At 63.2% G+C, this 57,671-nt stretch carries 48 protein-coding genes and 1 riboswitch (2 of these 49 cut by a window edge); of the genes, 14 read left to right on the plus strand and 34 right to left on the minus strand.

Annotation, left to right across the window (positions count from 1 at the left end; genetic code table 11):
• The 3 genes in view from JTF07_RS03190 to JTF07_RS03200 are tightly spaced (at most 28 nt apart) and all read left to right on the plus strand, a layout consistent with a single transcriptional unit that may run on beyond the window.
• Window positions 1-727, plus strand: the end of a protein-coding gene (locus JTF07_RS03190; protein WP_204232864.1) for an amidase. Its footprint begins 761 nt before the window's first position; the window shows 727 of its 1,488 coding nt (coding positions 762-1,488); the start codon falls outside the window, past its left edge; the stop codon is at window positions 725-727.
• A 28-nt stretch (window positions 728-755) separates the two neighbouring features.
• Complete coding sequence (locus tag JTF07_RS03195; protein WP_204232865.1) at window positions 756-2,297, plus strand: amidohydrolase family protein; 1,542 nt, start codon at window positions 756-758, stop codon at window positions 2,295-2,297.
• Window positions 2,294-3,847 carry an ABC transporter substrate-binding protein gene (locus JTF07_RS03200; protein WP_204232866.1) on the plus strand — a complete coding sequence of 518 codons (1,554 nt, stop codon included), beginning with the start codon at window positions 2,294-2,296 and terminating at the stop codon, window positions 3,845-3,847. Before JTF07_RS03195 ends, JTF07_RS03200 begins: the two co-directional genes overlap by 4 nt.
• A 123-nt stretch (window positions 3,848-3,970) precedes the next feature.
• Here JTF07_RS03200 and JTF07_RS03205 read toward each other — a convergent pair whose 3' ends face one another.
• The gene (locus JTF07_RS03205) at window positions 3,971-4,513 is read right to left on the minus strand and encodes a dihydrofolate reductase family protein (protein WP_204233564.1); all 543 of its coding nucleotides are present in this window, start codon (window positions 4,511-4,513) and stop codon (window positions 3,971-3,973) included.
• Between the two features lie 105 nt (window positions 4,514-4,618).
• Between JTF07_RS03205 and JTF07_RS03210 the strand changes: the two genes are divergently transcribed.
• Window positions 4,619-5,263: a TetR/AcrR family transcriptional regulator gene (locus tag JTF07_RS03210; RefSeq protein WP_204232867.1), complete on the plus strand. Its 645-nt coding sequence runs from the start codon at window positions 4,619-4,621 to the stop codon at window positions 5,261-5,263.
• An 8-nt stretch (window positions 5,264-5,271) separates the two neighbouring features.
• Here JTF07_RS03210 and JTF07_RS03215 read toward each other — a convergent pair whose 3' ends face one another.
• The 8 genes from JTF07_RS03215 to JTF07_RS03250 form a co-directional block, all read right to left on the minus strand.
• A complete protein-coding gene (locus tag JTF07_RS03215; RefSeq protein ID WP_353843857.1) occupies window positions 5,272-5,928 on the minus strand; it encodes a CbiQ family ECF transporter T component in 657 nt (218 codons plus the stop codon).
• On the minus strand, window positions 5,925-6,695 hold the full coding sequence (locus tag JTF07_RS03220) for an energy-coupling factor ABC transporter ATP-binding protein (RefSeq protein ID WP_204232868.1): 771 nt from the start codon (window positions 6,693-6,695) through the stop codon (window positions 5,925-5,927). Before JTF07_RS03220 ends, JTF07_RS03215 begins: the two co-directional genes overlap by 4 nt.
• The gene (locus tag JTF07_RS03225; RefSeq protein WP_204232869.1) at window positions 6,692-7,435 is read right to left on the minus strand and encodes a biotin transporter BioY; all 744 of its coding nucleotides are present in this window, start codon (window positions 7,433-7,435) and stop codon (window positions 6,692-6,694) included. The genes JTF07_RS03220 and JTF07_RS03225 overlap by 4 nt, the downstream gene beginning before the upstream one ends.
• A 93-nt stretch (window positions 7,436-7,528) precedes the next feature.
• A complete protein-coding gene (guaA, locus tag JTF07_RS03230) occupies window positions 7,529-9,109 on the minus strand; it encodes a glutamine-hydrolyzing GMP synthase (RefSeq protein ID WP_204232870.1) in 1,581 nt (526 codons plus the stop codon).
• Window positions 9,110-9,153: 44 nt separating this feature from the next.
• Complete coding sequence (locus JTF07_RS03235; RefSeq protein ID WP_198396843.1) at window positions 9,154-9,591, minus strand: DUF3817 domain-containing protein; 438 nt, start codon at window positions 9,589-9,591, stop codon at window positions 9,154-9,156.
• A gap of 2 nt (window positions 9,592-9,593) precedes the next feature.
• Window positions 9,594-10,682 (minus strand): SURF1 family protein, encoded by a 1,089-nt coding sequence (locus JTF07_RS03240; protein ID WP_252199234.1) that lies wholly within the window; start codon window positions 10,680-10,682, stop codon window positions 9,594-9,596.
• The gene (locus JTF07_RS03245; RefSeq protein WP_204232871.1) at window positions 10,642-11,775 is read right to left on the minus strand and encodes a GuaB3 family IMP dehydrogenase-related protein; all 1,134 of its coding nucleotides are present in this window, start codon (window positions 11,773-11,775) and stop codon (window positions 10,642-10,644) included. Before JTF07_RS03245 ends, JTF07_RS03240 begins: the two co-directional genes overlap by 41 nt.
• Window positions 11,776-11,858: 83 nt before the next feature.
• A complete protein-coding gene (locus JTF07_RS03250; RefSeq protein WP_204232872.1) occupies window positions 11,859-12,761 on the minus strand; it encodes a LysR family transcriptional regulator in 903 nt (300 codons plus the stop codon).
• 226 nt (window positions 12,762-12,987) lie between these two features.
• On the opposite strand from JTF07_RS03250, the gene JTF07_RS03255 reads away from it, so the two are divergent.
• On the plus strand, window positions 12,988-13,740 hold the full coding sequence (locus tag JTF07_RS03255) for a LysE family translocator (RefSeq protein ID WP_204232873.1): 753 nt from the start codon (window positions 12,988-12,990) through the stop codon (window positions 13,738-13,740).
• Window positions 13,741-13,857: 117 nt separating this feature from the next.
• Here the strand turns inward: JTF07_RS03255 and JTF07_RS03260 are convergent, their stop codons facing one another.
• The 3 genes from JTF07_RS03260 to panB form a co-directional block, all read right to left on the minus strand.
• Window positions 13,858-15,414, minus strand: a complete 1,557-nt coding sequence (locus tag JTF07_RS03260; protein WP_252199235.1) for a mechanosensitive ion channel — start codon at window positions 15,412-15,414, stop codon at window positions 13,858-13,860.
• Between the two features lie 302 nt (window positions 15,415-15,716).
• Window positions 15,717-16,583, minus strand: coding sequence for a pantoate--beta-alanine ligase (gene panC, locus JTF07_RS03265; protein ID WP_204233567.1), 867 nt, complete (start codon window positions 16,581-16,583; stop codon window positions 15,717-15,719).
• Window positions 16,583-17,443 (minus strand): 3-methyl-2-oxobutanoate hydroxymethyltransferase, encoded by an 861-nt coding sequence (panB, locus tag JTF07_RS03270; RefSeq protein ID WP_252199237.1) that lies wholly within the window; start codon window positions 17,441-17,443, stop codon window positions 16,583-16,585. Before panB ends, panC begins: the two co-directional genes overlap by 1 nt.
• Before the next feature lie 396 nt (window positions 17,444-17,839).
• Between panB and nadA the strand changes: the two genes are divergently transcribed.
• From nadA to JTF07_RS03290, 4 genes are read left to right on the plus strand one after another with little or no spacing between them, the layout of a single operon-like run.
• Window positions 17,840-19,123, plus strand: a complete 1,284-nt coding sequence (gene nadA, locus JTF07_RS03275; protein ID WP_204232875.1) for a quinolinate synthase NadA — start codon at window positions 17,840-17,842, stop codon at window positions 19,121-19,123.
• A 7-nt stretch (window positions 19,124-19,130) separates the two neighbouring features.
• A complete protein-coding gene (gene nadB / locus JTF07_RS03280; RefSeq protein WP_204232876.1) occupies window positions 19,131-20,792 on the plus strand; it encodes an L-aspartate oxidase in 1,662 nt (553 codons plus the stop codon).
• A complete protein-coding gene (gene nadC / locus JTF07_RS03285; RefSeq protein ID WP_204232877.1) occupies window positions 20,786-21,670 on the plus strand; it encodes a carboxylating nicotinate-nucleotide diphosphorylase in 885 nt (294 codons plus the stop codon). Before nadB ends, nadC begins: the two co-directional genes overlap by 7 nt.
• Window position 21,671: 1 nt before the next feature.
• Window positions 21,672-22,943, plus strand: a complete 1,272-nt coding sequence (locus tag JTF07_RS03290; protein ID WP_204232878.1) for a cysteine desulfurase family protein — start codon at window positions 21,672-21,674, stop codon at window positions 22,941-22,943.
• A 31-nt stretch (window positions 22,944-22,974) separates the two neighbouring features.
• Here the strand turns inward: JTF07_RS03290 and JTF07_RS03295 are convergent, their stop codons facing one another.
• Complete coding sequence (locus JTF07_RS03295; RefSeq protein ID WP_252199239.1) at window positions 22,975-24,933, minus strand: DUF222 domain-containing protein; 1,959 nt, start codon at window positions 24,931-24,933, stop codon at window positions 22,975-22,977.
• A gap of 675 nt (window positions 24,934-25,608) precedes the next feature.
• Between JTF07_RS03295 and JTF07_RS03300 the strand changes: the two genes are divergently transcribed.
• Window positions 25,609-26,163, plus strand: a complete 555-nt coding sequence (locus tag JTF07_RS03300; protein ID WP_353843858.1) for a DUF1648 domain-containing protein — start codon at window positions 25,609-25,611, stop codon at window positions 26,161-26,163.
• Between the two features lie 104 nt (window positions 26,164-26,267).
• On the opposite strand, the gene JTF07_RS03305 is transcribed toward JTF07_RS03300, so the two are convergent.
• From JTF07_RS03305 to JTF07_RS03370, 14 genes are all read right to left on the minus strand, one after another.
• Window positions 26,268-26,999: a TenA family protein gene (locus JTF07_RS03305; RefSeq protein WP_204232880.1), complete on the minus strand. Its 732-nt coding sequence runs from the start codon at window positions 26,997-26,999 to the stop codon at window positions 26,268-26,270.
• A gap of 94 nt (window positions 27,000-27,093) precedes the next feature.
• Window positions 27,094-27,960, minus strand: coding sequence for a bifunctional hydroxymethylpyrimidine kinase/phosphomethylpyrimidine kinase (gene thiD / locus JTF07_RS03310; protein ID WP_204232881.1), 867 nt, complete (start codon window positions 27,958-27,960; stop codon window positions 27,094-27,096).
• Window positions 27,957-28,706 (minus strand): thiamine phosphate synthase, encoded by a 750-nt coding sequence (thiE, locus tag JTF07_RS03315; protein ID WP_204232882.1) that lies wholly within the window; start codon window positions 28,704-28,706, stop codon window positions 27,957-27,959. Before thiE ends, thiD begins: the two co-directional genes overlap by 4 nt.
• On the minus strand, window positions 28,703-29,584 hold the full coding sequence (gene thiM, locus JTF07_RS03320) for a hydroxyethylthiazole kinase (protein WP_204232883.1): 882 nt from the start codon (window positions 29,582-29,584) through the stop codon (window positions 28,703-28,705). The genes thiE and thiM overlap by 4 nt, the downstream gene beginning before the upstream one ends.
• A riboswitch (TPP riboswitch) is annotated at window positions 29,572-29,675 on the minus strand. It overlaps the preceding gene by 13 nt.
• A gap of 229 nt (window positions 29,676-29,904) precedes the next feature.
• Entirely contained in the window at window positions 29,905-31,116 is a 1,212-nt protein-coding gene (locus tag JTF07_RS03325) for a sugar ABC transporter permease (RefSeq protein ID WP_204232884.1), read from the minus strand.
• A complete protein-coding gene (locus tag JTF07_RS03330) occupies window positions 31,113-31,937 on the minus strand; it encodes an ATP-binding cassette domain-containing protein (RefSeq protein WP_204232885.1) in 825 nt (274 codons plus the stop codon). The genes JTF07_RS03325 and JTF07_RS03330 overlap by 4 nt, the downstream gene beginning before the upstream one ends.
• A gap of 20 nt (window positions 31,938-31,957) precedes the next feature.
• Window positions 31,958-33,052 (minus strand): substrate-binding domain-containing protein, encoded by a 1,095-nt coding sequence (locus JTF07_RS03335; RefSeq protein WP_204232886.1) that lies wholly within the window; start codon window positions 33,050-33,052, stop codon window positions 31,958-31,960.
• 186 nt (window positions 33,053-33,238) lie between these two features.
• Window positions 33,239-34,261, minus strand: a complete 1,023-nt coding sequence (locus tag JTF07_RS03340) for a LacI family DNA-binding transcriptional regulator (protein WP_204232887.1) — start codon at window positions 34,259-34,261, stop codon at window positions 33,239-33,241.
• Window positions 34,262-34,524: 263 nt separating this feature from the next.
• Entirely contained in the window at window positions 34,525-37,041 is a 2,517-nt protein-coding gene (locus JTF07_RS03345; RefSeq protein ID WP_204232888.1) for a GNAT family N-acetyltransferase, read from the minus strand.
• A complete protein-coding gene (locus tag JTF07_RS03350) occupies window positions 37,038-38,591 on the minus strand; it encodes a lysine N(6)-hydroxylase/L-ornithine N(5)-oxygenase family protein (RefSeq protein WP_204232889.1) in 1,554 nt (517 codons plus the stop codon). Before JTF07_RS03350 ends, JTF07_RS03345 begins: the two co-directional genes overlap by 4 nt.
• Window positions 38,588-40,270 carry a pyridoxal phosphate-dependent decarboxylase family protein gene (locus tag JTF07_RS03355; protein WP_204232890.1) on the minus strand — a complete coding sequence of 561 codons (1,683 nt, stop codon included), beginning with the start codon at window positions 40,268-40,270 and terminating at the stop codon, window positions 38,588-38,590. Before JTF07_RS03355 ends, JTF07_RS03350 begins: the two co-directional genes overlap by 4 nt.
• 368 nt (window positions 40,271-40,638) lie before the next feature.
• Window positions 40,639-42,165: an IMP dehydrogenase gene (gene guaB, locus JTF07_RS03360; protein WP_204232891.1), complete on the minus strand. Its 1,527-nt coding sequence runs from the start codon at window positions 42,163-42,165 to the stop codon at window positions 40,639-40,641.
• Window positions 42,166-42,313: 148 nt separating this feature from the next.
• Window positions 42,314-42,976, minus strand: a complete 663-nt coding sequence (locus JTF07_RS03365; RefSeq protein ID WP_143924267.1) for a GntR family transcriptional regulator — start codon at window positions 42,974-42,976, stop codon at window positions 42,314-42,316.
• Window positions 42,977-43,074: 98 nt separating this feature from the next.
• Entirely contained in the window at window positions 43,075-44,073 is a 999-nt protein-coding gene (locus JTF07_RS03370) for a pseudouridine synthase (RefSeq protein ID WP_204232892.1), read from the minus strand.
• A gap of 105 nt (window positions 44,074-44,178) precedes the next feature.
• On the opposite strand from JTF07_RS03370, the gene JTF07_RS03375 reads away from it, so the two are divergent.
• The 4 genes from JTF07_RS03375 to JTF07_RS20775 all read left to right on the plus strand — a co-directional run bounded on the left by JTF07_RS03375 (window position 44,179) and on the right by JTF07_RS20775 (window position 48,879).
• A complete protein-coding gene (locus JTF07_RS03375) occupies window positions 44,179-44,625 on the plus strand; it encodes a hypothetical protein (protein WP_204232893.1) in 447 nt (148 codons plus the stop codon).
• A gap of 52 nt (window positions 44,626-44,677) precedes the next feature.
• Window positions 44,678-45,073 (plus strand): SRPBCC family protein, encoded by a 396-nt coding sequence (locus JTF07_RS03380; protein WP_204232894.1) that lies wholly within the window; start codon window positions 44,678-44,680, stop codon window positions 45,071-45,073.
• 67 nt (window positions 45,074-45,140) lie between these two features.
• Complete coding sequence (locus tag JTF07_RS03385) at window positions 45,141-46,199, plus strand: lysophospholipid acyltransferase family protein (RefSeq protein ID WP_204232895.1); 1,059 nt, start codon at window positions 45,141-45,143, stop codon at window positions 46,197-46,199.
• Window positions 46,200-46,251: 52 nt separating this feature from the next.
• Window positions 46,252-48,879 (plus strand): PEP/pyruvate-binding domain-containing protein, encoded by a 2,628-nt coding sequence (locus JTF07_RS20775; RefSeq protein ID WP_204232896.1) that lies wholly within the window; start codon window positions 46,252-46,254, stop codon window positions 48,877-48,879.
• 58 nt (window positions 48,880-48,937) lie between these two features.
• On the opposite strand, the gene JTF07_RS03395 is transcribed toward JTF07_RS20775, so the two are convergent.
• The 7 genes from JTF07_RS03395 to metG all read right to left on the minus strand — a co-directional run.
• Window positions 48,938-50,359: an FtsX-like permease family protein gene (locus JTF07_RS03395; RefSeq protein WP_204232897.1), complete on the minus strand. Its 1,422-nt coding sequence runs from the start codon at window positions 50,357-50,359 to the stop codon at window positions 48,938-48,940.
• Window positions 50,356-51,198 carry an ABC transporter ATP-binding protein gene (locus tag JTF07_RS03400; protein ID WP_252199241.1) on the minus strand — a complete coding sequence of 281 codons (843 nt, stop codon included), beginning with the start codon at window positions 51,196-51,198 and terminating at the stop codon, window positions 50,356-50,358. Before JTF07_RS03400 ends, JTF07_RS03395 begins: the two co-directional genes overlap by 4 nt.
• Window positions 51,199-51,562: 364 nt before the next feature.
• Window positions 51,563-53,152 carry a chaperonin GroEL gene (groL, locus tag JTF07_RS03405; protein WP_204232898.1) on the minus strand — a complete coding sequence of 530 codons (1,590 nt, stop codon included), beginning with the start codon at window positions 53,150-53,152 and terminating at the stop codon, window positions 51,563-51,565.
• 36 nt (window positions 53,153-53,188) lie between these two features.
• Window positions 53,189-53,482, minus strand: coding sequence for a co-chaperone GroES (gene groES / locus JTF07_RS03410; RefSeq protein WP_009883265.1), 294 nt, complete (start codon window positions 53,480-53,482; stop codon window positions 53,189-53,191).
• 399 nt (window positions 53,483-53,881) lie between these two features.
• On the minus strand, window positions 53,882-55,123 hold the full coding sequence (locus JTF07_RS03415; protein WP_204232899.1) for a ubiquitin-like domain-containing protein: 1,242 nt from the start codon (window positions 55,121-55,123) through the stop codon (window positions 53,882-53,884).
• Window positions 55,124-55,363: 240 nt separating this feature from the next.
• Window positions 55,364-56,284, minus strand: coding sequence for a TatD family hydrolase (locus JTF07_RS03420; protein WP_204232900.1), 921 nt, complete (start codon window positions 56,282-56,284; stop codon window positions 55,364-55,366).
• On the minus strand, window positions 56,284-57,671 hold the 3' portion of the coding sequence (metG, locus tag JTF07_RS03425; protein ID WP_204232901.1) for a methionine--tRNA ligase. The gene runs 208 nt beyond the window's last position; 1,388 of the gene's 1,596 nt are visible here — the last part of the coding sequence; the start codon falls outside the window, past its right edge; it ends in the stop codon at window positions 56,284-56,286. The genes JTF07_RS03420 and metG overlap by 1 nt, the downstream gene beginning before the upstream one ends.

A 57,671-nucleotide genomic window follows, 5' to 3' on the forward strand; every position in this document is an offset into this window, starting at 1 on the left:
TGCCTTGGAGGAAGTGGCAACGTCACCCTTAGGCTCCTCGCTTGGGGAACCAATGATCACCGCCGCGTATTCGCTGGACTTCTCAGGAATGTTTCCCGTCGCCGATTCGGTCAGGTCCGTCGTGGAGGCAGCGGTGGCCGAACTCTCCGGCGCGGATTTCGAAATCAAGCGTGCACATCCGCTTCTGCCTGAAGCCAAAGAAGCCTTCCGCACCTTGCGCGGTCTGCAGATGTTAGCAAGCCTGGGACCCATCGCGGATGACCACAGCGGTCGAATGAAAGATGACGCCCTGTGGAACATAGAAGCTGGACGTCGTGTCACCGGCCAAGAAGCGTCCGCCGCACTGACAGCGCAGTCTCAATCGTGGTCGGCAATGGCTGACTTCCTGCAGACAGTGGACGTTCTCATCACCCCGACGGTTCAAGTTCCTCCCTTTGACGCTCGAATGCGCTATCCCCGGCAGATCGACGGGACTCAGATGTCGGACTACCTCGACTGGATGACGCTTCCCAGCATCATCACAACGACAAACCATCCGGCGATCTCGGTTCCAGTGGGTTTCACCAACATGGGACTGCCTGTGGGGATTCAGCTCGTCGGACGATTCCGCGATGAAGCCAGGCTGCTCGAGATCGCCAAGCGGGTCGAAGACCGCATCGGTTCATGGAATTCTGTCCCGGACATCAATCGAACACGGCCTCTTGACCAGTTTCCAGACATCCGCTGAGCGAGGGGCTCGGGAAGGAACTCATCTCATGACATCACAGTGCCAGACACTCATCACGGGCGGCCGAGTGGTCGACCCACGTCATCACATCGACGAGGTGCTCACAATCGGCATCACCGATGGGCGCATCGTCCACGTCGACAGCGAGCCGATCACGGCTGCCCACACCATCGACGCTACGGGATTCGTTGTCGCTCCGGGATTCGTCGATATGCACAGTCACGCCCAGAACGAGATCGGACATCTCCTCCAGGCTTACGACGGCGTCACCACGAGTCTCGAACTCGAATGCGGTGCTGCGCCACTGAATCACACGCTCAACGCAGCCGCAGATGAAGGGAGAGCTCTGAACTACGGGTACTCCGCATCTTGGCTGCTTGCGCGCATGATCGTCATGGAAGGAATGGACTCCGATCAGGTAGCTCGCCTTCCCGCACTCCCGCTGGAGATGTTCAGCGCACTGCAAGGCAGTGGCAACTGGTCGAAGCCAGCGTCTGAGGAGGAGCGGCGCGACATCATTGAACTGGTGTCCCAACAACTCGATGATGGCGCCATCGGGATCGGGGTCCTGCTCGGCTACGCACCCGCCATCGATTCCGCAGAGCTCCATGCCTTAGCTCGACTCGCAGCGGAACGCAACACGACGCTGTTCGTCCATGCACGCTACGGTGCCGAGATCGAGGGCCATACTGCTCATGAATCCGTGGCCGAACTCGTCGAACTCAGTGAGTCGACGGGAGTTCGCATTCATATCTGCCATTTTGCCAGTTCGAATGCCGGTGATGGCGAGGAATCAGCTCGAGTGCTCTCTGATGCGATCGAGCGAGGACTGCCGATGACCACCGAATCATACCCATTCGAATTCGCGTCCACGGTGATCGGCGCCGATTTCCTCTCCCCAGAGACCCTCCAAAGCAATGGAACTCCGGCATCAACCATCACATACCTCCCGGGGTCGGAACAGATGTCGTCCTACGACAGGCTCGCCGAGCTGCGGGCGCAGGATCCGGGTGGACTGTGCCTCATCCGGTACTACGGTCCCGACCTGTCTGTCGGAGTCGACGAGCTGCTGTCCACGCTCTCCTTCCCAGGAGCAGCCATTGCCTCAGATGCGATGCCTCTGACCCGGCTCACAGGAGGCGATGAGGGCAACCCCTTCCCAACTGTGCTGCCTGTGCCTACCGGGTATGCCGTCCACCCGAGAAGCGGCTCCTGCTTCATCCGTGCCATTGCATGGCTGCATCGCGACACCGGGCTCATGGACCTCAGTGACGTCATCAGCCGCTCAAGTGACATTCCGGCCAGGATACTGGCGCGGAGTGCACCCGCGTTCGAAGCCAAGGGGCACCTCGGTGTGGGTGCCGATGCAGATATCGTCATTGTCGACATCGATGCGGCCGAACCTCGTACCGATCCCACCCCTGTGATGACTGCTGACGGGGTCGTTCATCTTCTCGTCAATGGCGAAATGCTCATTGAGAACCGTCAGATCTCCAGGGCCGCGGTGACAAAAGGGGGTCGGGCGCTTCTGGCGTCCGCTTCAGGGACAGAACAGGAAGGCACACAATGAGACGACTGGTGCTGGGAGCGGTCCTGGCTGTGCTTCTTTCTCTGAGCGCCTGCACCGGCGGGGGGCTCGGCGACGCGCAGCGTGGCGAGGGCAGCAGCTTCATCGTAGCGTGGAACGCTCAACCTCCGACGCTTGATCCTCTGATGACCACGTCCACAGCGACGCGCGACATCTCTCGCAACTTCTTCGAACCGCTCATCACCATTGATGCCGACAACCAGGTCAAACCTGTGCTGGCTGAATCGTTCTCGCTCTCCGACGACGGAACCCTTGTCAGCTTCGCTCTCCGCAAGAACGTGAAGTTCCACGACGGATCGACAATGGAGGCCGACGATGTCGTCGCCTCACTCAAGGCGTGGATTGCGAAGGCCTCAGTCGGTCAGCTCTTCTTCTCAGACGCGAAGGTTTCATCATCATCGTCAGACAAGGTGGAGATCAAACTGCCCGACCCACTTTTTGTCGCGCTTCAGCTCCTTGCAGACCAGGGGCAACTCCCAGCGATCCAGCCTAAGGAAATTCTCGAGGCCGCCGGGGACGATCCTGTCGAAGAATTCATCGGTACCGGACCTTACACAATGGAGAAGTGGAACACCGATCAGTACGTTCAGATGTCCCGATTCGACGACTACGTTTCGCCGAAGGGCAAAACGAACGGTACCGGAGGTGCGAGGAAGGCTGCCTTCGATTCGATGTTCTTCTACTTCGTCAATGATCCATCCACTCGAATGTCGGGCCTCCAGACCGGCGAGTACGATGCCGCGAACGCCTTGCCTCCGGACAATCTGGACATGCTCGACAGCGACGAGAACATCAATCTCACTACAGGCGACAACGGATTCAATGCGGCGATCTTTAACAAGAAGACTGGAGTGATGTCCGATCCGAAAATGCGTAGAGCAGTCCTGGCCGCGACGAACATTGACGATATCCAGAAGGCTGCGTTCTCGTCGGAAAAGCTCTATGACACGAACGGCGCGCTGATGCCCAAAACTTCCGACTGGTACTCGACGAAAGGCCTCAACGCTTACAACCATCCGAATCCGAAGCAGGTCGCAGAACTCCTTGACAAGGCCGACTATAACGGTGAGGAGGTTCGCATCCTCACTTCCAGGGAATACGAAGAACACTACAACAATGCCGTCGTTATGGATCAGCAACTCAACGATGTTGGAATCAAGTCTCGGCTCATCGTCACCGACTGGGCCACCGTGCTCCAGAATCGAACCGATGACACGAGCTATGAGATTTTCATCACTGGGTTCTCACCGACTTCTACCCCGCTAACCCAGGTGTTCTTCGACCCTGTGTGGCCCGGGTGGACGGAGAGCCCGGAAATCGAAGCTGCTTTCGACACGATCATTCACGCTCCAAGCGGCGAACAGGCCGTCTCCGCAAAGGATGATCTGCAGAAGGCGTTCTACGATTACCTGCCCGTACTCAAATTCGGGGCGCGGTCGACGACGACCGGCATCAGGTCAGGCTTCGTCGGCCACGAGTTCACCGCTGCGTCCGGCGACATCTTCTACAACGTTCGTCCCGAAGCGCAGTAGATATCACGGCGCAATCAGCAGTGGGATTCGGTTGGGAATCCATCCGCTTCCTGCATGCGTGGCTACATGGCACCAGGAGGTTGGCCGGGCCTCTGGCTCATGTCTCAGACAGTCAAGCCTTGATCAGCCCAGGACGCGATAGCGCTGATGGGTCTCGCTCGCAAAGGCTGATGTCTCGATGCGCTCCAGTTCGATTTGTTGGCCCAGACCGGCAAACAAAGAGATGCCTTCACCGATCAGGACCGGCGCGACGTCGAGGTGGATCTCGTCGACAAACCCGAGCCGGAGGCATTGTCGGGAAATGCTGCCTCCAAGCAGACTGACCCACTTTTCGCCCGCGGCTCGCTTTGCCATCTCGATCGCTTGGCCGATGTCGTCGACCACGAAGGTGAACATGGTGCCGTCCCGCTCGATCGGTTCCCGAGCGGTGTGAGTCATCAGATACACAGGCACTTTCAGCATGCCGCCGTACGGAATCTCGTCGTCTTCGATAGTCTGCGTCTTGTTCGCTCCCCCGACGACAGCGCCGATCCGCCCGATGACCTTCTCGACCACGGCATCGTCTTCAGGGGCTGAGGGCCGACCGAACATCCAGTCAATCCCACCGTCTGCCTTCGCAAGAAATCCGTCGACCGTCACTGTTGCATGAACTATTACACGTGTCATCAACTGCCCCTCAGTCTTAATGGTGAGCTATATGACTCACCATTGCGAAAGTTACCCAAAAAAAGACGGTGAGTCAACCGACTTACCTCATGGAATACTTAGAGCATGCGACGCAAGCTCTCCGCCTATCACCGCGAAGTCGCCGAAGCGAACCGGTCCGCCATCCTCGACGCTGCCGTAGATTTGTTCCTCGACCTCGGATACGACCGCACGTCACTGGCACGAGTCGCCGAAATGGCGGGCGTCTCAAAGGCAACCCTATTCAAGCAATTCCCGACCAAGGCTGAACTCTTCGAAGCGACAGTCCTTACGGCAGGCAATGCGCCAGCCACAACAACACTCAACCTCCCCGCCGACGACTTTCAGGCCGGCCTATCGGTGCTGGGTCGCGCGTACGCCACGCTGCTCACCCAGCCTCACATGGTCGCACTCATGCGGACTGTGATCGCCGAGTCACCAAGGTTTCCGGAACTGCGCGAGCGGACCTTTGACTTCGGCACTCTGCCTGTTCTTACGCAGCTCGACCATTATCTGCGAGCTGCGCACACCGCGGGAACCGCAGCTATAGAGGACCCAGAAATCGCATCCGCGCAACTGTTGGGCATGATCGCTTCGGCGATCTTCTGGCCGCGCCTCGTCCACGATACGTGGTCGATCACCGAAGACGAACAGCTACGAGCCGTCGATGAGGCCGCGCGCACAATCGCCGCGCGCTATGCCGTGTCAGGGGCGAAACCTCGAGCCCGCTAGGCCTGGGCTCAGTCCACGATTCCGCGAGCATCGAGTGCCCGGCCCGTGTCCTGGGCGTACTTCACCGAGCGGAGGATCGCGGGGATCACTCTGGCCTTGATGCTCGAGTCGAGGCCGCGGGCTCGGGCAGCACGGTCCGCTTCCCCCAACAGTCCGGAGATATGGGAGATGGCGCGGACCATGAGGCTTGCAGTCAGAGCGATCGTGTCAGGACTGGCGCCGAGGAATCGCAGCGGTGAGACGATCACAGTGAAGGTGTCGAGCAGCTGCGCCACGGTTGTGGTCAATGTCAGCAGCAGCGCGGCCTGCACACAGGCGAAGACGGTGCCGCCGACCGTGAGGCCGGCGCGCAGCGATCCGAAGAAGTACTGCATGGCCACAACGATGATGATCAGCACTGCCGCATAGATCCAGGTCTTGAGGAAGTGATGCGGTCTCAGCCTGGCAGTGAAGCCGAGGATCACGAGGACTGCAAACATCGACCAGTTGATGACCGGGTCGCGGAAGATCAGTGCGACGACTCCGATCAGGGCGATGACAGCAAGCTTCACCCCTGGAGCTGTTCTGTGCAGCCAACCGGGAGTGTGCGCCACCTTCCCGAACAGCTGAGGTCGTGGCCGAATACCGGCACGGGACCGGCTGCCCGCCCGGAACCGGCTGCTCACGAGGAGTCACTCATGATCAGCTCACGGTACATTCGGGTCGCTTCGGCAGGGTTCGAGTCATGGACGATGCGGCCGGAATCCACGACCAGGGCACGGTCGGCCAGCCCGGCGAAATCGAGATCGTGGGTCGAGAAGATCACGCGCACGCCTCGGCGGACGACAAGGTCTGCCAGGAGTGTCCGCAGCTTCTCCTTGTTGCGCAGGTCCAGCAGCGTGGTCGGCTCGTCGAGGACCAGGATCTGCGGGTCCACAGCCAGAACGGCTGCCAGAGCCACGAGCTGCCGCTGTCCGCCGGAGAGCTCGTAGACACTGCGTTCAGCCAGGTCAGCGATGCCCAGTTCCTCGAGCACGGCCAGGGCAGCAGCGCGGCGCTCCGCCTTCGGGAAGCGCTTGCGCAGGGAGAGTTCGATGTCTTCGAGGGGAGTCGGCATGACCAGCTGCGCGGCAGGGTCAGTGAAGACGAAGCCCACCCGCGAGCGGACCTGCTTGGCCTCCTCGACCGGGTCGAGTCCGTCGATGAGAACTCGACCGGAATTGGCTGTGACCAGCCCGTTGAACAGCTGCAGCAGCGTGGACTTCCCGGACCCATTGGCACCGATGATCGCGACCATCGGTTCGTCCAGAGTGAGGTTGACGTCGGTCAGTATCGGGCGGTAGACATCGCCGGTCGGGCTGTCGTCGAGAACTCCGACCGAGACTTCGGAGAATGAGATCTGCTCCGTCGCCGGTCCTGCGGAACCGGGATCTTGTCTGCGTCCGAAGATCACTGTGCCGCGGTGCCTTCGGCTGCACCCTCAACGCCGGTTCCTTTGGATCCGACACCCGCGGAGCCGACACCCGCGGAGCCGGCACCCGCAGTCCGCGCGTTCGGCACCAACGTCGGGCCGCCTCGGCGCCGGAGGACATCGGGGAATGCCCGGTGGATAAGGATCGCGACGGACACGGCGAGGACGTTTTTGATGCTGTCGCCGGGCCAATACGCAAGGTCGGCGACGGCGGCCACGCCCAGGGGCAGGTCGGCGTTGATCGACATCCCGAGGATTCCGAGTGGATGATTGAGCAGCAGGCTCGAGCCGAGCGCCCCGAGGAACAACGCGACCCACAGTTTCTTTCCGCGGAAGCGACGAATGGCCCAGCGGGCGACGAATCCTGTGGCCAGGGCGTAGAGCGTGAACGAGGTGATGTACCCGGCGCTGGGACCGGCGAGCACGCCGATGCCGCCGCTCATGCCGGAGAAGATCGGCAGACCGAGCAGGCCGAGGACGACGTAGAGCAAGACGGCCGCTCCACCGCGCCACGGCCCCAGCACCAGGCCGCAGAGTGCGATGGCGAAGGTCTGCAGGGTGATCGGCACACCGGCCGGACCCACCGGCACCGGGGGCATGATTGCGAACGCCGCCAGCAGAGCGGCGAAGACCGCGATCAGCGCGATATCGCCGGCCCTGCCAGCTGAATTGCTCCGCGATCCCCTCGCCGAGGCGGTGCTGGCGGTGTGCGCTTGTGACATGAGTTCTCCGATGGTGAGGTGGCACCCGAGACTTATTCGGGCACCATCCACCTTAACTGAACACTGTTCAGTAGTTGTAGTCGGGGAACAGAATCATTCCCATTCGATGGTGCCCGGAGGCTTGGAGGTGACGTCGAGGACGACCCTGTTGATGTCGTCGACCTCGTTCGTAATGCGATTGGAGATGACGGAGAGGACGTCGTAGGGAACACGCGTCCAGTCCGCGGTCATCGCGTCTTCGCTGGAGACCGGGCGCAGCACGACCGGGTGGCCATAGGTCCGTCCGTCGCCCTGGACTCCCACAGATCGGACGTCGGCGAGGAGGACGACAGGGCACTGCCAGATCTCTCCGTCGAGGCCGGCCTTGGTCAGTTCTTCGCGGGCGATGACATCGGCACGGCGCAGGATCGAGAGACGGTCCTCCGTGACCTCGCCGATGATGCGGATTCCCAGTCCGGGGCCGGGGAACGGCTGGCGGGAGACGATGGCATCCGGGACTCCGAGCTCACGACCGATGGCGCGGACCTCGTCCTTGAACAGGGCGCGCAGGGGTTCGATGAGTTCGAAGGTGATGTCATCGGGCAGCCCGCCCACATTGTGGTGGCTCTTGATGTTCGCAGTCCCGGATCCGCCACCGGATTCGACGACGTCAGGGTAGAGCGTGCCCTGGACCAGGAAGCCGATCTCTTCACCCTCGTCCTTGGCCTCGAGGACGAGGTCGGCTGCGGCCTGCTCGAAGGTGCGGATGAACTCGCGGCCGATGATCTTGCGCTTGGTTTCCGGATCGGTGACGCCGGCGAGTTCGGAGAGGAACTGCTCACGCGCGTCGATGGTGACCAGACGGACGCCGATCGAGTTCACGTAGTCGTTCTCAACCTGTTCTCGTTCGTTCTCACGCAGGAGACCGTGGTCGACGAAGACGCAGGTGAGCTGATCACCGATGGCCTCGTGAACCAGAGCCGCGGCCACGGAGGAGTCGACTCCGCCTGAGAGGGCGCAGATGACCTTCTTCGAACCGGCGCGTTGCCGGATCAGTTCGATCTGCTCGTCGATGACCGAAGCATTGGTCCAGTCGGCGGTGAGTCCGGCGACATCGAACAGGAAGTTCTCGAGGATCTGCTGTCCGTACTCGGAGTGGAGGACCTCGGGGTGCCACTGCACACCGGCGAACTTGCGTGCCGCGCACTCGAAGGCGGCGACCGGGGTGTCCGGGGTCGAAGCGAGCACATCGAAATCAGCAGGCGCCTCGGCGACGGAATCTCCGTGAGACATCCAGACCTTGTAGCTGTTCGGTGTCTGGGCCAGCAGCGAACCGGTGCTGGAGACCGTCACCGGGGTCGAACCGTATTCGCGCTTATCCGTCTTAGCGACTCGTCCGCCGAGGGTGGTCGACATGAGCTGGAAGCCGTAGCAGATGCCCATGGTGGGCACGCCGAGCTCGAAGACAGCGGTGTCGAATCCGGGGGCGCCTTCGTCGTTGACGCTCGACGGTCCCCCCGAGAGCACGATGGCGATCGGATTCTTGGCCGCGAACTCCGCGGCCGGTGCGTCATGGGCGATGATCTCGGAATACAGTCCGGCCTCGCGGATCCGTCGGGCGATGAGCTGCGCGTACTGCGCACCGAAATCGACCACGAGGACAGGAGGCACCTGTGTGCTCTGGGTTTGCGTCATGACCCAATTCTAAACACCGGGCACCCAGTGCCCAACTACTGGCCTCAGCTCTTGGGAGCGACCACCACGGCCGCTGCCAGCTCGGCTTCGACCTGACGGTTGATTCTGCGTTCGAGGATGAACGACATCACCGGGACCACACCGGCCAGGGCCAAGACGATGTAACGGCCCAGCGTCCAACGCATCTGCTGGTTGAGCCAGAAGCAGCCGATGAGGTAGACGACGTAGCACCAGCCGTGGCAGATCGCGATCGCGGCGGCCAGGTTGAAGCCGCCGAAGTTCAGTGCCGTCGAGGGATCAGCGGCGATGAGGTACTTGTAGATCATCTCGACGGTGAGGATGAGGAGCATCGTTCCCGTGATGATGGCCATCACCCGATAGAATTTCAGGGCGTTGCGCGCCGAGGTGAAGCGCTTGACACTCCACACGTCGCCGTCATCGAAGTCGGGGCGGGAATCCAGGGACTCGGGTTCTTCGCTCACGCTCAGTTTCCTCCGGTCGGGGTGGTGTTGGTCGAATTGGCGTTGGTGTGGTTCGAGTCGTCGTCGGTCGCGCCGTCGCTGCCGCCTGCTGCAGGTCTGCCACCTGCTGCGGGCCTGCCGCGGCCGCGGCGAGGCTTCTTCGCACCATGCTTGTGGGCGGGAAGCCCGGTCAGTCCCGACATCACCTCGGGATCGATCGAAGCCTGGCCTGCGGACTTGACGACAACATACTCGACTTGGTTTGTCGGATCCTGAGAATCGGGGTCGCTGCCGAGCCGGCGGCGCACGAAGTCATCGCGCAGAAGCTGCCACCACATATACAGGGCCATGACGGCGAAGGTGAGCCATTCGATCGCGTAGCCAGCTGACTGCAGATCGAATCCGCCCTCTTCCCGCGTGGTCGTCGGCGGCACGAAGGACAATCCGTCGGTCGCGATGGAAGCGGCGTCCCCGGTGGCCTCTTCGGGGATGAGGAAGCCCGAATAGGTCAGAAGGTCGGGGAACAGGTTGATCAGCTGTGACGTCGAGACGCTGCGCACCTGCCCCTCGGGCAGCGAGTTGCCGGGCATCGGACCCTCAACGGGGCCAATCTGTGCTGTCATCTCGACTGGGCCCGATGCCGCACGGGACTCCATGGCGGTGTCCTCATCGGTGGTGAAGCCGCGCAGAACCGGAATCGCAATGGTCTTGTCAGAGGCATCGGCGCCGGCCGAATCGCCGAGGCGGGCATCATCGGGTGCGAACATCGTCACAACCCAGAAGCCCTTGTCCCCGTCGAGGACGCGCCCGGGGACGACGACCTGATCGTCCGGGAGCCAGTGTCCGGACAGGCTCACCCGCTGATCGGCCAGGATGCCCGGCATCGGGGCCTGGGCCTCCATGACGTCATTGAACGGCACGATCTCCTCGACATTCGCCGAATCGACGGCATCGTTCTTGTGCTGAGCCCGGTCGACCTGCCATGCGGAGAGTCCGACGAAGCAGGAGACCAGGATGAGCACGAACAGCAGGGACCCCAACCATTTGGGGGTCAGCGCCAGGCGGAACAGATCAGACCACCGATCCAGGCTGATAGGGCGAGACGGTGACATCCACGCGCTGGAATTCCTTCAGATCGACATAGCCCGTGGTCGCGAGAGCGCGGCGCAGTGCGCCGGCGAGGTTGAGTTCGCCGATGGCGGTGCGTCCGGGTCCGAACAGAACCTGTTCGAGGCTGCCCACGGTTCCCAACTCCACGCGGTGCCCGCGGGGAAGTTCAGGGTGATGCGCCTCGGCGCCCCAATGCATTCCGCGGCCCGGGGCCTCGGTCGACCGTGCCAGCGCAGTGCCGAGCATGACGGCGTCCGCCCCCACGCCGAAGGCCTTGACGATCTCACCGCTGGTGCCCAGTCCGCCATCGGCGATGACGTGGACGTAGCGACCGCCGGATTCATCCATGTAGTCGCGCCGGGCTGCGTGGATATCGGCGATCGCGGTGGCCATCGGCGCGTGAAGCCCGAGGGTCTTGCGTGTCGTCGCCGCCGCTCCTCCGCCGAAGCCGACGAGGACACCGGCGGCACCGGTGCGCATGAGATGCAGTGCCGCCGTGTAGGTGGCTGCGCCGCCGACGATGACCGGCACGTCGAGTTCGTAGATGAACTGCTTGAGGTTGAGCGGCTCGGACTGCGAGGACACGTGCTCGGCAGAGACCGTGGTGCCGCGGATGACGAAGATGTCGACACCGGCATCGATGACGGTCTTGTAGAACTGCTGAGTCCGCTGCGGCGTCAGGGCACCGGCGACGGTGACTCCTGCTTCGCGGATCTGTTCGAGTCGAGAGGTGATGAGTTCTGCCTGGATGGGTGCGGAGTAGAGCTCCTGCATCCGCGCGGTCGCCATCTCTGCCGGCAGCTGGGCGATTTCGGCCAGCAGCGGAGCGGGATCCTCATAGCGGGTCCACAGACCTTCGAGGTCGAGAACGCCTAGGCCACCGTGCCGACCAAGAGCGATCACGGTCTCCGGGGACATGGCGGAGTCCATGGGTGCCCCGATGAATGGGAGGTCGAACTTATAGGCGTCGATCTGCCAGTCCAGCGATACGTCCTCGGGATCTCTGGTACGCCGAGCAGGGATGACGGCGATATCGTCGAGTGAATAGCCGCGACGACCGCGCTTGCCTTTGCCGATTTCGATTTCAGAACTCACCCGAACAGCCTATCCCACCGCCCTGACGCCGAAGACTCAGCTCACTATGAGGAACGGTGCGTCTCCCTGGGCAGTACGCTCTCTCAGCGGGCCAGGTAGTCGGCCACTACCGCCTCGGTGGCGGTGACGAAGGATCGCACGTGCGGCAGGTGCGCTTCGCGTTCACGCACATGCATGACGACGCGGCGCACGGGCGTGGGATCGGTGAGGCCGACTGCTCTCAGACCAGGTCGCAGCTGGGCAGACGACAGGCGCGGGAGGACGGTGATGGCCAGGTTCGAAGCGACGAGGGCCAGCGCAGCGAACTCGTCCTCCGAAGCGGCGAACGTCCGGGGTTCGAATCCCGCCGCGGCGCACGCAAGGTCGACAACCTTGCTCGTCGGACCGGCCCACAGGTCGTAGTCGACCCACCGTTGGTCTTCGAGGTCTTTGAACGGGACGGATTCGAGCTTCGCGAACCGGTGCCTGTCCGAGACCACGACCCGGTAGTCGTCGTCGAAGAGAACCGTGCGCGTCATTCCGGGCAGGTGGACCTCGTCATCCTGTGGAACTTCGCTGCGGATCTCGATCGTGCAGTGGCTGCGGCGGACCTTGGCCGGTTCATTGAGTTGGATGTCGAAGCGCATATCCGGATGCTCGAGTGCGACCGGTTCGATGATCCCCGGCAGCAGCCCGGCGTTGAAGGAGGTGAATGCCGCGATGCGCATACGGGGCCGATTCACGGTGCGAAAGCTCTCAACCACGGTGTCGAGCCTGTTCAGACCGGTAAAGACGTCCGCGGATTCCTCGGCCAGTCGCTTGCCCAGATCCGTGATCTCGATGCCGCGCCCAGACTTGCGATAGAGCGGGACGCCGACGGCCTTCTGCAGGGTGGTGATGTGCTGGCTGACCGTGGCCGATGTGTAGTTGAGGCTCCTCGCGGCGTCGACGACGGAGCCTGTGGCGACGACGGCCCGCCAGATGCGCAGTCGATTGAGATCCCACATGAACCCAGACTAGCCGACTATCGTTCGGTCATGCCGAATGGTCGTTAGCAAATGATTGCTTTTCCCAATCTGTTTTCTCGGGGTGACCTGCGGCAGACTTGGGCAAGAGCCCTTCGCGCCCGGGTCACAACGATTCATGCGCAGCATCTCGGGCCGTCATCGTGCAGCGTCGCATCTGCCACTCCGACCAGGCCACCTGCCTGGTCGCTGTCATTGAAGGAGCACCATGACCGGAGCCGAGCTCATCACCATCGCCGGAGCTGCGACCGTCCTTGCCGTCACCCCCGGCCCCGAGACGATCCTCACCGTCCGCCTCTCAGCCCTGCGCCGCAAGGCCGGGCTGATCTATTCGCTCGGCTCCGCGACCGGCATGACGGTCTGGATGATCGCGGCGCTGACCGGAATCTCCGCGCTGCTCACAACCTTCCCCGCCGCTCTGCTGGTCCTCAAAGTCGTGGGCGGGCTCTATCTGTGCCTCCTCGGCGTGCTGGCTGCCCGGCAGGCTCTTCGGATCCGCACCGAACTGCGTGGAACACCCCCACGCGGTCAGGTCAGCGAGATCGTGGCGGCCACCGATGACCTCGGCGAGCTTGAGACCGCCGAGGTCGGCGCCCAAGTCGGTGCCGGCCCCCACACTGACGCGATCACCGAACCCGGTGCGAAGAAGTCGTGGGGACAGCTGCGGTCGGTCATCTCGTATCGTCGGGGCCTGTTCTCTTCATTGAGCAACCCGAAGGCGGGACTGTTCTTCCTCGCCGTCATGCCGACCCTGGTGCCGTCCTCCGCCGCCGGCGTCGACTACCTGCTGCTCATCTCGGTCGTGATCGGGTTGATGCTGGCCTACCAGATTCTTCTCGCCTTCATCGCCGGCATGGCAGCGGCCGCCCTCCAGAGGAGGAGCACCGACTTCTACATCGAAGCGGTCTCCGCCGCTGTCCTCGTAGTCATGGGCATCGCCGTCATCGCCATCCCGGTGTAGCGCCGAGCGACGCCGAGGCGGGCGCAACGAAGGCGAACGTATTGCAGGCGAAACTGAAGCCGAAGAAGGTGCGGGCCGGGAATAGTCCCCGGCCCGCACCTTCTTCATGTCATCTGGTCAGCTGGCAGGCGGTACGGGACCGCTGCCACCGGGACCACCGAGTGGACCGTCGTCTCCGGCGCTGGCTCCGCCGTGCCCGACGGTTCCGGCCGAACCGTGTCCTGCGGTTCCGGCTCCACCGTGTCCGGTGCCGCCGACTCCGCCGGTTCCGATTCCGCTGTTTCCACTGCCGGCGGTGTTTCCACTGCCGGCGGTGTTGGCGCTGCCGGCGGTGTTGGCGCTGCCGGCGGTGTTGGCGCTGCCGGAATGGCGATCGGCTCCACCGTCATTGTCGACAGCGGCTTCGACATCGACCTTGTCGAGCATCTTCGCCGCGGCATCGCGACCGCCCAAGCCGAAGGCGAGTGCAGCAGCGGCCGCACCCCCGATGACCACAGCACCGAAGGCCAGGTTGATGATCGAATCGGCCAGTCCCATATAACGCAGACCCATCGCGATGAAGAGTGCGATGGCCGAGTAACGCAGAACCTTGCTCGCAAGAGAGTTCGTGATGAACTTTCCGATCAAGCCCGCAACCAAGAAGCCTGCAGCGATAATCGCAGCGCCGAAGAGGACGCTGCCGCCGAGGTCGAGGATCTCGTTGAGGATGTTCGTGATCTCGGGGAACCCGAGCATCCGAGTCGCCATGATCGCAAAGAAGATCATGATGGCCACCTGGACGATCTTGGTGATCACGCTCGAGGCGCTGGTGCCCTCGGGAGCGATTCCGAGAGAGCTGACAGCACGATCTGTGCCGACTCCACGCAAGAGCTCTTCGAGCAGGTTGCCGAGGAACTTCGCGATGACTCCGCCGATGGCCAGCAGGATGCCGGCCGCGATGATGGCAGGAATGGCGTTGAGGAAGAGTTCCAACATCTGCTGTGCCGGCTGTGAGATGGCCGCGATGCCCAGGACCTGGAGTGCCGAAATCGACACCACGATGATGATGATTCCGAAGACGAGGTTGCCCGCCAGCGACGAGATCTTGGCATTCGCCTCGGCGTTCGGGTTTCCGGCACCCTGCTGCGGCTGACCGGGCTGACCCTGATGAGGCTGATCGTAGGCGGCCTGCTGAGCATTGATGTTGTTGTGCTGCGGTTCAGCCCCCGTCGATGCACCGACGACTCCTGTGGCGCGGTCTCCCAGCGAGCTGAACCTCGATGTCAGCTTGGTGAGGTCGACGGCGTTGAGCGCAGTCTGGACCAGCTGCTTGGCGATCTTCGCAAAGACGAATCCGATGAAGAAGATGACCCCGGCACCGATGATGTTCGGCAGGAAGCCGAAGATTCCGTCGAGCAGACCCTGCAGCGGCGTGAGCACCTGGTCGAGGTTGAACAGCTGCAGAACGGCGATGAGGCCGAGCAGCCAGATGATCAGGCTCCCGATCTGCCCGATCGATTTTCCGATCTGCTGCCCATCATTGCCGTCACGCTGCAATGCCGGGACCTTCGCCACCAGTTTTCCGATCGCCCATTTGACGATCGATGCAATTATCCATGTAACGATAAGAATGAGTATCGCCAGTCCCACTTTCGCAAGAACCGACCACAAGTCCGACATTTGCATTTCCGTCATCTCCTTCGGCTGAGGCGAATGATCACTCGAATTCGTCGCGAATGAACACTCTTATTTTCACTGTTGCTGATGTGGAGTCTATTCACATCAGACACTCAGAACAAGGGCGGATGACTGCTTAAAGCCGATTAATGACGCGATCAATAAAGTCACTCAAACCCATCCACATGGGCATTTCAGCATGTTAACAATTCTTATATATTCAGATCACAATTCGGCATCGAAGCGATGACATGATCGAAATATCCCAATCCGAAACAGAGAATTCGAGGAATGCCGCAAAAGGTGAAGCACTCGCGAATTCATGGAGAACTGACGAATTCGAGTGGCACATTGTCGATGAGATGCGTTCCCCCGACCGTCGCGGATACGAGCAGCAGCGCCTGCCCACGGAAGTCGGATGCACAGGGCTGAAAAGTTCGTGCATCGACAAGGCTGAGATAGCCGAGCGTGAGGTCACCGCGATCGGAGGCGGGTTCGAGCACCAACTTCGCCGCGCTCTCGACGACCGTTGGAGGCTCATCGCTCGGAGACCAGTCGGCTGCCGCCTGGGCCGCGGCGTCCAGGGCGCGAGGAATCGCCAATGCAGCCGCTCGATCCGCCGGTGCCAGATATTCGTTGCGGCTCGACATCGCCAGTCCGTCTGCGTCACGGACGACTGGCAAACCAATCAACTCGATGTCGAAGTTGAGGTCGGCGATCAGGCGTTTGACCAGGCAGAACTGCTGGATGTCTTTGAGGCCGAACACCGTCGAGTCCGGTGCCGTCAGGGTGAAGAGCTTGGCCACGACGGTGAGGACTCCGTCGAAATGCCCGGGCCTCGCTTCGCCTTCGTACACCGCACCCATCCGCCCGGAGGACACGGTGACCTCGGGCGCAGACGGATACATCTCCCCCAGCGCCGGCGCGAAGACGAAATCCACTCCGGCGGCCTCGCAGACTTCCAAGTCTGCTTCGAAGGGCCGCGGGTATTGGAAGAAGTCCTCGTCGGTACCGAACTGCAGCGGGTTGACGAAGATGCTGGTCACCACCGAGTCACCCGATGCTCGGGCCCTGTCCATCAGCGCCTGATGACCAGAATGCAGGGCACCCATCGTCGGCACCAGCGACACGGTGCCCGACTGCCGTTTCCGCCAGGTACGCAGGGCCTGGATTCCACCGACCTCCATCACTGGAAACTCCGCTCGGGCTCGGGGAATTCGCCGCTCTTGACCTCATCGACATAGCGACCGACAGCATCGGAGAGCACTGAATGCAGGTCGGCATACCGTTTGACGAACCGTGGCGACTTGCCCGTGCGCAGACCCGCCATATCCTGCCAGACGAGCACCTGGGCATCGCAGTCGGCACCGGCGCCGATCCCCACGGTCGGAATCGCCATCTCCGCCGTCACCTGGGCAGCCAACCCGGCTGGAACCATCTCCATGACCACGGAAAATGCCCCCGCCTCGGCGACGGCACGAGCATCGGCCAGCAGCGCATCACCGGCATCCCCACGACCCTGGACCTTGTACCCGCCGAGGTTGTGCTCGGCTTGAGGCGTGAATCCGATGTGTGCCATCACCGGTATGCCGGCGGTCGTGATCGCCTTGATCCTCGAGGCCACGGCCACTCCCCCTTCGAGCTTGACCGCGTGGACGCCGGCTTCCTTCATGAACCGCACTGCCGTCGCGACCGCCTGCTCATCGGAGATCTCATAGCTGCCGAATGGCAGGTCCGCGACGATCAACGCCCGCGAGGTCGCACCGGAGACCGCTCGTGCCAGTGGAATGAGCTCATCGACGGTGACGGGCAGCGTGGTCTCGTGGCCGTAGACATTGTTCGCCGCGGAGTCTCCGATCAGCAGCGCCTCGACCCCGGCCTGCTCGAACAGCGCGGCCGTGTACTGGTCATAGCTGGTCAGCATCGCCCAGCGGCGGCCTTCGGCCTTGGCCTTGATGAGGTCGAGAGTCCGCACTCGCCGAGGTGGGGCCGCGGCTGCACCGGCAGCTGCAGTCTGGCTGGGACCGCCCCCGTAAGGCGGAGTCATCTCGGGCTGGTCGGACGTGGAGTTTTCAGGCCGTGTTGGAGCGGAACTCTCGGGCTCTGCCGGTGCGGAACTCTCGGGACGATCTGGTATCGGATTCTGGGGCAGGGGCATGGGCATCCTCTTCGGTCGGCCTTCGTCTGGGTGGCTGCGCATCGTCAGCGCCGCGTAGGCGCAAGTCGGCGGCAAGCTGTGGCGCCGGCCGAATCACGCGGGTTCACGTTCGGGTCGACTCGGATTGCGAGCCAGTTTCCAGACTAGATCATCGACCCTGGTCCACCGCACGGTGGTGTTTTACATTACGAGCATTGATGATTAAGCTCAAATCTGCGCAAACCTTTTTCAGGCGCGCGCAGCTCCATTCCATGGGAGCACCGCTCCACTCTGCGAAGGACGATGATGACCACAACAGCTTCGATCGAGCTCACCCTCAAAGACATCTCCGCGAAGGGTGCGAACGACGATATGTGTTCGACCGACCTCATCGGTGCCCCGTGGGACGTCGATGTCAAGCCCGGATACGGGCCCGGCGCTTCGATGGACGATCCGATTCCCGTCGCAGCCCCACGCCAGGGTGAGATCCCCGCTGAGTACAGGGATGCCTCGACGGAGGAGCTCAATGAGCGGATCATCCGGGCCAAGGAGAAGCTCGGCGACCGGGTCGTCATCCTCGGCCACCACTACCAGCGGGTCGAGGTCGTCGAGCATGCGGACTACATCGGCGACTCGTTCATGCTTGCCAAGGCTGCCCAGAATCATCCCGAGGCTGAGGCGATCGTCTTCTGCGGCGTGCACTTCATGGCCGAGACCGCTGACTTGCTCTCCACACCTGAGCAGTCGGTCATCCTGCCCAACCTCGCTGCGGGCTGCTCGATGGCTGATATGGCCGACATCGACCAGGTCGAGGACTGCTGGGAGCAGCTGACCGAGTTGCTGGGCAACGAGCCTGATTCTGACGGCAAGGTGCCCGTCATCCCGGTGACCTACATGAATTCCTCGGCCGCAATCAAGGGATTCTGCGGCCGCAACGGCGGCATCGTGTGCACCTCCTCCAACGCCGAGGTGGTCCTTGAGTGGGCCTTCGAACGCGGTCAGCGTGTGCTGTTCTTCCCCGACCAGCACCTGGGCCGCAACACCGCTCTGAACATGGGCATCGACATTGAGGCCATGCCGCTGTGGAACCCGGCCCGGCCCCTGGGCAACAACTCCCCCGACACACTCGAGGACTCGAAGGTCATCCTGTGGCAGGGGTTCTGTTCGGTGCACAAGCGCTTCACCCCCGCGCAGATCGCCAAGGCACGCGTCGATCACCCCGATGTGCGCGTCATCGTCCACCCCGAATGCCCACAGGAGACCGTGGCCGCGGCCGATGAATCCGGATCCACCGCCTACATCACGAAGGCCATCGCCGAGGCGACCGAACCGACCACATTCGCCATCGGCACCGAGATCAACCTCGTCCAACGGCTGGCAGCCGAACATCCCGAGCACACGATCTTCTGTCTCGATCCTGTCGTGTGCCCGTGCTCGACGATGTATCGGATCCACCCCGGCTACATCGCCTGGGTCCTCGAGTCCCTGATCGACGGCACAGTGATCAATCAGATCACCGTCGACGCTGAGGTGGCCGATCCCGCTCGCGTGTCCCTTGAGCGAATGCTCGCCGCGAAACCCCGGATCTGAGCGACTCATGGCTCACATCGTCATCATCGGATCCGGGATCGCAGGACTGACCGCCGCCCTGCGGCTGGCAGGTGGACATGACGTCACCGTCGTGACCAAAGACAGTCTGGGCGAGTCGAATACGGCCATGGCTCAAGGTGGGATCGCCGGTGCCCTCGCGGCCGAGGACAGCGTCGAGTCGCATATCGACGACACTCTGATCGCAGGCGCCGGACTCAATGATGAGGCCGCCGTCCGCGTACTGTGCACCGAGGGCCCCGACCGAATCCTCGAACTCGCCGCCGCCGGCGTCACCTTCGACTCGGATGCCTCCGGGCGCTGGGCCAGGGGCATGGAGGGTGCGCATTCCGTGGGGCGCATCTTCCATTCCGGCGGAGATACCACCGGCCGAGCGATCACAGATGCCCTGGTCACGGCCACCCGCGCTGAGGCGACCGCAGGGACCATCGCTGTGCGTGAGCATTCGATGCTCGTCGACATCGCCACCGGTGCCAGTGGCAGTAGCAGTAGCAGTAGCAGTGGCAGTGGCATCGGCAGTACCGATGCCTATGAGTCGACCAATAGGGGCAGAGCCACCGGCGTCAGGCTGCTCCACGACGGCGCGCTCGAGATGGTGGCCGCCGATGCCGTGGTGTTGGCAACGGGTGGCGCTGGGCAGCTCTTCGCACACACGACGAATCCGCTGGCTGCGACGGGTGACGGTCTGGCCGCTGCGATCCGTGCCGGTGCCGACGTTGCCGACTTGGAGTTCTTTCAATTCCACCCGACCGCGCTTGCCGGCACGGGGTTCCTCATCTCCGAGGCGGTCCGCGGTGCCGGAGCCGTGCTTCTCGACGCACACGGCCACCGCTTCATGCCCGACATCGTTCCCCGAGCTGAGCTCGCACCACGTGATGTTGTGGCCCTGGCGATCCATCGGACGATGGCGGCACAGAACGGGGCGTTTTGCCATCTCGATGCCAGAGCTATCCCGAAGGTGACCGCTCATTTCCCGTCCATCACCCGCGATCTTGCAGCTCACGGGCTCGACCTTGCCACCGACCTCATCCCAGTCACTCCGGCAGCGCACTACTTTATGGGCGGTATCGCCACCGACCTGGACGGCAGAACCTCTGTCGACAGGCTCTTCGCAGTCGGTGAAGTCGCCTGCACCGGTGTCCACGGCGCCAACCGTCTTGCGTCGAATTCCCTGCTCGAAGGTGCGGTATTCGGTGTCCGCGCGGCCGAGGCGATTATGTCGCTGGAGCCGATGCCGGACGTCAAAGGAGAGCTCGGCGATGCTTCCTGTGCCACCGTGTCAATCCCGCGGGATGAGCTGAGGGATCTCGCCTGGACCCACCTCGGTGTGGAACGAAACGAAACAGGACTGCGGGCACTGCTCGACCGCCTCGACGAGGGTGGCCCGTTCTTGACGGATCGTGAGGGAGGCCGGTCCTCAACAGACCACGAGGGAGGCCCGTCGGTGACTGATCGTGAGGGACTCGAGACCGCGAATCTCACTCTCATCGCGCGCCACATTGCGACTCATGCCCTCGCCCGACAGGAGAGCCGAGGTGCCCACACCCGCACCGACTTCCCTGTGTCCAGCACACTGCCGACGCGGCAACAGCCGGCATCCGTTGAACCCCTTCCCACCACTTCCCTGCTTCAGGAGGCCGCCTCATGCTGAGCGCCACAACCATCGACTCTGCACTCCGGCGTGCTCTCGACGAGGACGCACCGTGGGGCGACATCACCGGTGAGACGTTCATCCCGGCCACTGCCTCGGCGACGGCGAAGCTGAGCGCACGCGAGGCCGGAGTCCTTGCTGGAATCGATGTATTCGCTCGTGCCTTCACCCTTGTCGACCCGAGCGTCGATGTGGATCTCACCAGCATCGATGGAGATGCCTTCGCAGCTGGCGACACATTGGCTACGGTTTCGGGGCCGGCACGTGCGGTTCTGCGAGCCGAGCGGATCGCACTGAACTTCTGCCAGCGCATGAGCGGAATCGCGACGCAGACCAGGGCCTTCGTCGATGCGGCATCGTCGAATACCGTAGGCGCGAACACGGACGGTCGAGGTGTGCGCATCGTCGACACCCGCAAGACCACGCCCGGACTACGGGCATTCGAAAAGCACGCGGTCGTCTGCGGCGGCGGACATAACCACCGGTTCGGGCTCTCGGACGCAGTCATGGTCAAGGACAATCACCTCGCTGTTCTCGCTGGTGAGAACGCCGATGTCAGTGCCGCAATCCGGTCGGCTCGGGCTCAGTTATCGCACACGACGACGATCGAGGTCGAGGTCGATCGTCTCGAGCAGATCCATGCGGTGCTCGACGGCGGCGCCGACATCATCATGCTCGACAACTTCACCCTGGCCGATCTGCGTGCAGGAGTCGAGCTCATCGCCGGACGTGCGATCGTTGAGGCCAGCGGCAACGTCACCCTCGATACCGTCGCAGACATCGCCGACACCGGGGTCGACGTCATCTCCTCGGGTGCGCTGACTCACAGTGTCCGTGCGATCGACCTGGGCCTCGACCTGATTCTGGACGCAGGCTGATATGGCGCTCGAATCGCCCCTCAATAGCGGCGGTGTTCCGCTCTACCTCGACACCGCCTCGGCGGCACCCGTGCGCAGGGAGGCGCTCGAGGCGGCCTGGCCATATCTGACCGGTGCGTTCGGCAACCCGTCGAGCCATCACGAGGTCGGCCGTACCTCGGCAGACGCGCTCAAGGACGCGCGTCGACGGGTGGCGAAGGTGCTCGGCATGCGCAGCACCGACATCATCTTCACCAGCGGTGGCACCGAATCCGACAATCTTGCGATCATCGGTATCGCTCTCGGGGCTGGAGCCGATGGCAATGCTGGCTCCCGTGGCGATGCTGGCTTCGGTGGCGATGCTGGCTTCGGTGGCGTTGCTGGCTCCGGTGCGGGGTCGGTTGGTCGGCCAGCTCGGCGCCATATCGTGACCTCTGTCCTTGAGCATGAGGCGGTGCTCGCCGCGGCGGACTTCCTGGTTCGTCGGCACGGGTTCGAGATCACGGAGGTGCCCGTCAGACCCGATGGCACGATCACGGTCGAAGCACTTGGTTCGGCGCTGCGCGAGGACACGCTCCTGGTCAGCCTGGGGTACGCGAACAACGAGATCGGCACGGTCGCCGATATTGCAGCCCTCGCCAGGGTTGCTCACGATGCCGGCGCGTTCTTCCACACCGATGCTGTGCAGGCTGCAGGATGGCTCCCGTTGGGTGGGCTCGGCGTCGACGCCATGAGCCTGGCCGGGCACAAGGTCGGTGCGCCGAAGGGAATCGGGGTCGCTGCGATTCGTGCACGGATCCCTCTCGAACCCCTCATCCACGGCGGTGGTCAGGAGTCCGGGCGTCGGTCGGGAACAGAGAACGTTGCCCTCGCCGTTGCCTTTGCCACCGCGTTGGAACTCGCCGAAGCGGAGCGGACCGAAACCGCTGGCCGTGTCCAAGCCATCCGAGATGATTTCATCGCCGAGGTTCTGGCCACGGTTCCCGGGGCGTTCCTCACAGGCAGTGAGTCGTTGCGCACTCCGAATCACGCCTCGTTCTGTTTCTCAGGTACAAGCGGCGAGGCCGTGCTGCTCGAGCTTGAACGCCTGGGCGTCACTGCCTCAAGTGGCTCAGCCTGCGCCGTCGGCTCAGATGAGCCATCTCATGTGCTCACGGGGTTGGGCATCGACGATGATCTCGCCAAGACCAGTGTGCGCTTCACCTTCCCGGCAGACTTCACCGGCGAAGAGGGTCATCGAGCAGCGCATGCCGTATCTACGGCGGTGAAGAATTTGGCTCTCAGCTACACTTGAGTGGCCTGAGTGGCCTGAGCAACCTGAAGAGTCACTCGTTGAAGAGGTTGTCGATGACTTCTTGAGCCACGAACCTCGCATGCAATACCGGTCGCCGGGCCGGATCCATCGATGCAGGGGGCACCCACGCAGGCCTGCCGTCTTTGAGCATCACCGTCTCCCACTCCGACCTATCCAAAAGATGGTGATGGGCAGAACAACTCAACATCATATTATTGACATCCGTCTTACCGTCTTGTGCCCACTCAACAATATGGTGGGCATCGCACCACCCCGGCGGAGCATCACACCCGGGGAACGTACACCCCTGATCACGAGCAGTGAGCACCGCGATCTGCTTGGCATTCGCGAACCGATTCTCCGTGACCACCTGCATCGTCTTCGCCTTATGTGAGACGAGTTCGAAAAACACCGCCCCGTTCAACCCGTGACGAACCAGCTCACTGATCGCGACCGGATTCTCAGTCCCCGTCGTCCCGGCACCAGTCTCGTTGGCAAGGTCTTCAGCCTTTGCTGTGACCACCAGAGCGTAGGGCGAACCTTGACCGGTCCGCGTCATATCGATGCGGCCGATGAGAGTCGCGAAGCGTTCGTAGATCCACTCCTGGGCACTCAACCTCTGACCTGTCATGTCAACGAGAGTTCCGTCTTCGAGGACACCAGACTCCGTACCGGATCCGCCCGCACTTAAACTGCCCTCAACGCTCTTCGCGATCTTCGTCCTCTGCGTCAGCAGCCCGTTGAGGACACCACCCGTGACCGGGTCCAGGAGACCACAGATCTCCCAATCACCATTGTCACGAGCATGCAGAGTCACCTTGTACATGGTCCGATCCGTGGCATCAGTTGGTTCCTGACCATCGGGATCGATATGGGCCAGGATCCGAGCGAAGATCGCCCGCAGGTCATGGACCCGCACACTCGGGGCCTTCTCCACGAGAGTCGATTCGGCATAATCACGATTATCCTGACTGACCCACGTGGGCAGCTTCGTCAAACAGTCTTTGATGACCCTGGCCTGATCGGCCGAGAGTCTGCCTTCATTGAAGGCATCAGCAACCATGGGAAACAGTGGTGGCTGTGCTTGCCCGGTCAGAGTCACTCGCCCGCCGAGGCTCTTGGCCATATCGGTCCGACGGTTGGCCTCCCGGGCGGTAATATTCAGCCTGTCTTGGATGAGGGCCTTCGTTGTTTTCGCACCATAGTCGGTGGGTGTTCCGACTCGTTCACACACGGCCAGAGCCAGAGTCGATAGGGCCTCGTTGACTCGGCCCAGGGCCTCGAGTCCGTCGATGAGTTTGATCGCATCATCAGGACCCATCCGCCGGTCAAAGGATCGCAACCCGTCCTTGAGCCCACTGAGCGCGGTGAGGCTGGTCGTGACTTCGGGAGCGAACCGTGAAAGATCTGTCCACTCTTCGCTCGAAAGCAGAGGATGAGGACCAGGGGTACCGGGACCTGGAATAGCCGGACCTGAGTCGTCACCCAAAGTATTGGCGGCTGGAGTGCTGGCAGCCTCGACAGTCCTGCCGTCGTCTGCAGTCCCAGCGACCTCGCCGGTTTCGTTGGCACCGCCAGTTCCGCAGGTTCCGCCAATTGCGCTTGTTTCGCTTGTTTCGCTGGCTTCCGAAACACGTGCCTCTGACTCACCGTGGCCATCAGCTTCATCGCCATCAGTGGCCGGCACACCCTCGGCGTGCGCACTGTCGGCGTCCGCACCCTCAGCGCCCGATCCGTTCTGATCGCTTGACTCGCCGGTGGGCACGGCCGCGAGGGATTCGAACTTGCCCGCGAGTGGGTGGCCGGTGAGGTCGAGGTTGGAGTCTTTGAGCTGGTCGAACAGAGACTGCTGTCCCACTGCCGAAGAGGACGACTCTCCCGCAGAAGACGAAGCATCGGCGGCACCTGAACCCGCCACAGCATCACCGTGACCGGGGCGTGGGTCACGCTCTTCCGGGTTTCCTGGTGTGCGGTCGGGGGTGAGAGTCATGGTACTGAAGTCCATTCGCCAACATCGTCGTTGCTCTTCCCTCAATTATACATTCATTTCACCCAATTGCACCCTGAGTTTCGATTTCAGTTCGGTCATTCTTCAATTCTCGCATCAATTGATGGCTCAAAAATCGGAAAGACTCGCAACACCCCAGGTCAGGACGTAAAACCCCAATCGGTCGAAGTATCATCTCGGCCACATGGTCACTTCCGACTTCGGTGACGATGATCTCGCGGGCAAACGCATATGAGGAACCGAGTGCGGCACGCAGGCCACTTCTTGCAAGGTGGCCCTATCTTTCTCTTCTACCCGGGTGGAAAATGGAGACATGCATTCGATACGGGCGTGAGGAGGCCGTCATGGATCTGCTTATTCTGTTTATCATCGGGGTGTGCTTCGCCACGATTGTTTTCTTTGTCGGACGATTTGCCTGTCCGCGACACGACCGCGTGCCCCTGATGGAAGTCGACCATGTTCTCCTGTGGACCACTCTGCGTCGCGGATGGCACGCAATGGGTTCGTTGGGGCCTATCGCCCCGGGCAGAAGCGGACCGTCAGCAAACCACCCGGCCTGATCTGTCTCAACGGGATCGCCGATCACCGATGCCCGATAACCGGTATTCGGCACCCGGCACCCGGCACCCGGCACCCGGCACCCGATAGCCTTGCAATGTGCCTTCCTCAACGAAACCGGACCCGAGCCGACGCCCTGGAACCGCCGCATTGCTCTTCGCAGTGGCGTCCCTCTTGGTCCTCATCGGTGTCGCTTTCTGGTTCTGGTTCAGCGCACCCGACCAGGTGCCGAGCCATTTCGGGGTAAACGGTCAGCCCGACGACTGGTCGCCAAAGAGTGAAGTCTTCGGATGGCTCGTTCCGTTAGGAGTGGGCATCCCAGTGGTGCTCTCCATCCGGTGGATATTTGAGAAGCTGCCGATCGGCCTCGTCAACATTCCTCGCAAGGAGTACTGGCTGCAACGCGGCGAACGTGTCTATCTCCTCGACTGTCTGATGGAGTTCATGCGAATCACTGCTGGTGCGTGTGCTCTGCTGTTTGCATTGTCTCTGGCTCAGACGCTCAGCGTCGGGATCGGCAAATCGTGGCCGGATGCCCTTCTGGTCCTCCCGACCGGTGTCTTCCTTGCCATCGTGGCAATCGCAATGTGGAATCTCTTCCGCCGTCTCAAGCCCGGCGGCAGAGACGACCGCGAGCTCACACCCGAAAGATAGACCGAAACGTAGGCCGGAAGATGAACCGAGACGATCTGCCGGACCGAGCTTTGCACCGCAAGATCCGCAGATCCCGGCCAAGCTTCGTCACCGGCGAATGGTGCTCAGCTCTGCGGCACGAACACTCCGGCGTCCCAGTCCTGCAGCGCATGCGCCGAAGCCCAGAAGTGAAGCTCGTACACACAGGCCTGTTCGAAGGTGGCACGCATCTGTGCGGCCACCTCGGCGGGGGCATTGGTGAGTTCCTGCTCAAGCAATTGGACAGCCTGCCGGGTCGATTCGTCGAACTCGGGTGAGTCATAGGTCTGCACCCAGGTCCGGTACGGGTGGTCCGCGCTCATCGCTCCTGCCCGCTCGACGAGCACCTTGCCCATGTGCGCGTACACCCAGAAGCACGGGAGCACTCCGGCCACACCTTCGCCGTAAGAGCGGCTGGCGGCCGTGGCGACGAGGTAGGACACATATCCCATGGTCGTCGGTGAGGCTCGGAATCCGGCCCCGCTGTTGACCAGGTCCTCGTGGGCTGTGGCCAGACGGGAATCGGCGAGCAGCTCTCCGTGCATCTCCTCTTCCACCGAGATCGCTTCGGCGGCGGAGCTGGCCCAGAATCGTGATTCGTCACGGTCGTTGGCACGCGCAGCGAGGAACGACATCGCCTTGGCATAGCCGTTGAGGTAGATGCCGTCCTGGATGATGTAGTTCGTGAACGCCTTCACGTCCAAGCTGCCGTCGGCCAGCTGGCCGAGGAACGGCAGCCTCTCGATCTCCTCAACTATCGGCCGCACTCGGTCCCACAGCTGAGTGGTCTGGGGCCCTGCGGAAAAGTCTGTCGTCATTGATATCTCCCCTGTTCAAGGGACCACGGCGGTCCCGAAGCGTCATTGTGCGGTTCCCGGATGGCAAGCTGGACTGGGTGTTCAGCTGGTTGTTCTAGCAGCGGATGATGTCGACCTGGTGGTCGACTGGACCGTGTGCGCCCTTCGGATCCAGGCTGACCTGCCAGTCCGCGGCGGACTTCAGCGCCCGGGCCAGATAGTTCAGGGCATTGTCGACGGCTTCGTGGAGCAGATCCGAACCCACCTCGTCAACTGCACGTTCACGTTTGAGCACAGCCACCTCGGCGGTGATTGCGGCCGACAATGTGCACCCGGTGCCGTGGGTGTTCGGGGTCGCCACTCGCGGATGGGTGAACTCGGTGACCGTGCCTTCGGCGGTGACGAGAACGTCAGCGACGTCACCCTCGATCGCGTGCCCGCCCTTGAGCAGCACCGCGCGGGGCCCACGGTCGACAAGCTGTCTGGCCTGGGTCAACATCTCCTGTGGATTCTGCGCCACCGGCTCATCGTCACCGATCAGCAGCGCCGCCTCGGGCAGGTTCGGGGTGATGAGGTCGGAGACCGGCAGCAGGTGGTCACGGACCGCGGCCACGGCATCGACCTCGAGGAGGCGGTGCCCGGAGGTCGCGACCATGACCGGGTCCACGGTGTAGAAGCCCAGCTGGTTCTGAGCCGCTCGCGCGACGACGAGTTCCACGAGGGACCGTGAGCCGAGCATCCCCGATTTCGTGGCGTCGACGGGCATATCGTCCAGGATGCAGTCGAGCTGATCCGAGACGAAATCATCGTCGATTCCGTAGACCCGCGAGACGCCGTGCGTGTTCTGCGCAACCAGTGCCGTGATGGCCGTGGTGCCCAGCACCCCGCGTGCCGTGAAAGTCTTGAGGTCGGCGTGGATGCCGGCTCCCCCGCTGGGGTCGGTGCCGGCGATGGACAGTGCGATGGGTGGACGCGTGGTCATCGCGTCGCCTCCGCAGGTCCGTCACCGAATTCCGCGAGCAGTTCCTCGGCTGCAGCACGCGGATCCTCGGCACGGCAGATGGCAGAGACCACGCAGATCCCCACCAGTCCCCGGCCGCGCAGTTCGGAGGCACGAGCAGTGCTGATTCCTCCGATGGCGACCGCCGGAAGTCCTGCTTCACTCACCAAGTCGCCGAGGCGGTCCGGCCCGATCCCATCGGGTGCATCGGACTTCGTCGTGGTGTCGTAGACAGGCCCGATTCCGACGAGGTCGACAACACCGGAGTCCCGAGCGGCTGCGAATTCGGAGCTGTTGGCCGCCGAGAGCCCGATGAGCGGTTCGGAGCCGATGAGTTCGCGCACTTGTTCGACCGGAGTGTCCGACTGACCGACGTGGATGTGGACGCGCGAACCTTCGCCAAGGAGGCGCTGGGCGACGGCGACGCGGTCGTTGAGGACGACGGGCACCCGGCGGTCCGTGCCTGCCGAAGCAGAGTCGACGCTCGCACTGTCGGCCACCGCGCTGTCGACGGCAGCGATGACCTCGCGGGTCAATGTGTAGAACGCATCGTCGTCGATGTCCTTGTCCCGGACCTGCACGATCCCCACTCCCCCGGCCACAGCTTCGCGGACGGTGTCGGCAACGCTGCGTCCGGCTTCTCGGCACTGGGCCGAGTCTGTGACGAGGTAGAGCCGAGAATCGATTCCAGTCAGACGGGAATTCACCTCGGGAACCGAGGGGCTCATGACTGTGCTCCCTCGATCGCGTCGGCCTCGATCGTGCCTGCTGCGATCGTGCCTGCAGCGACCATGCCCACTTCGACCTGGAGACTTGCCAGCTCCTCGCCCGTTACCGTGTGCAGCGCGTCAAGGAAGTTCACGGAGAAGCTGCCGGGTCCGCGCGCACCCTCAGCGGCAGCTTCACCAGCCACCTTGAAGTGAGCGTGAGCGGCAACGACAGCCTCGAACCTCGCCGAGGCGGTCGTTGCGCCCACAAGGTAGGCGGCGGTGACTGCGCCGAGAGAGCACCCTGTGCCGATGACAAGTGGCATATAGGAGTGGCCCCCGTCGAGGCGGACGACACGATCGGCACCGTCGATGTGAGCGACGATCGCGTCCCTTGGTCCTGAGACGGCAACGATCGCACCGGTGGACCGGGCCAGTGCAGCCGCGGCGGGAATCACCGCATCGACTTCGTCAGTGGAATCCACACCTCGCCCGCCCACACCCATACCGGCCAGGGCTGCGATCTCGGAGGCGTTTCCGCGGATGGCTGTGGGTGAAGAGTTCGCCGCGCGGCGGATTCGAGTGGTGCGGAAGTCGACGGCTCCGATGCTCACCGGGTCCAGCACCCACGGCTTGGAGTCTTCGTTGGCTGCATCGATGGCGGCGTCGGCGGCGAGGAACTGCTGGTTCGTGGCGGTGCCGAAGTTGATCAGCAGGCCACCGGCGATGCGGGTGAACTGTGCGGCGTCGGCGTCGTGGTCGAGCATCGCCGGAGCGGCGCCGATGGCCAGGAGCACGTTGGCGCTGAATTGCTGCACGACTGTGTTCGTGATGCATTGGATGAGTGGATTGTTCGCACGCAGTCGTGCATCGGCAGAACGCAGGTCGAAGTCAACCATGACGATCCCTTCGCTAGTATGGCCCAGATCAGGTTCGATGGGTGTTCTCTCAGCCTCACGCGAATGGCGTCAGGCACCCCATGTCATTGCCCACGACTGTATCAGCTCAGCCCCAACACCGCCGATGCCGGCGCCCGAGGAGTGCCGAAGCGGCGCCCCGGGAGCGCCGGGCTGGAACCTCGGCCCCACCTCGGCGAGGGACAGGTTTCATCGACAGCAGAGCTGAGCGTCGAGAGCAGACTCCAGGGAGTGCGCTCTCGACGCTCAGCTCTGCTCTCGACGATTCGCTAACGCATCGGTGAGATGTGATGAATCGGCAGCTAACCGCGTCCGACGTAGCGTTGTCCGCGACGGCTCAGGGCGTCGATGACGACGGCTGTGAGGAGGACGAGCGCGGTGATGATCTGCTGCGCATCGGAGTTGAAGCCGATGAGGTAGAGGCCGTTGTTGATGGCACCGACGACCAGGGCACCGAGCACGGCGGCCCAGGCCGTGCCGCGACCGCCGAACAGCGAGGTGCCGCCGATGACTGCGGCGGCGATCGCGTTGAGCAGGTCCTGCGTGCTCACCAGCGTCGATCCCGCGTTTGTCGTCACACCGGTCTTGATGAAGCCGAACAATGCTGCCAGAACACCGGCTGCCATGAAGACGCTGATGCGCACCCAGGTGACGCGGATGCCTGCACGCCTGGCGGCTTCGACCTTGCCGCCGACAGCGTAGATCGAACGCCCGTACTTGGTCTTGCGCAGCACCAGGTCGATTCCGATCGCGATGACGATCATGAGGAAGAACGGCATCGCCAGTCCGAAGTCCTGATTGACCAGGATGAGAAAGCCGAAGACGATGGCTGCCAGCAGCACGATGCGCACGATCACCGAGGTCCAGCTCGGGCTGTCGAGTCCCTCGTTGTGACGGCGCAGCTTCGAGTAGATGATCCCGGCACCGAAGCCGATGACGGCAACCGCACCGAACACGTAGGCCCAGATGGCTGGGAAGTAGAAGCTCGCAAAGTCGAAGGCGAAGGTATCGGCCATCGACAGGTTCTTCTGCACTCCTAAGGTCGTCAGGGTCAGTCCGGTGAAGGCCAGCAGACCGGCCAGAGTGACCACGAAGGCCGGGATGCCGACCACCGCAAAGAACCACCCCTGGATCGCTCCGACCACGAGACCCAACACCAGCATGATGACCAATGCGATCAGGGGCGGGACCCCCTGTCTGACCACCAGCACACCCAGCAGTGAGGCAGAGAGTCCACCCAGCTGAGCCAACGACAGGTCGATCTCACCGAGGAGCAGGATGAGATTGATGCCCAGCGCCAGGATCGCCAAGAACGCGACCTGTGTGGAGAGATTGACCAAATTGGCCGGTGAGATGAATTTGCTGTTCGCCGACTGGAAGACGACGACGATGACGATGAGCGCCAGAATCACTGGGAATGAGCCGAGCTGGCCTTCCTTGACTCGACGAACGAATGTCGCGAGGAACCCCTCACTCGAAATGCGTTCGTCGGTGATGAACGAGTTGCGGGTCATCGACGCTCACCCCTTCGGGTCGCTCTCTGAGTCACGACATTGTCGTTGGCTCCCGTGATCGCGGCGACCAGCACGTCCGTGCGCTCGTCACCTGGGAAGTCACCGGCATCCTTGCCCAAACGCAGAACATGGACACGGTCACACACTGCCTGGACATCGGCCATGTTGTGACTGACCAGCAGCACTCCCAGGTCACGTTCACGCAGCCGCTCGATGAGGTTGAGCACCTCAGCGGTCTGCGCAACGCCCAGGGCCGCCGTCGGCTCGTCCAACATCACGATCGAGGGTTCGCCGAGGAGGGACCTGGCAATCGCGACCGTCTGACGTTGACCGCCGGAGAGCGCCGCGATCGGCACCCTTACACTGGGGATCTTGGCCGACAGGCTGCGCAGCAGCTCCCACGACCGCGCTTCCATGGTGACCTCGTCGAGAACACCGCCACGGGTCTTCTCATGGCCGAGGAACAGGTTGGCCACGACGTCGAGGTTCTCGCAGAGGGAGAGATCCTGGAAGACTGTGGCGACTCCCGCCTTCTGTGCGTCCTTAGGCGCTGCGAATTTCTGGGATCGTCCGCCCAGAATGATCTCACCTTCGTCGGCTCCGTGGACTCCGGCGATGACCTTGACCAGTGTGGACTTGCCGGCGCCGTTGTCGCCGACGAGGCCGACGACTTCACCGCGGCCGATGGTCAGGTTGATATCGGTCAGAGCTTGGACTGCGCCGAATCGTTTGTTGATCCCGCGCAGCTCGAGAACTGGTTCGGCTCCGGTCTCCGGCACCCGCGTACTCGCGGGTGCCGGATCATTGGGTTGAGAATTCATATATTCCTACTCGCCGATTTCTACTTGACGCCGGCGTCTTCGCAGAGCTTCTTCACGTCTTTGGTGCAGATGTCTTCAGCCTTGATCTGATCCCCGACGATGTCCTTCACAGTGTCTTTCGTGACGACCTTGGCCTCGACGAAGTCCGTCGGAGTGTCCTTGTAGGTTGTTCCCGCCTTCGGCTCCTCGCCTCCGGCCAGTGCAACGGCTGCCTTCGCAGCGAACTCCGCCTGCGGTGGGATCGACTTGTAGATCGTGGCGTACTGGTCACCCCTGAGGATGTTCTGCAGACCGTCGACCTCAGCATCCTGCCCGGTGACGACCGGCTTCACCTTGGCCTTCTTGGTGGCGGCGAGAACACCACCGGCGGTGCCGTCATTGGCTGAGTAGATGGCGATCGGCTCCTTGTCCGCGCTCTGCAGCTGACCTTCGACCCACTGACGGGCGTCGTCCGGGTTCCAGTCGAGCGTGTCATGGCTGCCGGTGATGTCGACACCGGCCTTCTTCAGGGTCTCCTCTGCGCCGGCCTTGAAGTCTGCGGCGTTCGGGTCCTTCGGATCGCCGTTGACCATCCAGACCGGGCCCGATTTCGGATCCTTGTCCTCGGCCTTGAGTCCGTCGAGGACGGCCTGGCCCTGGAGGTTGCCGATCCTCTTGTTGTCGAACGAGGTGTAGTAGTCCGCGCCTTCGAAGAAGCGGTCATAGGCGATGACCGGAATCTTCTTGGCTTCGGCCTTCGACAGAGCCGAGGACACCGCCGAGGCGTCGACAGGGTCGAGGACGATGGCGTCGACGCCTTCGGTCACAGCGGCTTCGAACTGCTGCTGCTGCTGGGTCGCGTCCTGGTTCGCGTTGCGGTACTCGATCTTCGCATCAGGGTTGGCTTCCGCGACGTACTTCTCGAAGTTCGGCTTGTCCAGAGATTCGTAACGGGTGGTCTTGGACTCCGGGAGCAGCAGAGCAATGGTGACTTCACCATCTCCACCCGAACCGCCGCCGGATTCCTCATTGCCTTGGCCCTTCTGACTCCCACAGCCGCTGAGCGCGAGAGCTCCGATAGCAACCGAGGCGCCGAGAACGGCGAACTTCTTGCGAGACTGCAGGTTGTGCCTCATTGTGACCCTTTCAATTTTTCTGACAACGTTGTCAGGCTGATCAATATAATTCGCTGATCGGAGCTCGGTGTCAACTGTTTCGGCGAAAAATTGTGTTCTGGGTCTCTCCGGGGAGAGTCTCGCAGAGCCTCTCAGGACAGCTTCACGTGTCCGGAGGCGCTTCGTCATTCGTCCCGAAGCCCTTCGTCACTTGTCCGGAGATTCCTCGCCGCTGCCGCGAGCGATCACGTGCACAGGAACCTGAGTCGAGCCCCGGAGCGAATCGCTTCCGGCCACAGCACGGAGCGGATCCTGCAGACGGCGGACCGCCTCGGCAGCCATGGCGCTGACGTCACGATCGATGACGGTCACGTCTAAGAGGTCCGCAGCAGGGAAATCGTCGATGCCCACCAGCGCGGGCCATTCATCGAGGCGCCGGCAGGCGTCGATGGCCCCCTGAGTGAGGGTCCCTGACAGGGTGATCAGTGCGCTGGGCGCGCTGCGCGAACCCAGCCAGGCCGCGACGACGTTCTTCGCGCTGGCCAGGTCGTGGGCATCTTCGCGCATGTAGGCGCGCCACCCGACGTCAGAGCGTCCGGCGAAGGCCGATTGGATTCCAGCGAGCCTGGCCGTGGTGATGGGGCTGGTCGAATGATCGCCGATCACGCCGAGACTGATATGCCCGTGATTGAGCAGCTGAGTCGCCGCCAGACGTCCAGCACGTTCCTCATCACCGGCGATGAGGTCGACACCCGGTCCTGCAGTCGACGGGTCGAAGGACACGATCTGCACGTCAGCCGACGTCGCGTCGGTGTAGAACCGTGCGGCGTCCGGGTGCGATCGGATCACGCAGATCCCGGTCATGTCATTGGCCAGGCACTCGTCGAGGAAACCGCGTTCACGGTCGAGGTCGTCGGCGGTGACCGTCACGACTGGGCGCAGTCCGACCCTGCTCAGCTCGGCCTCCAGCAGGGTGAAGAGGCGAGCCTGGAAAGGGTCGTCTCCATCGCTCATGACCACGCCGATGTAGGGTGAACGGCCACCGGCACGCAGGCGCCTGGCCGTGGAGTTGATGCGGAATCCGAGCTCGGCGGCGGCTTCTTCCACCTTTTCGGCGGTCCTCGCGGCCACATGCTTTTCGCCGTTGAGCACTCGGGAAGCGGTTTTGATGCTGACTCCTGCGCGCGAAGCGACCGTGGCCAGGGTCGGCCGATCGTTCTGCTTCGCCATGACCACACCTTTGAGTCGGGAATCCTGCGGACCGCTTGCGGTCTGCGCGCGGGCGACCGATAGGAATGATGATAGCCGCTGGCGCTCGCATGGTCGCACACGGTCCGGCGATTCGGCCCGCACCCCACATCCCCGCCGAGGTGGCCGCTGGGGTCCAGCGGCCACCTCGGCGGGTGCGGTGAACTTCGCGATCGGGCGATGCACCTCACGGTCGGGCGATGCACCTCGGTGGAAGCAGTGCTCTACACGATCGCGCGGAGGGCTCAGCGCGCCACGGGGTTCCTCATCGTTCCTGCGTAGAGCAGCGATTCGGCCTGGTTGCCGATGTCGACCATCTGCACGGTGTTCCGCAGCTGCAGACGGTTGAGGCAGGAATGGGCGAAACGTTCGGCTCTCAGGTCCACATCCCCGGCCAGACCATGGGCGAGTTCCGGATGCTCGGCCTCGTAATGATCGAGCACCTCGGCGACAAAGGTCCAGAACGCCTCCGAACTCAGCACACCATCGGCATCGAGGATCCCGCCGAGGTGGCGCAGCACTCCGTCGAACATATCCGTGAACACGGACAGGGCCTTCTCCTCGCCGGGGACCAGCGCCCGGATCCGCTCGACATCGCCCGGCAGGTCACGGTGGCCGAGGACGGCGACCTCCTCGCCGATGTCCTTCATGAAGGCACCGGTCACGACGTGGTCGTCCAGGATGAGGATGAGGTTCTCCCCGTGCGGCATGAACACCAGATCGTGGGCCAGCAGTGCGTGGACGAGCGGGTGCAGATAGGCCCTCAAGTAGGACCGTACCCAGTCCTCGGGAGCCTGACCTGAGGCTCGGATGAGTTCGCTGGAGAAGGCGACTCCCCTGTGATCACGGTGCAGCAAGGACGCCATGGTGACGACCTTCTGACCAGGCTCGAGCACGGTCAGAGGGTTCTCTCTCCACAGGGCGGCAAGCATCTTGCGGTGCGGGTTCGTCTCCTGCGTTCGGTGGTAGACGTCGCCGGTGTAGCCGAGCGCAGTGCGTTCCCGCAGGACCCGGAACCCGGCGTCCCCGAAGGCAGGATCGGTGCCGATCAGCTCGGCGACCCAGTCATTGATGGCCGGAGTATCGCGCATGTACTTCGGGGACAGTCCGCGCAGGAACCCCATGTTCTGTACGGCGAGCGCAACCTTCACATAGGGGGCATCGACCCGTGTTCGGTTGAAGAAGGTGCGCAGGGACTGCTGCGGCTGATACTCGTCGAGGCCAGCGCCCAGGGGCAGCAGATCTCCCCGGGCGATGTCGGCGGCGAAGGTGATCGCAAGTCGGTGATCGGCCTGCCAGGGGTGGACCGGGAGGAGGTGGAAGTCTTCCGGATCACGGCCGGCTGACCGGATTCGTGAGTCGAAGAGTTCGCGCTCCTCGGCACTGAGTGCCCAGTCGGTGTGTGCGGCCTCGTCGAATCCTTGACCGAGTGAGAGATGGCTGTGCTCGCGGGTCGCCGCCACCCATTCGACGTGGGTGGTGCGCCCGTTCTCTGGGGCCCATTTCCGATAATCGCTGAGGGAGAATCCGATGCGTCCATTGTTGGCAATGAAGCCGGGATGGCCTTCGGTCATGGCCGCCTCGGTGGACTGGAAGTCAGCCGTCAGGAGATCTGTGGAGTCCGGGCGGTGGCCTTTGACCGCCTCGGCGAGTTTGAAGGCGCTGCTGGCCAGGGTCGACGCGAGCTCCTCGAGATAGGTCGACATCAGGTTCTCCGGGATGTCGAGGGCATCCTGGAGTTCGACGACGAGTTCCTGCGCGTCGAGTCCCAGCTGCGTGTCACCTCGGCGGCGGGTGATGCTGTCCTCGTCGATGGCCCAGTGCTCGAGCGGCAGGACTCGGGCGGTGAACGAGTATGTCACGGAACCGCCATCCGGGAACTCGGCGGTGTCCTCGGACTGATCGGTGTCCTTCGGTCCGGTGTCATCGATCGTCAGCTCCCAGTCATCGGGCCCGGCATTCGGGCCGGTGGAGCGGATCGGGGCGATCAGCCGTTCGTGGGCGAACTCGGACAGTGCCTTGGCCACAAGGTGGCGTTGGGCGATCGCAAAGGTGTCGCGATTGAGATGGGAGTATGTGTCGGGAGTCGCGACGAGCGTGGCGAGGTGTTCGTCATCAGAGCTGACGGCCTCGACATCCTCACGGTTGAGAAGTGCAGCCAGCTCGCTGGCTTCGAAGTCCTCACGAGCGCAGACGCTGACCAGGGCGCGTTTCCGCTCATCCCCCATCATGATGGTCGCCTCACCCACCGGACTGAAACCCGCTGCCCGGTTCTTCTCGAGGATGGCGGTGTTCCGCACGTCGGGTTCGACGATGACTCGGTGGCCGCCGCGGCCGCCTCGTTCGATCGGGCGCAGACAGAAGTCGATGACCTCGGCCATGATCTTGTTCGTGAGTCCGCGGGTTCCATCGCCGTCAGGTGGGGCGACGAGCAGGTGCATTCCGATGTCGTCGGGTCCGGTGGGAACAACATCGTGTGGGATCAGCGTGGAGGGCAGATAGGTCTCGACGTAGAAGCAGTCGATGCCGTCGACCGATCCCACCCAGCCGTTCTCGTCGGCGGAGCCGAGGACTGCACCGAGGTAGTCGCGGACTCCGGATTCGTCGAGATCGGTCATCTGCCAGTAGTGGGCACGCGGGTGGGTCAGCCACACGTGGATGTTCTTGGTGTCCCGGGCAGGGTCCACGGCTCGGATGTCCACGGTGAGCGCGGAGCTTGCCGCTGAGGGTGTGGGTGCGTCGTTGATGAGGTCGGTGGTCATACGTGTGACATCTCCCTGTCGTCTGCGGGCTGGGAATCGGAATCGGCGGCGGTGTCGGTCTCGGCGAAGTCGAAGTGCGATTCGACGTCGTCCTGAGTGCTCAGAGGAGTCGCGTCGAGAGCTCCGTCGTCGAGCGCCCCATCGTCGAGAGCTCCGTCGTCGAGCGCCCCATCGTCGAGAGCTCCGTCGTCGAGCGCCCCATCGTCGAGAGCTCTGTCGTCGAATACCCCGTCGTCCGGAACTCCGAAGGTCTGGAAGGCGATGGTCTTTTCGATCGGGTACGGTTCGCGCCCGGTCACGTGTGAGAGCACAACAGACGCTCGCCAGGGCCCGAAGCCAAGATCGGGTGCGGTGACTCCGTGGGTGTGCTCTTCGCCATTGAGGACGTGGATGGTTCCTGCGTCGTTGACCGTGTAGTGGCGGGTGACTTCGAGGCGGCCCTTGGCATCCAGGCGGATCTCGTCTCCCAGCGGCGCGAGGAAGGCCGGGACCTGGGATTTGTAACCGGTGGCAGAGACAACCGATCCGGTGCGCCGGTCGAAGCACCTGCCCAGTGACGTGTTGCGGAAGCGCAGAGCATAGTCGCCGGTGCTCGCATCGTGGTCGGCGGCAATCAGCTCCGATTCTGCGAGGAGGTTGGTGCGCAGCTTCCTGCCGCCGCGGCTGAGCCGGTAGAGGGTGTCGTGGATGTCGTCGACGAGCTCGGCGCTGATGCCCTTGTACAGGGTTCGCTGTTCACGTCCGAGCTGTTCGCGCAGGTCATCGGGCAGGGCTCGGAAGTGATCCGTGTACTCCGGAGACGTCATCTCCAAGGTCAGCTTCGTGTACTCCATCGGGAAGAAGCGCGGTGAGCGCGTCACCCAGTCGAGTCGCACGTCACGAGCTTCAGCTTCGTCGATGAGATCACGGTAGATCTCTGCCGCAGACTGTCCGCTGCCGACGATGGTGATTGATCCGCTCTCGAGCAGTGCGTCTCTGTGGTCGAGGTACTTCGAGGTGTGGATGACCGGGCCTGTGCCCTCCGTTTCCAGGTCCTGCAGGGCCCGTGGCAGGACCGGTTCGGTGCCGACACCGAGGATCAGGTGGCGGGCGCGGTAGGACTCAGTCCTCAGCGTCTGACCGAACTGATCGGCCACCTCGGCGGTCACGGTGTAGATGTCATCATTCCTGGTCACCGAGGTGACCGTGCGGTTCCAGCGCAGAGTGTCCAGTTGAGCGGCGACCCATCGGCAGTATTCGTCGAATTCGGCGCGCAGTGGGTAGAAGGATTCACGGATGTAGAAGGGATAGAGCCGGCCGCTGTCCTTGAGGAACTGCAGGAAGGAGAAGCGAGAGGTGGGGTCGGCCATAGTCACGAGGTCGGCGAGGAACGGGACCTGGACCGTCGCACCTTCGATCATCATGCCCGGGTGCCAGCGGAATTCCTCGCGTTGGTCGAGGAAGACGGCGTCGACGTCTGGCAGGGGGTCTGACAAGGCGGCCAGTCCCAGACCGAAGGGTCCGATGCCGATGCCGACGATGTCGTGGATGTGTGACTCGGGCGTGCTCATGCTGCGCCTCCTTCGAGGGTCGTGCTCTCCAGGTGCCGGCCAGCGAGGATTCCGTGCCCGGTGGCGCGAACGAGGTCGAACACGGCGGTGATGTCTGCGACCGTGGTGTCGGGGTTGAGCAGGGTGAGTTTGAGCCAGGGCCTGCCGTCGATGGTGGTGCGCGCGATCGCTGCGCGCCCAGAGCGGAAGAGGACACGGCGGATCATCGGCACCAGTTCATCGGCGGTGGCGGCCTCAGCGTTCGCGGGCGCGAACCGGAACAGGACCGTGCTCAGGTCGGTTGCTCCCAGCACCTCGAAATCCGGCTGTGCGTCGAGGAGTTCGCGGACCTCCGCGGCCAGATCGCACACGGTGTCGACCATCGAACCGATCTCTGTGGCACCGCGGGCGCGCAGTGTCGTCCAGAGTTTGAGTGCGTCGAAGCGTCGGGTGGTCTGCAGGGATTTGTCGACCTGGTTCGGTTCGGCATCGGCGCCCTGGGCCTCGGCCTCCGGATTGAGGTAGTCGTTGTGATGAAGCGTCGGGTCGAACAGGGCGAGGTCGCGCACCAGCAGCGCGCTTGATGACACGGGCTGGAAGAAGGTCTTGTGGAAGTCGATGGTCACCGAGGTGGCACGGCCGATTCCCTGCAGCAGGTGTCTGCGTCGTGGTGCCCACAGCAGTCCCCCGCCGTATGCGGCGTCGACGTGCATCCACACGTTCGCTCCCTCGCAGATCTCGGCGATGGCGTCGAGCGGGTCGATGACGCCGAGGTCGGTGGTTCCGGCCGTGGCGGCGACGGCCATGACGATGCCGCCGGTGTCGTCGATGTCGCGCATCAGCTCGGCCAGAGCCTCGGCGTCCATGCGTCCGGCGTCGTCGGTGTCAACGGTCACCGCAGCCTCGGCGTCGAGGCCGAGGATGTGTGCGGCGCGGGATATCGAGAAGTGAGTCTGGGAGGTCGTGAGTATCCGGAGCCGAGAGATGATCTCGCGGCGTGATGGCTCGCCACGGCCGGGCTGGTCACTGCCGAGCATTTGTGCCTGCTGGGCGCGCTGTGCCTGCTGGGCGCGCAGAACGTTCTCACGGGCCAGGAACAGTGCCTGCAAGTTCGACTGGGTGCCGCCCGAGGTGAAGATTCCGTCTCCACCGGAGAATCCGACGTGCCTGCAGGCCCACTGCACCAGGCGGCGCTCCATGAGTGTGGCGACCTCAGACTGGTCGTAGGTGTCGACGGAGGTGTTGATCGCAGCCAGCATCGCCTCGGCCGCGACGGCTGGCACGGCGACAGGGCAGTTGAGGTGGGCGACATAGCTCGGGTGGTGGAACCAGACGGCGTTGCGGGCGTAGAGGTCATCGGCCTCGCGCAGGGCTGCGATGTTTCCGATCCCCTGTCCGTCGAGGTCGAAGTCGGCGACCCAGGCTTCCAGACTGGTCCGGTCATTCGCCGAAGTGGGAGCGTCGACACTCGTGAAACGCTGGGCGAGTGCATCGACGACCTCGTGCATGAGCTCGGCGTAGGCATCGGCACTGTGCGACCCCAGCAGGGCGTCCTCAGTGCGCAGCGAGGCATTCGGCAGTGGCGCGGCATCGGGCAGCGATGGTGCCTCGCTCTGCGGGGCATCGGGCAGCGATCGGGCCTCGTTCGGCACGCTTGCCTCGGTCAGCGGAGTTGGGGTGTCAGAGAGCAGTGAAGTCATAGCGGTACGGTTGCCTCCTTCGGTTCAGGGTCCGGTAAGGCCGGACTACATTAGGGAAACCTACCCTAAGTCAATGAAGAAGCAAGGCGAGTGGTGCTGCCGGATTCCACTACACAAGTAACCTCAACCCGACGCGAGGAGTGCCTTCGTCAAGCCTCGCGCGGCCAAGCCCGCGATCGACGACAGGCGTATACGACTAAAAAAATCGCACGTGGCCTTCATCACATCCGGGCGATTCGTCTGACATCCTGAGACAGCGAAAACGGCCGTAGTCCCTGCCCAGGGGGCAGGAGCTACGGCCGTCGGCAATCGTTGGACAACCAGAAACCAGTCGCGAGGCGCTGTCAGAGAACGGTCTCTGCAGAAACTTATTTGACGACGTAGTTCGGTGCTTCGACGGTCATCTGGATGTCGTGCGGGTGGCTCTCCTTGAGGCCCGCTGTGGTCAGGCGAACGAACTTGCCCTTGGACTTGAGGTCCGCGATGGTGGGGGCACCGACGTAGAACATCGACTGGCGCAGACCGCCGGTGAGCTGGTGAGCGACCTGCTTGAGCGGTCCGCGGTAGGCGACGCGGCCTTCGATGCCCTCCGGGATGAGGTCGGTGTCGGTATCGATGTCGTCCTGGAAGTAGCGGTCCTTCGAGTAGGACTTGCCCTGACGTGGGGCCATGGCGCCCAGAGAACCCATGCCGCGATAGGCCTTGTACTGCTTGCCGTTGACGAAGATGAGTTCGCCGGGCGATTCGCTGCAGCCGGCCAGCAGGGAGCCGAGCATCACGGTGTCCGCGCCGGCGACCATGGCCTTGGCGATGTCGCCGGAGTACTGCAGTCCGCCGTCTGCGATGACCGGCACACCGGCCGCGCGGGCCGCCTGAGCGGCGAGATAGACGGCGGTGACCTGCGGGACACCGACGCCCGCGACCACACGGGTGGTGCAGATCGAGCCCGGCCCGACTCCGACTTTGATGGCGTCGGCACCGGCGTCGATGAGGGCTTGTGCACCCTCCTTCGTGGCGACGTTTCCGCCGATGATCTGGACCTTGTCGAACGTCGAATCGGCCTTGATCCTCCTGATCATGTCGGTCACGCCGCGAGCGTGACCATTGGCGGTGTCGACGACGAGGACGTCGACGCCCGCCTCGGCGAGGAGGGTTGCGCGTTCATAGGCATCGCCGTGGAATCCGACGGCCGCACCCACGCGCAGGCGACCTTCGTCATCCTTCGTGGCCAGAGGGTATTCCTCGGTCTTGACGAAGTCCTTGACGGTGATGAGGCCCTTGATGACGTTGTTCTCATCGACCAGGGGCAGCTTCTCGACCTTGTGCTCGGCCAGCAGCTCGAATGCCTTCTCCGGGGAGACGCCGTCCGGGGCGGTGATCAGCGGCATCCGGGTCATGGTCTCGGCCACGGTGCGGGTCGGGAATACGCTGCGGGTGACGAAGCGCAGGTCGCGGTTGGTCACGATGCCCAGCAGCACGTTGTTCTCATCGACGACGGGCAGACCTGAGATCCGGTATTTTCCGCAGATCTCGTCGAGTTCTTCAAGAGTCTTCTCGGGGGTGATCGTCAGCGGGTCGTTGATCATCCCGGATTCGGAGCGCTTGACGTAATCGACCTGGGCGGCCTGGTCTTCCATCGACAAGTTGCGGTGGATGATGCCCAGTCCGCCGATGCGGGCCACGGCGATGGCCATGCGCGACTCGGTCACGGTGTCCATGGCGGCCGAGACCAGGGGGATGTTGAGCTCGATCTCTTTGGTCAGACGGGTCGTGGTGGAGGCATCTGAAGGGATGACATCGGTGTCACCGGGCAGGAGGAGGACATCGTCATACGTGAGGCCCGTCAGGGAGAACGGATCGTTTGCGGCCTGTGTTTCCTGCTCGGGAATCCCCATGGGTACAGCCTTTCGACGCGGTGAGTTCGGTGGCTCAATGCTATCGAAGTCATACACCGCTTATCTAGCGTTTCAAATACCGAGCACTGTGAGACTGCCGACATCAATACTCAGGAATACCCGCCGAGGCGGACGTGCTGCTCCACAGTCAGCGGCCTTCGCCGACCGAGCGCGCCAGGTCGAGCGTCGAGGCTTCCGAGTCATCGAGATGGATCCGCAGCAGGCCCTCGGCTCCGTGTCGGTCCCCCGAGCGCATCTTCTCGAGGATGTCGCGATGCGGGTTGGCCCAGTGGGAGTGGTATTTGCCTGGTTCCCTTGAGCGGGCGAACGTCGTCGACAGCCTGGCCATGAGGTTGACGTAGAACTCGTCGAGCATCGGCGAGCCGAGCAGGCCGACGATCGCCCGGTGGAATGAGGCGGAGTGCTCCTGTGCGTCGGTCCAGCTCTCGTTGTTCGGAGCAGTTTCCGCACGGACGACCGATGCTTCCACACGGTTCATCGCCGCCTCCGTGGCGTCCTGCGATTCCTGAACGGCCCGGATCTCGAAGACACGTCGGGCCTGGTAAAGGTCCTTGAGTTCGTCGAGGTCGAAGGTACGGACGAAGAAGCCTCGGTTCGTCTCCTGTGTCAGGAGTCCGGCGTAGCGGAGCAGTGACAGGGATTCACGGGCAGTGTTGCGCGAGACGTTGAATTCCTTCGCCAGCGCACCATCCCGGACCGGAGAGCCGGCAGGGTACTCGCCGGTCGTGATTCGGGACCGGACCAGGGCAACGATCGCCTCTGAGGTACATCCGGGTGCGTTTGGACTCATATCACCAGGCTACCGTGTCCCCACCGTTCGTGGGCAAAGCCTGGGCGCAGCCGTCGGCGATGATGCCGAGTCGAGACACAAGATGCGTCTGCAGCGGTCTACGGCATCGGTCCCAGAGTGAGTCCGGATTCGAAGCGGCGCGGGCGCCGCGTCAGCGGATCGTCGAACTCGATCGACGCCGCCAGCAGCTGCAGCGGCGAGCTGAAATCGTAGGGGTCCGGAGACAGATCGACAGGATAGACCGGGTCCCCGAGGATCGGCAGCCCGAGCGAGTTCATGTGCACCCGCAGCTGATGCGTCTTACCCGTCAGCGGATGAAGTTCGTACTCGCCGATCGACGGACGCTCCCCCTCCGATCGCCGAGGTGGGGGCACTGTTGCCTCGGACCGCCTCGGCGAGGTCGGGGTTCGTTCATCCAGCAGGCTGATCGTGCTGAAGGCGTTGGGCTCACCGTCGACTTCGAGGACCTGTCTGCCGCCGCGCGGTTTGACCAGTCTGGACTCCTTGCTGAGCGGGAACTCCATATCCGTCGGCGGCATCGCTGCGAGAGCGCGATAGGTCTTGGTCACCGATCGGTTCTGGAACAGACTCTGATATCGACCACGGGTCTCGGGGCGTTTCGACAGGATGAGCAGTCCCGCCGTGATGCGGTCGAGACGGTGGATGGCCACCAGATCGGGTTGGTTGAAATCCAGACGAGCCCGGGTCACGACGCATTCGCGCACGAACCGCCCATTGGGAGTGCTGGCCAGGAAGTGGGGTTTGTCGACGACGAGCAGATCGTCGTCTTCGAAGACGATGCTCATCTCGAAGGGAATCCGCTCCTCGGCCGGAACTGGTCGGTGGAAGAAGTAGAAGCCGCCGGGGATGACGGAATCATCCCAGTTCACCGGCACGCCTGTCTCATCGCGCATATCACCCGTGCTCAGCAGGCTACGTCGCGCCTCATCGTCGGCGTCGGGGAACTCTGCCTCCAACCACTCGCCGATGGTGTCCGGGACCGGAAGATGGTTCTTATCGTGCGTCGACTTCCCACCAGGAGCACGCAGCGAGGTCGCGGAGATGCCTTCTCGGGGTGGAAGCGGGCTGCGTGGCATCGGGTCAGTCTAACTGGCGACGTGATGGCGCACTCGGCTCTCAACCTGCGGGACCTGCCGTGGCCTTGCAAGAAATCTGGAGCGTGGGGTCCTATGGTGGGAGGTATGGACAACACCGAATTGACGGAAGAGTTCCTCCTCAACAAGGTCATCGCTCCGGTCGTTCTCGGCATGTTCGCCAACGACGAATGGGACAGCTACGGGATGAATCACGACCCGACCGACGCGCGACGGTGGATTGTCAGGGTCGTCGCCAACTGGGAATCCGTCGACATCCCCCTCGAATACTCGGAAGGCATCGAGTCGGTCAACGATCTCCAGCTGAAGCTCATCGCCGAGCTCCAAGCGTTCATCGACCGGTCGGAGATCGGGCAGCGCCGCGACGAGGAGTGGGAGGCCGACGAACACAAGGCTCCTCGCCCAAGTCTCAGACATACGGTTCGACCGAACGTCAGCGGGCCCCCGGAATGCGCGACGCGCCTGCTGAGGATCCGCTCGCGCAATCTCCGGCTCGACCGGCGCCGCTGCCGATCCGCCCACCGCAGAGACTGACTCGGGCCTGCTGCCTCTGGCCCGATCGTGACAGCTGTGGTGCACTTGGTGCATGAGCTTCGACGCGCGCCACATCTCACAGACGATCCGCACAGACCCCTCCGACATCGCGGTCTTCGCCGGCAATCCGGCCAACCTCCCACAGTGGGCGGCCGGCCTGAGCGACGGCATCCGCAATGAGGCCGGACGCTGGATCACCGATTCGCCGATGGGCGAGGTCGAGGTCAGCTTCCGGCCCGGCATCGAGTTCGGGATCCTCGACCACGACGTGATCTTCCCCGACGGCACCACCGTGCACAATCCGCTGCGTGTGCTCCACAACGACGATGTCAGCGAGGTCGTCTTCACCGTCTACCGCCTCCCGAGCGTCAGCGATGAGGAATTCGCCCGCGACATCGAAGCCGTGCAGAAGGATCTGGAACGACTCCGCGATGTCCTCGAAGACTGACCACTCGAATGCATCCCTACCACCTGCTGCCGCCCTAGGATGGGGGCACCGGTTCATCAATGCCGCCATGCGCACGGCATATTTCGGTCGCATCCGCGTTCTCGACGTCGGCGGCAAGCCCGCCGATTCCGCCGACCGCGAGGAATCCCCGAGCGGCACCACCACACGAGCGATCCCGCGCCCGCGCCTCATCATCTCCAGCCACCGCAATGGAGCCATCGACGGCCACCAGGTGCTCGCCGCATTCCCGCGAGCACAGTTCCTCATCTCGATCCAGCTCATCCGCAGCTGGTTCCTGCGTCTCTTCATCGCCGGCATCCCCGTCGTCCGGCCCAAGGACGTCGAACGCTACAACCTCGACCCCACATCGGTGGCCAGTCCGGTCGACGCCGGCACTGCACACCTTCGCCGGGGCGGGGACCTGGGAATCTTCCCCGAAGCCAGCAGCGAATGGGGCCACCGACCCCAACCCTACAAATCTGGTGCTGCCCGCATCGCCTGCACCCTGCTCGAGGAGGGTATCGATCTCGAGGTGATCCCGGTGGGCCTGTTCTATTCGACACCGGATCGATTCCGCTCCCGCGCCGAGGTGGTCCGCGGAAAGTCGATCACGATTCCGGCCCGCAACGGCCAGGATCGATCCGTTTGGGAGGCCGAGGTCGCCTCGGCGATGAGTTCGGCCCTCGATGAGATCTCAGTGAATTGTCCCGACGAAGAGACCTTCGAGCGGATCCAGGCGAAGGCGCTCAATGTCGCCCGCAGAACACCGGGCAGAGCGGCCACGTTCGCGACGGCGTTTCTGGACCTGCAGCGTGATAACTCCACAGCTGCAGCTGACGGGTCACCCGCCGCAGCGAGTTCTGCGATCACGGTGCTGCGCTGGGTCGGGATCGCGCTCATGTGGCTCTTCGCCCCCGTGCTCGCGGCAGCTGCCCTTGCCGGATCGCGCGCGGACGGTCGCAATACTGTCACATTCTTCCGCCTCCTCGGCGGCTTCGCAGCAGTTATGGTCTGGGTACCAGCACTCATTGTTGCCGTGTTCTTCTGGCCCCTGGTCATAGGAATCGGCATCGTCAGTGCGGTCTGCGGCTGGCTGCTTCTGGGCTTGCGTCGCTTCCGTCTGTGACCCGATCGACTACCGTCCCCTCGGCCCACCTGAGACATCTCTAGGAGCACTCGTGACACTCACCCTCGGCTTCACCGATCCTCTCGCCACCGAACTTGCGACCAGCGGCGGCAAGGGCGCCAGCCTCGCGAAGTCCGCGCAGAATCTGCCCGTGCCCGGCGGCTTCATCGTCACCGCCGACGCCTACACGCAATTCGTCACACCCCTGCAGTCGCGGATCAGCGGGCTCATGGACACCGACCACCCCGCCGAGGCGATCGGCGAGCTCATCCGCAGCACCCCGGTCCCCGGTGCGTGGCTCGCCGACTTCGAGGCGGCGGCCCAGGCTGCCGGCCTGAACGGCCAGGCGGTGGCGGTCCGTTCCTCGGGGACCATGGAGGATCTGCCCGGGGCGGCCTTCGCCGGGCAGCACGATACCTACCTCGGGGTTCGCGGAACGCAGTCCATCGCCGAGGCGGTGCGCGACTGCTATGCCTCCCTGTGGAATCCACACGCCTTCCGCTACCGTCAGCAGCTCGGCGTCGAACAGCTGGAGGCGAAGATGGCCGTCGTCGTTCAGCTCATGGTCGCAGTCGGCGCTGAGGAGGCTGCCGGGGTCGCCTTCTCCGTCGATCCGGTGCGCGGCAACACGGACGAAGTCCTCATCAATGCGGCGTTCGGACTGGGCGAGACCGTCGTCGGAGGAGAAGAACCCGTCGACGAATTCCGGATCGCCCGCGCCGACGGAACCCAGGTCGCGGCCGAGATCGCGGTCAAGCCGAAGGCCCTCGTCATGCGTGGGCCTGCGGAAGCCGATGACGTTGACGACGAGGGGGGCGACGACGGACGCGACGATCACATCGGACAGGACGATCACGTCGATGCGCGCACGAGGGAGGTCCACCTCGGCGACGATCAGCGGACCCGTCCGGCACTGTCTGCGGAACAGGCCCGAGCGGTGGCCGAACTCTCCGTGCGCGCGGAGGATCATTTCGGTTTCCCGCAGGACATCGAGTGGGCCTTCAGCGGTGACGGCCTCTTCCTCCTGCAGTCGCGGCCGATCACTCGCGTCGCACCCCGCTGGACCCGCGACGAATCGGCCGAACGATTTCCCACTCCGGTCACGCCTCTGACCTGGGACCTCGTCGAGGCAGGATTCCACAGCTCACTCAACCACAGCTTCGATCTCATGGGCCTGCCGCCCTTCGACGACAAGTGGTTCGTGATGCGTGACTTCTACATCTACGGCAATCAGACGGCCGTCGATCTCTACGCCGGGAGACTGCCGACGAAGATGCTCTCCAGCGTGGAGACCATCACCGAATCGCTGCCGGAGATCGCTTCTCAGTTCGGTTGGGTGCAGGAACTTCCCGTGCGGTGGATGCGAGACCTCGACACGTACCTCATGGGCATCGGCAAGCTCTCCCACGAACCGTTGGAGGACAAGTCGCTGGCCGAGGTGTGGGATCACGTGATCGCCATCAGCGACCTCGGCACGGAGTACTTCCGCCCCAACATCGCGATCTCCCTGACTCAGCAGACACTTTACGGTGCGCTCTCGCACATGCTCGAGATGGCAGTGGACAAGGAGACGGCGCGCCTCGTGTTCGAGCGACTGCTGGCATCGACGGAGACGAAGACCTCGCAGGTCAACGCCGAACTCTGGGAGCTCTCACGCATTGTGCGCAGCAATCCCGAACTGTCATCGACGCTGCGCAGCCACACTGGCGAGGACGGGCCGGCGGTCCTCGCTGACTTCCCCGAGTTCTCCGACGAATTCGCGACTTTCCTCGCCAAGCACGGCCACCGGGAACTCGACTTCGACGCCTACCATCCGACCTGGGTCGAGGCCCCGCACATCGTCCTCGATCAGGTCCGCCTGCTGGCTGATCGAGCTGAGAACGCCGCGGCGGATTCCGATCTGGAGCGCAAGGTCCTGCAGGCCGAGACTGAGCGGGCCGTGGTCAATGCCGCTCCGGAGAAGCTGCGTTATCTGGTGCAGGAGGTCATCCGACTGGCACGCTCGTACACGGCGCTCGATGACCTGGAGCACTACCAGACCACACGCCTGACGCTGCCGATGCGACGGGCCCTGCGCGAACTGGGTCAGAGACTTGTCGACCAGGGTGTCCTCACCGACCCCATGGATGTCTACTTCATCAATTTCGAGCCTCTCGACGCAGCGATCCGCGCTGCCGACGGGCAGCACTCCCCTGCCGGAGATTCCGCTGGCTCCGGCAACGGGCATCGCTCCCCCGCCGAGGCTCTGGCCGGCCTGACTGCGATCGCGGAGAAGAACAAGGCCGGGTATCAGGAAGCGGTCGAGCGGACCCCCGAGTGGGAGCACGGTCGTGCGCCCGACGTCGGGGATGACGCGGACGGTGACTTCATCAAGGGAACTGCCGGCAGTCCCGGCGAGGTCACGGGCGAGGTCTTCGTCGTCCACAGCCCCGAGGACTTCTCGTCCTTCCCGGACGGGGCGATCCTTGTCGCCCGAACCACGAATCCGGCCTGGACGGCTCTGTTCTACCAGGCCAGCGGCGTCATCACCGAAAGCGGCGGTGCGCTCTCCCACGGTGCGGTCACGGCCCGTGAGTTGGGTCTGCCTGCGGTCATGGCCGTCCGAGATGCCACCAGCAGGTTCACATCGGGACAGACGGTGAGCGTCAACGGCAGCAACGGCACGGTGACACCGAGCTGAGGACCACCTCGGCGAGCTCGGTTCGCGAGTGCACGACTACCTCGGCGCGGGCCATGACCTATACCGCCTGGAGAGCGTCCACAGGGCTGATCGACGTGGCCGAGCGCGCCGGAGCACGGCTGGCGGCGAGTACGGCCAGAAGCGAGCCGGCGACGACGGAGATGATGACCCACCAGGGCACGGACGGAGCGAAGAATCCGGTCAGCGGGGACAGCAGAACCAGGGCACCGATCCACCCGAATGCGATGCCGAGGGGCACCGCGACCAGGCAGGCGGTCACGCTCAGCTGCATACCCTCGGCCACGATCATGCGACGGACCCGTCGAGGCGTCTGACCGAGGGCCATGAGCAGACCGATCTCCTGCGTGCGCTGCCGCACGGAGAGCGTGAGCGCGTTCGCGACCCCGATGACGGCGATGATGACCGAGAAGAGGACCATGCCGAGGAAGAACATCATCGTCTGGTCGATGATGGTCTTCAGGACTTCCTCGAAACCGCCCCACCCGTCGTCGCCGAGCGATTCAGCGTAGTCGAGAAGCTGGTCTCGAAATGTCGTCATGGCCGTGGCAAACATGACGATGAGGGTGATGCCGATGACGAGGCCGATCACCGTGCGCGCATTGCGAGTGGGGTGACGAGCGATCGTCGACGCAGCCAGACGTGCGGTCGCTGTTCGGCCGAGCAGCCACCCGGTGAGCGTCTGCAGCGGAGGCAGGATCCAGGGGTTGCCGACGATGACGCCGACGAAGGTCAGCGCGGCACCGACGGCGACGAGGAGCACGCCAAGGACACTCACCGTGTTCCCGCTGGCACCGATGACGCCGCTGATGAGAAGGGTGATCCCCATAGACAGCAGGATGAGTGCACCCGCCAGGGCCCCCATCGATGCACGCGTATCCTCGGGGCGACGTTCGACAGCCTGCGAGGTGGCCTCAATCGGCGAGATGCCGCTGATGCGTTGGGCACCCAGATACGCTGAGAACCAGGTCACGACGATGGTCGCGGCCCCCGGGAGGATCATCTTAGGACTGAGCAGATCCGACTCCACGGTGATCTGTCCGCCGAGGTAGGCCGCCGCACCCTGCGCGAGCGCGGTGGAGACGAGGAACGCAGCGACGGCGCTGGGTATCGAAACGAGCAGTCCCTCCGCCGAGGCGGCCCGGCGCAACCGTCGCGAGGAAGCTCCGATGAGACGCAGCAGTGCCAGTTGACGGCTGCGACCGGCGATGATGATGGAGAACGTATTGGCGATGACGATGCTTGAGACGAACAGCGCAATGATGAAGAAGAGCAGTCCCACCGTGGTGAGCAGCCCCTGCGCCGTGTCTGACTCGGAGACGATCTTCGCCGAGGACATCCAGGCTGTGAGGATCTCGATGCCCTGCATGATGACGGTGCCGAAGAGCGCAGCGATGAAGACGACGAGGAAGCTGGGGGCGAACTGGCGCGGGTTGCTCCGGAGCTCCCGCATCGGGTTCATCGGCGCCCTCCGGTCTCCGCGGCATGTTGCGGAGACCGTACGGGATTCTGCAGGGGCCCGGCGGCTGCGTTCTCCGCAGCCTCGGCCTTCGCGTCGAGATCGAGCATCGTCTGTGCAATCACCTCGGCGCTGATCGAGTCGTTGAGCTCTGAGACGGGTGTGCCGTCGGCGATGAACACGACGCGGTCGGCATAGGCGGCCACGATCGGATCATGGGTCACGAGGACGATCGACTGTCCGAGCTCGCACACGGCCTCGGACATGATGGCCATGACCTCGCGCCCCGACCGGCCGTCGAGGTTGCCCGTCGGTTCGTCGGCGAAGAGGATGTCCGGTCTCGTGGCCAGGGCACGGGCGATGGCGGTGCGCTGCTGCTGTCCGCCCGAGATCTCACTGGGCCGATGTTTGAGCCGCTCGTCGAGACCGAGCCGCTTGATGATGCTGGAGATCCAGGCGCGTTCATCGGCATTGGGCCTCCGATCATCGAGCTCGAAGGGCAGCACGATGTTCTCCCTGACAGTGAGAGTCGGCACGAGGTTGAATGCCTGGAACACGAAGCCGATCCGCCGCCGACGCAAGGCCGTGAGCTCGTCCTCGTGCAATGCAGTGATCTCACGGTCACCGATGTGAACAGTGCCCGAGCTGGGCCGATCGAGTCCGGCGAGAATGTGCATGAGCGTGGATTTGCCCGAACCCGAGGGTCCCATCACGGCCGTCAGACGGGCGGGGGCGATATCAAGGGAGACCTGGTTGAGAGCGACCAGCGCTGCCCCGTCGGGATCAAAGACCTTCGAGACATTGCGAAGCTGAGCGATGGGCATCGGTGAGGCGGTCGTCATATGGTCCCTACATTGCTGCGTCAAACTGTCTCATCCAGACTAACGACCCGCAACGACAAGAAACATAGGATCTGACTGATCAGTAGGTGTGAGCCGCCTGTGCAATTTGCGAAGTGTGTGAGCGTGGATGTCGACCAGCTTGCCGAACAGACTGCTGGCTGGGTGTCTGGCTGGCTCACCGGCTAGCCAGCTGGCTGGCCGACTCACTGGCGAGTCAGACAGCTGCCCGGCTCACCGGCTAGTCAGACAGCTGCCCAGCTCACCGGTTGATCGTGAATACACGAGTGGCCCGGAACATTGTTCCGGGCCACTCGTGTATCAGTTCAGCGCAGTCGCTGCGCGGTGATGCGAATCAGATGGGGACTCAGTCCTCTTCTTCTTCCTTCTTCTCAACGACCAGTGTCTCAGTGGTGAGAACCAGTGCGGCGATCGAAGCGGCGTTGCGCAGTGCCGAGCGGGTGACCTTGACCGGATCGATGATTCCGGCGCCGATGAGGTCGCCGTAGGAATCGGTGGCGGCGTTGTATCCCTGGCCGGAAGCGAGCTCCTCGACCTTGGACACGACGACGTAGCCGTCCTGGCCGGCGTTCTCAGCGATCCAGCGCAGTGGCTGGACGACGCCGCGCTTGACGATGTCAGCACCAGTGGCCGCATCGCCGGTCAGGCTCAGGTCGTTCCCGGTCAGAACCTTGGATGCGTGGATCAGAGCCGATCCACCGCCGACGACGACGCCCTCTTCGATGGCTGCACGGGTAGCCGACACAGCGTCTTCGACGCGGTGCTTGCGTTCCTTGAGCTCCACCTCGGTGGCGGCGCCGACCTTGATGACTGCGACACCGCCGGAGAGCTTGGCCAAGCGCTCCTGCAGCTTCTCGCGGTCCCAATCGGAGTCGGTGTTCTCGACCTCGCTGCGGATCTGGGCGACCCGACCGTTGACGTCCTCGTCGGAGCCAGCACCATCGATGATGGTGGTGTTGTCCTTGGTGACGGTGATGGTGCGGGCGTTGCCGAGCTCTTCCAGGGTGACCTGGTCGAGCTTCATGCCCATATCAGCGGTGACGACCTGGCCACCGGTGAGGACGGCGAGGTCCTCGAGGATCGCCTTGCGGCGGTCGCCGAATCCGGGTGCCTTGACAGCGGCAACATTGATGATGCCGCGCAGCTTGTTGACGACCAGCGTCGACAGAGCTTCGCCTTCGATGTCCTCGGCCACGATGAACAGAGGCTTTCCGGCCTGCTGCACCTTCTCCAGTACAGGGAGGAGCTCCTGGATGTTGGAGATCTTGCCCTGGTTGATGAGGATGAGCGCGTCGGAGAGCACAGCTTCCTGGCGATCAGCATCGGTCACGAAGTGCGGCGAGAGGTATCCCTTGTCGAACTGCATTCCCTCGGTGATTTCGAGTTCCACAGATGCGGCCTGGGACTCGTCGATCGTGATGACGCCGTCCTTGCCCACCTTGTCGAAGGCATCGGCAATGAGCTTGCCGATCTCTTCGGACTGAGCGGACAGACCGGCGACGTGTGCGATCTCCGAGGAGTCGGCGACATCGCGAGCGATGGTTCCGAGTTCGGTGGAGATCGCCTCGACGGCGGCTTCGATTCCGCGCTTGAGGGCACCTGGTGCGGCGCCGGCGGCAACGTTGCGCAGACCTTCGTTGACGAAGGCCTGTGCCAGGACAGTCGCGGTGGTGGTTCCGTCACCGGCGATGTCGTTGGTCTTGGTGGCGACTTCCTTGGCCAGCTGAGCGCCGAGGTTTTCGTATGGGTCGTCGACCTCGACCTCACGAGCGATGGTCACACCATCGTTGGTGATCGTGGGTGCGCCCCACTTCTTGTCGAGAACAACATTGCGACCCTTGGGTCCCAGCGTCACCTTGACGGTGTCCGCGAGGATGTTCACACCCTTTTCGAGTGCACGACGGGCCTCGTCGTTGAATTCCAGATTCTTAGGCATTCGTCCTCCTGTCAGTGAAGTAGTTGTTCAGGGGATTCAGCCGATGACGGCGAGCACGTCACGAGCCGAGAGCACGAGGAACTCTTCTCCTGCGTACTTGACTTCGGTGCCGCCGAACTTGGAGTAGATGACCTTGTCGCCAATGGCCACGTCAACTGGGACGCGGTTTCCGTTGTCAGCAACGCGGCCTGGGCCCACTGCGACAACTTCGCCTTCCTGAGGCTTTTCCTTGGCGGTTTCGGGAATGACCAGACCACTGGCGGTAGTCTGCTCTGCTTCGACCTGACGGATGACAATCCGATCTTCGAGTGGCTTGATGGAGACCGACATATCGGGCCCTCTCCCTTCGCTGGGGTTCAATTCTTCTTTGAGTCAGACGGCGGCGTATGCCATGATCCCCTCGTCGTCGCGGGTGCCGAGCGGATCGACCGTCTCATAAAACTGGCACTCAATGAGTGCTAGTGCTAATTCGACTTTAGAACGCTCTTAGCACTCGGTCAACTCGAGTGCCAAGGATTGTCCACGCTCTGGGCGAAACCCCAGAAAAGGTGTTCGAAGACGGCCCCTCCGGCGGCAAAGCTGGGCCGGTCTCATCTGCAAGGTGCCCCTGACGTGAATGCAAGCACGGACCCGGGAGATGGTCTCCCGGGTCCGTGCTTGTGGTTGTCGCCTGTGACCTTATCGCTTCAGGTCAGCGGTCGCGCTTCACGCCAGCAGCTGCGCTCTGGATCAGGCGCAGGCCCACTGTCCCCAGCCGGCTTCGGCCTGCAGCTTCTTGGCGCGATCGAACTGCTCCTGTGGGCTGGCATCGATCGGGTTGCCACTGCCGCCCATGGCCTGCCAGGTCGCCAGCTTGAACTGGAACAGACCGAAGTGGGCGTTGTTCGACTTGTTCACTGCGCGTGGGTTGAACTCCGACTCGCACTCAGCGACCTGGTACCACTTGGATCCCGGTCCGCCGAGCATGTCCTTGATCTCCTGGGTGCTCATGTCGCCACCACCGGAGCCGCCGCCGGTGCTGTTATCACCGTCGCCGGAGCCGCCCGAACCGCTGTCAGAGCCGCCGTCGCCGGTCCCGGCGTCCGAACCACTGCCGGAGTCGTCTGGCTCTTCAGCAGGGGCTTCCTTCTTCTTGGTGCCCTCGATGACGACCTTGGCTTCAGGCTTGGAGAGGACCTTCTCGCCCTTCTTCTCCTTCTTCACCTCATCGCCGTTGACGGTCTTGATCTTGTAGGAGACCTGCTTCTGGCCCGCCTTGCCTTCGTCTTCGACCTTGGTCTCGCCCTCGAAGAGGGAGTCCGACTTCTTGGTCTCAGTCTTAGGCTCGATGGCCTCCTTCTCCTTGACCGTGTCGTTCTTCACGCGGTTCAAGGTAAGGACCTGGCCGTCGGAGACCTTGGAGCTGAGAGGCACAGACATGAAGTCGTCCTTGTCGAGCTTCAGCTTGGTCTCAGCGAGGGCTTCCTTGGCTGTCTCTGCTGCGGCCGAGACCTTGTGGTCCTTGCCATCGGCGACGATTGTGAGATCCTTGGCGGTCGTCACATCGATGTCGTTGCCTTCATCTTTGAGTTTCTGGTTCGGCTTGGTGTTGAGATCCGCGTTCTTCGCGTCCACACCGAGGTCGGCCAATGCCTGACCGACGGTGTTCGCATGCGTCGTCTCATCACTCTTCTTGCCGTCGACGGACAGCGAGATTTCCTTCGCGGTGTTGACGGTGATCGTCATATCACGCGAGATCTTCTTGTCTACGCCTGGCTTGATCTGGTCGTTCTTCTGGATGTCGAGGTCGCGGCTGTCGAGGACGTCCCCCACGGTTCCACCGAAGGTCCGAACTTCCTCGGACTGACCATTGACATCCAATGTCACTGGCTTGTTCATGGTGACCACGGCGCCCGTGCCACCCACGAGTCCGGTAATCACGACCGCCTGTGCAGCAATTTGCACTTTGCGGTTCTTGAGAAAATCAATCACAAAAATATCCCTGGGGCAGAGGTCATCAACTCATCCACTGTAACCGATTCGTTACAAGATACGCAAAACATTACGAACATGTAACAGCGAGGTCGCCTGAACTGGCGCTCTGACCAGGACTTCCCCGTGTTTCCGGGCTTGGTCACAATCGTGACATTTGCCCGCCGAGGTGGCTGATCGAGCGTCAACATCACCCTCCCCGAGGCGGTCGCTCAGTCCCAGCCTCACCAAGTTGGTCGCTCAGTCCCAGCCTCCCAGCGCGGTCTCCGCGTTCTTCCACACTGCGGCACAGAGGTCCTCTTCGCTCATCCCGCGCACCTCGGCGAGCTTGCGTGCCGTCACCGCGGCCAGATAGGGGCCGCCCGGCTTGCCGCGGTGCGGGTGCGGGGTGAGGAAAGGAGCGTCGGTCTCGGTCAGCAGACGATCCAGCGGAGCCGCAGCCGCGGCGCGTCGGAGCTCATCGGCGCTCTTGAACGTGAGGTTGCCGGCAAAGGACATGTAGTACCCGGCGTCTGCGCACTCGCGGGCCATCGCCTCGTCGCCGGAATAGCAGTGGAAGATCGTGACCTCGGGGGCACCTTCCTCGCGGAGGATGCGCAGCACGTCGGCGTGGGCCTCACGGTCGTGGATCTGCAGTGCCTTGCCCGTGCGTTTGGCGATCTCGATGTGGGCACGGAACGAGCGCTGCTGCTCGGCGACACCGTCTTCGCCGGTGCGGAAGTAGTCGAGGCCCGTCTCCCCCACCACACGCATACGGTCATTGGAGGCCACGAGTGACTCGATCTCTGTGAGGGAATCGTCGAGCATGCCTCGTTCGGCCAGCCTCGGCGCCTCATTCGGGTGCAAAGCCACACCGCCGAGCATCCACGAGCGGCCCTGCTGTGACTGCTGTGTGACCAACTCGGTCGTCCACCGTGCGGCCGGCAGGTCACAGCCGATCTGCACGATGCGCTGGACTCCAGCAGACTGGGCAGTGTCGAAGAAGAAGTCGAGGCTGGGGAACTCTTCGTCCTCGTCGGGCCTGACCTCGGGCTCGGGTTCGCCGGCGCCCAAGGGCAGTCGCACACCCGTGCAGATATCAAGATGCGTATGGGTATCGACGACGGGGTGGGCCAGCGGCTCAGGCACCGGAGGATAGGTTCCGGCGGCGCGAGAAGCCATTATTCGGTCTCCTCCACGAATTTGGGGAACACCGGGACTGGCTTCGGCAGTGGGATCCCCGGCTCCAGCGGGAAGTCGATCGCAGCGAAGGAACGAGGATCCACCTCGGCGCCGGCATCACTGTCAGTCGCTGTCGGCAGCACCTTCGCACCGGCTTGACCGATGCCCTCGGGCACGCCGAGGAGGTCGAGGATCTTGCCGGCGGAATCGGGCATGACCGGCTGGATGAGGATCGAGATGATGCGCACGACCTCGATCGTCACCCACAGCACGGTGGCCATGCGGTCGGCATCGGTCTTCTTCAGCTTCCAGGGTTCCTGGGCGGAGAAGTAGCGGTTGGCCTCGGAGAGCACCTTCCAGCAGGCCTCGACGTAGAGATGGAGGGCTTGGGTGTCGACGTGGCGGCGGGCGGTGTCGGGGACTGCGCGGGCCAATGCCAACAGCTTCTCGTCATCTTCGGTGAGCTCACCGGGACGGGGAACCTGTGCCTCGCAGTTCTTCGCGATCATCGACAACGAGCGCTGGGCGAGGTTGCCGTACTCGTTGGCGAGGTCGGAGTTCTTGCGGGTGATGATCGAGTCCTTCGTGTAGGACCCATCGTTGCCGTAGGAGAACTCGCGGAAGAGGAAGAAGCGCAGAGTGTCGAGGCCGAATGCGTCGACGAGGTCGATGGGGTCGACGACGTTTCCGACGGACTTCGACATCTTCTCACCGGCGTTGAAGAGGAACCCGTGGGCGTGGACGCGCCCCGGCAGCTCGATGCCTGCGCTCATGAGGAACGCGGGCCAGTAGACGCTGTGGAAGCGGATGATGTCCTTGCCGATGATGTGGACATCGGCGGGCCACCACTTCTTGAACGACTCCTCATCGTTCGGGTATCCGGCGGACGTGATGTAGTTCGTCAGCGCGTCGATCCACACGTACATCACGTGCTTCTCGTTGCCGGGCACGGGCACACCCCAGTCGAATGTCGTGCGCGAAACGGAGAGGTCTTTCAGGCCCGAGGCGACGAAGGAGGCGACCTCATTGCGGCGCGAATCGGGGCCGATGAACTCCGGGTGCTCTTTGTACAGTTCGAGCAGCTTGTCCTGGTACTTGGACAGCCGGAAGAAGTAGGACTCCTCTTCTGTCCAGGTGACCTCGGTGCGGGTCTCCGTGGACAGGCGAACACCGTCGACGACCTCGGTCTCGTCCTGTGCATAGTAGGCCTCGTCGCGGATCGAGTACCAGCCGGAGTAGGTGTCGAGGTAGATGTCGCCGGCCTCTTCGAGCTTGCGCCAGATCGCCTTGCACGACTCGTAGTGGTCCTCGTCGGTGGTGCGGATGAACCGGTCGAACGTCGAACCCAGCGCGAGCTGTGTGTCGCGGAAGTTCTTCGCGTTGTCGT

This window comes from Brevibacterium sp. RIT 803 (assembly GCF_016892625.1).
In the GTDB taxonomy this organism is placed as follows: domain Bacteria; phylum Actinomycetota; class Actinomycetes; order Actinomycetales; family Brevibacteriaceae; genus Brevibacterium.

Excerpts from the sequence above, each read along its gene's own strand:
- JTF07_RS03195 (WP_204232865.1), top strand. The coding sequence starts at position 756 with ATGACATCACAGTGCCAGACACTCATCACGGGCGGCCGAGTGGTCGAC.
- JTF07_RS03200 (WP_204232866.1), top strand. The coding sequence starts at position 2,294 with ATGAGACGACTGGTGCTGGGAGCGGTCCTGGCTGTGCTTCTTTCTCTG.
- JTF07_RS03205 (WP_204233564.1), bottom strand. The coding sequence starts at position 4,513 with ATGACACGTGTAATAGTTCATGCAACAGTGACGGTCGACGGATTTCTT.
- JTF07_RS03210 (WP_204232867.1), top strand. The coding sequence starts at position 4,619 with ATGCGACGCAAGCTCTCCGCCTATCACCGCGAAGTCGCCGAAGCGAAC.
- JTF07_RS03225 (WP_204232869.1), bottom strand. The coding sequence starts at position 7,435 with ATGTCACAAGCGCACACCGCCAGCACCGCCTCGGCGAGGGGATCGCGG.
- guaA (WP_204232870.1), bottom strand. The coding sequence starts at position 9,109 with ATGACGCAAACCCAGAGCACACAGGTGCCTCCTGTCCTCGTGGTCGAT.
- JTF07_RS03240 (WP_252199234.1), bottom strand. The coding sequence starts at position 10,682 with ATGTCACCGTCTCGCCCTATCAGCCTGGATCGGTGGTCTGATCTGTTC.
- JTF07_RS03250 (WP_204232872.1), bottom strand. The coding sequence starts at position 12,761 with ATGTGGGATCTCAATCGACTGCGCATCTGGCGGGCCGTCGTCGCCACA.
- JTF07_RS03255 (WP_204232873.1), top strand. The coding sequence starts at position 12,988 with ATGACCGGAGCCGAGCTCATCACCATCGCCGGAGCTGCGACCGTCCTT.
- JTF07_RS03260 (WP_252199235.1), bottom strand. The coding sequence starts at position 15,414 with ATGACGGAAATGCAAATGTCGGACTTGTGGTCGGTTCTTGCGAAAGTG.
- panC (WP_204233567.1), bottom strand. The coding sequence starts at position 16,583 with ATGGAGGTCGGTGGAATCCAGGCCCTGCGTACCTGGCGGAAACGGCAG.
- panB (WP_252199237.1), bottom strand. The coding sequence starts at position 17,443 with ATGACTCCGCCTTACGGGGGCGGTCCCAGCCAGACTGCAGCTGCCGGT.
- nadA (WP_204232875.1), top strand. The coding sequence starts at position 17,840 with ATGACCACAACAGCTTCGATCGAGCTCACCCTCAAAGACATCTCCGCG.
- nadB (WP_204232876.1), top strand. The coding sequence starts at position 19,131 with ATGGCTCACATCGTCATCATCGGATCCGGGATCGCAGGACTGACCGCC.
- nadC (WP_204232877.1), top strand. The coding sequence starts at position 20,786 with ATGCTGAGCGCCACAACCATCGACTCTGCACTCCGGCGTGCTCTCGAC.
- JTF07_RS03290 (WP_204232878.1), top strand. The coding sequence starts at position 21,672 with ATGGCGCTCGAATCGCCCCTCAATAGCGGCGGTGTTCCGCTCTACCTC.
- JTF07_RS03295 (WP_252199239.1), bottom strand. The coding sequence starts at position 24,933 with ATGACTCTCACCCCCGACCGCACACCAGGAAACCCGGAAGAGCGTGAC.
- JTF07_RS03305 (WP_204232880.1), bottom strand. The coding sequence starts at position 26,999 with ATGACGACAGACTTTTCCGCAGGGCCCCAGACCACTCAGCTGTGGGAC.
- thiD (WP_204232881.1), bottom strand. The coding sequence starts at position 27,960 with ATGACCACGCGTCCACCCATCGCACTGTCCATCGCCGGCACCGACCCC.
- thiE (WP_204232882.1), bottom strand. The coding sequence starts at position 28,706 with ATGAGCCCCTCGGTTCCCGAGGTGAATTCCCGTCTGACTGGAATCGAT.
- thiM (WP_204232883.1), bottom strand. The coding sequence starts at position 29,584 with ATGGTTGACTTCGACCTGCGTTCTGCCGATGCACGACTGCGTGCGAAC.
- JTF07_RS03325 (WP_204232884.1), bottom strand. The coding sequence starts at position 31,116 with ATGACCCGCAACTCGTTCATCACCGACGAACGCATTTCGAGTGAGGGG.
- JTF07_RS03330 (WP_204232885.1), bottom strand. The coding sequence starts at position 31,937 with ATGAATTCTCAACCCAATGATCCGGCACCCGCGAGTACGCGGGTGCCG.
- JTF07_RS03335 (WP_204232886.1), bottom strand. The coding sequence starts at position 33,052 with ATGAGGCACAACCTGCAGTCTCGCAAGAAGTTCGCCGTTCTCGGCGCC.
- JTF07_RS03340 (WP_204232887.1), bottom strand. The coding sequence starts at position 34,261 with ATGGCGAAGCAGAACGATCGGCCGACCCTGGCCACGGTCGCTTCGCGC.
- JTF07_RS03345 (WP_204232888.1), bottom strand. The coding sequence starts at position 37,041 with ATGACCACCGACCTCATCAACGACGCACCCACACCCTCAGCGGCAAGC.
- JTF07_RS03350 (WP_204232889.1), bottom strand. The coding sequence starts at position 38,591 with ATGAGCACGCCCGAGTCACACATCCACGACATCGTCGGCATCGGCATC.
- JTF07_RS03355 (WP_204232890.1), bottom strand. The coding sequence starts at position 40,270 with ATGACTTCACTGCTCTCTGACACCCCAACTCCGCTGACCGAGGCAAGC.
- guaB (WP_204232891.1), bottom strand. The coding sequence starts at position 42,165 with ATGGGGATTCCCGAGCAGGAAACACAGGCCGCAAACGATCCGTTCTCC.
- JTF07_RS03365 (WP_143924267.1), bottom strand. The coding sequence starts at position 42,976 with ATGAGTCCAAACGCACCCGGATGTACCTCAGAGGCGATCGTTGCCCTG.
- JTF07_RS03370 (WP_204232892.1), bottom strand. The coding sequence starts at position 44,073 with ATGCCACGCAGCCCGCTTCCACCCCGAGAAGGCATCTCCGCGACCTCG.
- JTF07_RS03375 (WP_204232893.1), top strand. The coding sequence starts at position 44,179 with ATGGACAACACCGAATTGACGGAAGAGTTCCTCCTCAACAAGGTCATC.
- JTF07_RS03380 (WP_204232894.1), top strand. The coding sequence starts at position 44,678 with ATGAGCTTCGACGCGCGCCACATCTCACAGACGATCCGCACAGACCCC.
- JTF07_RS03385 (WP_204232895.1), top strand. The coding sequence starts at position 45,141 with ATGCGCACGGCATATTTCGGTCGCATCCGCGTTCTCGACGTCGGCGGC.
- JTF07_RS03395 (WP_204232897.1), bottom strand. The coding sequence starts at position 50,359 with ATGAACCCGATGCGGGAGCTCCGGAGCAACCCGCGCCAGTTCGCCCCC.
- JTF07_RS03400 (WP_252199241.1), bottom strand. The coding sequence starts at position 51,198 with ATGACGACCGCCTCACCGATGCCCATCGCTCAGCTTCGCAATGTCTCG.
- groL (WP_204232898.1), bottom strand. The coding sequence starts at position 53,152 with ATGCCTAAGAATCTGGAATTCAACGACGAGGCCCGTCGTGCACTCGAA.
- groES (WP_009883265.1), bottom strand. The coding sequence starts at position 53,482 with ATGTCGGTCTCCATCAAGCCACTCGAAGATCGGATTGTCATCCGTCAG.
- JTF07_RS03420 (WP_204232900.1), bottom strand. The coding sequence starts at position 56,284 with ATGGCTTCTCGCGCCGCCGGAACCTATCCTCCGGTGCCTGAGCCGCTG.